Source organism: Comamonas sp. DB36 (assembly GCF_057914905.1).
On sequence record NZ_CP196631.1, the window covers coordinates 599,395 to 653,647 of the forward strand.

Consider the following 54,253-nt stretch of genomic DNA (forward strand, 5'->3'; position numbering starts at 1 on the left):
ATGGCTTCGTCGGTGGCGGCGTCGCCGCCGCGCTTGTACTCGCCGATCTTGACCAGCAGATCGACTTCCTCGTACTTGGCCATCAGTTCGCGCAGCCGGCCGGCCATGCGCTTGTGCTCGGGCGTGACCACGGCATTCATCACGCGCGAGGTGGAAGAGAGCACGTCGATCGCCGGATAGTGGTTGGCGGCCGCAAGCTTGCGCGACAGCACGATGTGGCCGTCAAGGATGGAACGGGTTTCGTCGGCGATGGGCTCGGTCATGTCGTCGCCTTCGACCAGAACCGTGTAGAGCGCGGTGATCGAGCCCTTGTCGTTCATGCCCACGCGCTCCATGAGCTTGGGCAGCGTTGCGAACACCGACGGCGGATAGCCGCGGCGCGTGGGCGGCTCGCCCGCGGCCAGGCCGATCTCGCGCTGGGCACGCGCGAAGCGCGTCACCGAGTCCATGAGGAACAGCACCTTCTTGCCCTGGTCGCGGAAGTACTCGGCGATGGCCGTCGCCACATACGCGGCCTTGGCGCGCTCCATCGACGACTTGTCGCTGGTCGCGCAGACAATCACGCTTTTCTTGCGGCCTTCCTCGCCGAGTTCGTTCTCGAGAAACTCGCGCACTTCGCGGCCGCGTTCGCCGATCAGCGCGACCACGGTCACATCCACGTCGGCGCCCTTGACGAGCATGCCCATCAGCGTCGACTTGCCGCCGCCCGCGGCCGCGAAGATGCCCATGCGCTGGCCTTCGCCGCAGGTCAGCACGGAGTCGAGCGCACGCACGCCGAGTTCCAGCGGCTGGCTGATGATGCGCCGCTTGAGCGGGTCGGGCGCTTCGGCGAACACCGGGTAGAACTTGCTGGCTTCGAGTGGGCCGCGCTCGGCTTCGTCGAGGGGCCGGCCCAGGCCGTCGAGCACCCGACCCAGCAGGCCGAAGCCCACGGGAACCAGATGGGCGCGGCCCGTGGGAATCACTTCGGTCGCCGCGGAAATGCCGTACATGTCGCCGATGGGCGTGAGCAGCGCCGCATCGCGCGCAAAGCCCACGACCTCGGCCTTCATCTCGAAGTCTTCGCCGGGATTGCGCAGCACGCAGACTTCGCCGACTTTGACCGTCGGCACGACGGCGCGGATGATGGTGCCTATGACCTGGGTCACGCGGCCCTTGATCTGCAGCATGGGCGCGTCGTCGAGCGCGAGCTGCATCATCTCGGCAATGTAGTCGAACTGGCGCAACGCACGCACGCCGGGTTTGATGCCGGTGCTCATACGCGGCTGCCCAGCACTTTCTGGAAGGCCTTCTCGAGCGCCGCGATCTGGCCGTCTATGCTGGCCTCGACCAGACCGATTTCACTTTCGAGAATGCAGGCGTGCGGGGCCAGCCGGCCGTCGGCCAGGATGTCCAGATAGCCCACGCCCGGATAGGCGGCGAGCAGGTCGTTGATACGCGCGCGCACCACCTCGACCTGCTGTGGATGCAGGCGCAGCGTCATCTGTTTCTGGTTGCGCACCACCGACAGCGCATTCTTGACCACGATCAGCACGCGCTCGGCATCGCTGTAGTCGTCGATGATCTTGCGCACCGCGCCCATCACCAGCGCCACCATGTCGGCTTCGACCTGGGCGAAATACTCGACCGTGCGGCCCACGGTCTCTATCATTTTCTCGGCCTGGGCCATCTGCGCTTCGGCCCGGCCTTCGGCATAGCCGCGCCGGCATTCCTCGTCGTAGGCAGCCCGGGCGCTGGCGGCAATCGCCTGGGCCTGGTCCTGGGCGGCGCTGATCAGCGCTTCGGCCTGACCCCAGGCGGCGATCTCCGCGGCACGCAGCACCCGTGTACCGGGCGCGATGCGTGCCTGCAGCTTGCGCTGCGGCGTCAATGGATTGTTGGGAATGAGGAAAGCCATTCGGGCTCCAGAAATTGCAGGGTCTGCAGGCACAGGCTGCAGGCCTGCGCAGGCGTCATTCCGCTGGCTTCGCGCGATGCGGGCGATTCGGCATCGAGCGGCAGCTTCCAGTCGGCGCGGCGGCGCAGGGGCGCGGGCGCATCGTGCCAGCTCTGGGCCAGCAGGCCCGCGCCCAGGCGGTCCGCGCCTGCGGCCAGTCCCTGCTCCATCCAAGGCTGCGGGTCGTCGAGGCCGGGATGCAGCGTCGCGCCCTGCCTGCAAACCCAGTCCCAGGCCGTGAAACCTATCGCTGCCTGGGCGGCATTGACTTCGCTGCGCGCAATGCGCTGGCGCAGGTTCTTTCCCAGCAGCAGCAGCCCCGCATGCCGCAGCGTGGCCCGCAGCAGCGTGGGCGCGGCCAGGGCCAGCGGCGTCGCGGGGTGCGACAGGTCGCACACCGGCTGCGCGTCTTCCTGCAGGCGTTCGAGCAGCAACTGGGACCAGTGGCTATGCCATTGCCGCGCGGTTTCGGGTTCCGCGATCCAGGCGGTCGCGTGTCCGGGCAGCCAGAGCGCGGCGCGGCTCGGGTGCAGCGCCAGACTGGGCAGCAGGTTGAAGCGCTGCAGCGGCGCCAGTGAGAGCGGCGAGTGCAGGTCGCTCATGAAGCCTCCATGGTTGGGGTGGTCGAAGCCGGCATGAGCAACTGGCGGTAGCGCCACAGCCCATAGGCCAGCGCGGCAAGCGCGACGGCGGCGATGCCCGCCAGCGACCAGAGCAGCAGCGACAGGCGCGCCGCCGCATGAGCGGGTACCTCGAAGCCCCAGACCGCCTGTGGCGCGGCTTCGGTCGCGGCGGCGCTGGTGCGGGCCTGCGAAGCGACAAAAACCACCGAGACCCGGTCCGCGGTCAGACTGGGAATGCTGTTGGTGACCAGGCGGCGGATCTGCGGCTGGATGATCTCGAGGTTGTAGCCGTCCTGGTGCTTGATGAACACCGCGGCCGTCGACGGCACGCCGGTTTCGCCGGCCGTGCCGCGCTCGGGCAGCACCACATGCACGCGCGCCGCGAGCACGCCGTCTATCTTCGACAGCGTGTTCGACAGCTCCTGCGACAGCGCGTAGATGTAGCGCGCGCGCTCCTCGAGCGGCGAGGAGATCAGGCCTTCCTTTTTGAAAATCTGGCCCATGCCGGCGAAGCGCTCACGCGGCAGTCCCTTGTCGCGCAGCACTTCCAGCGCGCGGCCCACATCACCCGAGGCCACGCGCACGCCGACCATGCCTTCCTTGCCCGGCACTTTCTCGGTGGGAATGGAGGCATTGATCAGCGCGGCCAGCACCTCGTTGGCCTCTTCTTCGGCAATCGCGCCCATCAGGTCCACGCGCCCGCCGCAGGCAGACAGCAGCAGGCAGCAGCCCAGCACCAGCATCTGCAGCCCGCTGCGCAGCCATTGGCGCGTTGGAAATCGTAGCTTCATTGCAGATGCGTCAGTTCGTTCAGTTTCTGAGTTATGACGCGGGTGCCCGCTGTCATCATCTGCGTCTGCATGCCGACCAGGTGCATATCCACCATCAGAGCCATGTTCTGTCGGTAAGTCATGGCGTTGTCGCTGTGCAGCTCGGCGTGCACGCGCGTCACGTTGTCGCGAAAGTTTTGGGACACTTTCTGCACGCTGTTGAGCAGCGCCTCGCCCCTGTTCTGCGGATTGATGGCTGCGCCCTGTACCGCTGTCGTTGGCAGCGCGGCGCTGGCCACATCGGGCGCCGGGGGCTGCATCAAGGCCGCGAACCGCTGCGCCGCGGCGGCGTCGGGCGCTGGCGCGATGGACGCTTTGGCCCACGCCGGTTCAATGCGTACGGAGGAAAGGCTGGCAATGACTTCCATGAGTTTCTCCTGGTTCAAAGGGCGAGAAGCGGCTCGGGCCTGGGGCTCGGGTGGGGGGCTTCGCCCAGCAGCCGAGCGGCAAACACTGCGGCGTCCGAGGCGCTGCCTTGGCGAGCGAGATCCACGACCCGGCGCAGTACATAGATGCTTTCGCTGCGGCGTCCGGCCAGCTGCAGCGCCAGGCCCCTGAACGCCTCGAGCATGTCGCGCTCGGGGCCGTCCGGCATGCGCACCGCCTGCAACTGCTGCACGGCGTCGCTGGCGCGACTGGCATTGAGCAGCGCGGTCGCCGCGCCAATATGGGCGAATGCGCGGTCAGGCCGCAGCCGCGCCAGCGCCTCGAAGATGCGCAGCGCGCGCGGCACATCGCCGCGCCCGGCGGCCAGAAAGCCGACCTGGGTCAACAGCTGGATATCGGCGGCTTCAGGCAGGGGCATGGCTGTCTAGTCCTTGCAGCAGGAGACCGGCGCGTGTGTGTTCGGCGAGATCGGCTGGAAGCTGGGCGAGCCGGCGCAGTTGCAGCAGCAGCACGCGTGCCAGCGCGTGAGCATCGGCTTGGATCAGGGCTTCGGCCAGGGCGAGCGCGAGCGCGCTCGACTCGGGCTGCACATACAAGGCCAGCGACAGCAACTGGGCGGCCTGCATCGGATCGCCGTTGCGCAGCGCGCATTGGGCCTTGGTGCGCAGGTAGTCGGGGTGGGTCGGTGCATACAGCAGCAGGAACGAGAGGTAGGCGCTGGCCTGCTGCCACTGCCCTGCCTGCAGCATGGCGCAGGCCATGCTGTAGAGCGTCGCCTGGCTGGCCGGCTCCAGCCGGTTGGCACTGGGCAGCTGCTCCAGTTCACGGATCTGGCCGGCAATGATGGCGTCGAGCGCGGCGGCCGCGGTGCTTGTCATGGCAGGAACTCCTCAAATGCTGTTGCGCTGTATGGCGCGGATGGTCTCGCTCTGGGCCTGGATGACAGAGTCCAACTTCTGCAGCGCATCCTGGCCAATCTGGTTGGCGCTGTGGATCGCGTCACCGGCGCGTTTGGATTCGATTTCCTGCTGCTTGGCCTCGATCTCATGGCGCTTGGAGTCGCTGTCGCTGGTTTCTGCCTGGAACCTTTGGTATGTAATCAAGGGCTGCGCTATCAATCCATCGAGCAGCTTGCTGTAGGATTCCCATTTGCTCCTGATGCCTTCCGCCGTGGCATTGATTTCCTTCACCTCGTCGAACTTCGCTGCGGCCTCGACCTTCAAGTTGTCGGCATGCTTGCGCAGAATGCTGGCATGGGCTTTCATTTGCTCGGGGGTGGGGTCCTGGCGGGCAGGGCGCGTGGGATTTGCCTCGGCGTGGGCGGTGTCGCTGGTGGCCGCAGCGGAGGGCGTTTTTGCTCCCGAGGGGGATTTTTCGGCCAGGCTTGTGCCATCGAGGATTTCAGTACTTGCAGGTTCTTGCGCGCTGGGCGTCGGTTGAATTTGCTCCTCGATCTGGAGGGCCATGTCCGCTTCGACACGGGCCGGTGGCGTGGCGGCGAGATTTTTCTCGATGTCGGCGGCAGGATGCTCGGCAACGGCAGCGGAGCCACTGGTCGCAGCGGTGGTTTCCAGGTGCTGTGCCTGCGACTCGAGTTGGGTGGCCGTGGCGTTCAGATTCGTGGCGTCCTGCTGCAGCGCCTGGCCTTGCTTTTGCGTATCCATGCCTTGCGAGGTGGCCGTGGCGGCCTGCGCGCTGGAAGCGATCTGGCTGCTGGCCATGGCAGCCTGTGTCACGCCCTGGATCAATCCGGCGCCCAGGCGGAAATTGGCGGATTTCTTCGGGTCGTCCGCGGACTGGTTCATCTTTTCCATCTGGCTCACTTCCGCCATGTCCCTTAGCAGCACATTGATCTTGCTGATTTCCTGGGCGTTCTTGCGCACGGCAATGAGAATCTGCGACAGGTCCAGGGGCAGGTCGTCCAGCACCCGTAGCAGGTTCTGCCTAACCTGCGCGGGCGAAACCTGTTTGCCTTGCGGCTGCAGGTGTCCAGATCCCTCTGCCTTGGCCGTGAAATTGTCTTCTGCCAAGGCGTCGATGTAAGTCCGTCCTGTCGGCGTTTTGACATCTGCCGCAGCGGACTTTTGCGCCATGTGGGCCGGCTGGACCGTAGTGCCTTGGGGTGGGAAGTTGACGGTCATGGAAGTCCTTCTGCGGCGTCAAGCCATGAAGCGGCCAAGATTGGCGATGATCTGTGCCCGGCTTTCTCCGGCCTGCATGATCATTTTGGAAACCTGGGACATCGATTGCTGGATGTCCTTGACGATCTCGGTAATCTGTTCGCTGTCTTTCGTCATCTGCGCCTGCAGCTTGGTGATGAGGTTGGAGAATTTCTGCCGGTCGACCTGGGCCATGGCGGCGCCGTGTTCGTCGAAGCTCACGCCTATGTTGATGAGTGCCGAAATGCCGGAGCCTGCGGCGGAAACCGCCGACAAGGCATGTTTTATGGTGTTCGCCAACTGAGGTATCTGGGCCATGGCCTTTTGCACCTGCGTGGAAGCGCTGCCGGGATTAGCGATGCACATCACCGCTGCAAGGGCCATGGTGGTGTAGGCGGTGACACCAGCGGCAGCGACGGCCGCCCAGTTCTCGTTGCCCGTGCTCATCAGAACCACGCCCGAAGCCAGGCTGCCAAAGAGCTGTGGATCGAGCACCACCGCGCCCGTGATGATCCCCAGCGAGCCGGCCATGATCTTGCTCGCCGCCTCGAGCTTCTCCTCGGGCACGCCCACCTGCGTGAGCAAGGCCTTGCAGGCCATGGTCACGCCGATGTTGATGTCCAAGGGCTCGCCGCCCCTTTCCTGCCGAATGGCGGAAATCAGGCTGATGGACGAGGAAACAAGGCCCGTCACCGCCAGAACCAGCAAGGGAGCGGCCGCACCGCCGGAAAGGACGACCGCCGCCAGGCTCCCGGCAACGGCCAGAAGGCTGCCGGCAAAGGCGCCGATCTTGGCCGCCCAGCTGAAAATCTTCGCGTACTTGCTTTTTGCTTCGGCGCTTTCGCCTTTGTCGTTCGCCTCCTGCAATTTGGCGAGCGCATTCTGTTTGTACTGATCCCGGTTCAAGCCATCCACGGCCATGCCTTCGCTGGCGGTGCGCAGTTGGCCTTCCTGGCTTTTGAGCTTCACTTTCTGCAACTCCAACATCATTCTTTCAATCGCGAAATCCTTGTTCACCGGAGCAATGGCCGGTGCGCCATGCGGGTCGGAGATCTGGAGTGCGCCAAGTGCCTTGGCGGGGGCCAAGTCGGCCTGCGCGGCAAGGTCCGCTTTTTCGGACGCCATGTAGGCTTCAGGCGTCGATATGCCCGGCGTGGCGACGCCCGGCGTGGCGACGCCCGGCATCTCATCCTCCAGCGCTGCCGCAGGGGCAGGGCGGAACTGGTTGATTCCGAGACCAGTGCTCATGGAATATGCTCCTCCGTCGCGGGTGCTGCGCCTGCATCCGCCAGCAGTTCCAGCAGGACCTGGGCGCGTTGGCGCAGCGTCTGCCAATGGGGCGACTGGCATTGGGCAACGACCAGGGCCAGTGCTTCGCCTGCCTGCTCCGGCAGCTCAAGCGCGATGAAGCATTCGGCCGTATGGAATGTGGGCAGCGGGTCTTGCAGATCCAGCAGCGAAGCCATGGAGTAGTACTGGATGGCATCCTGGTAGTGCTTGAGCATTTGCATGCAGGCGGCAAATGCCGTGATTAAGCGCCGCTCCAGTGATTGGTGCGCCATCAGAAAGCTGAAGCACATCGCCGCATCCAGATAGCGCTGCTGGCTGTAATGGCTGTGGCCCAGGGCATACATTGCCTCGTACTCGTCTTCGGTATAGCCAAAGATCGTGCCCAGGCCGCCGCCCTGGCTCAGCAGTTCCAGCACCTGGGCAGAAGACTCGATGTTGAACGGAAGTGCGCTCATTGCAGGTCCTCAGACAGAGTTGTGGATGATCTCTCGCTTGAGGTCATGCATGCCCTTCAAATGATTGGTGATGCTGCTGGCGGTCTCGTTGTATGCGTGCCATGTGCTTTGCGCGTGCAACATGGCGATTTGCTGGGTATTGGTCAGTGAGTCGACTTTCGATTTGAAGTTCTCGAAGGCCGCATTCAGCTCGCCCTTGTTGCTGATGCCGTCGGTGTTGAATCCCGCATTGGCGCACTCTTTCCGGAATGTGCTCATTTCATCGCTGTCGGCGATCTCTTCGTCGGATTTTGCATCGCTGCCGAACTTGGCCAATACGGTGCGCGCCAGGCTCATCAGTTCGTTGGTTTCATTCATCTGGATGTTTTTTTCCTGCACATCCGCGATCTGGTCTTTGAGTACATTTCCCAGATTGCTCATTCGCTGGTAATTGACAAGCAGAAATGCATCTTCCACGCCCATGCTGTGGATATCGGTGCGGCCAATCTGTTGCGCATTGTGATTTCCAATTGAAGAGGTCATGAATGCTCCAGGCGGCTATGAAATAAGGGTGAAAACGGGGCGCGCAGGCGGGCAAGCTTCGGAGTCATACGCCGCGCATATTGTTTTCTATCTTCGAATTAATTTCATGCGCCTGTTTGAGCGCTGTGGTCCGTTCTTCGGTTGTGTCGTTGTATTTGGTCGAGTAGCTTTGCAGTCGCGTCATGTCCACTTGCTGGGGGCTGGTCAGCATGTCGATCTGGGACCTGATGTTTTCCACCATCGTTGTCAGCTCGCCCTTGTTGGCTATTTCCAGTTTCATGCCTGCGGCTTTGGCGGCCGATTTGAGGTCAGACAGCAGTTTTCCGGCCTTTGTCTGGTCATCCCTGACTTCCAGGTCGGGGATTTTTTTTCGTTCGGCTTTTTCTGCCGTTTCTTTTTCTTTTGTTGCCTGGATTATTATTTGTTCCTGTGCCTGCCATTCTGGGTGGTCTTTGTGGTTTTTCTTGTCGTCTTTTTTTATTTGCTCCTGCTTGGCTTTTGCATTTAATATCGTGCTTCTCGTTTTAATTATCTTTTCTTCAATTTCTCGGTAAATTTCCTTGGCGTGCAGAGCGTTTTCAGTCTGCCAGCCGGTGGTGATGTCGTTGCGGTAGTTTTTCTTCTGGCGCTCGATGAGATCGCTGAAGGTCTTGCTGGTCTTGTCATCCGCTTCAAATTGCGCTATCAGCTCGCGCGCGCTGCTCAGCGTCGTGTTGAGCTGATCGATTTTTCGATTGCGGTCTTTTACTTCATTTAACTGGTCCTTGAGCTGCTCCTCGAGCAAGGCGGCGCGCTGGCCCTGGATCAGCTGTATGGCCGTGGTGGGATCGATCTCCTTCAGATCAGCCGGATTGGATAGGGGGACGCTGCTGTGGTTAACGGATACAGAAGTCATATCGGACTCTCGGAAAAGCACAACGATGGACCTCACACCATGAAGCGTGGGCGGCGCGTGGGTTTGGGACTCTTGATGGGGGCCGTCAATCCGGCGCGGGCCAGCTCCTCGTGAAAATGTTGCTCTATGTCCTGCTGGTCTTTCTCGAAGGCACGCTGGGCCTGCGCGTGCAGCTCGGGTGTCAGGCGTTGCTGCAGCGCGGTGCGCGCGGTCTCGGGATCGAGGCCGAGGTCGCGATAGATGGCCTCGCCCGCGTCGAGATCGGCCTGCACCTGCGCTATCAGTGCCTCGGCCTGGGCCATGATGCTTTCGGGGGTGGTGTCGGTGGCCATTGGTGATCCTCTGCGGTGCGGCAATCAAGGGGGCAAAGCTGGGCGTGCGGCCCTGTCACCGTAAGTAACGGGCAGCACCATCCGGTTCCCGCCGCGGGAGGCTTTTTTGCTTGCCTGGGAACCGCCTGCGGGACGCTGTTACTGATGGAGGCGTCAGCGCGCGCATGTCATCCACCGGCGGAGGCCATGGCAAGAATCGAATCCTTCAACACCTCCGTGTCCGATCGCCCAGGGCTGCAAACCCGCGCCCAGGGAGACGAGCAGGCCGCGGTAGGCCAGTTCGCGGGCCAGCAGGTGCAGGTCGACAACGGCGATTCCATGCTGTCCGACGCGGCCACGGAAATCAGCCTGCACCACGGCGAGCAGTTGGAATCCAAGCATGCAGCCGAGCGCCGCAAGGCGGGCTGGCGCGCGCTCGAGGCGCTGAGCGCCGAGGCCATACAGGCGTACATGCAACAGGCCCTGGTCTGTGCGGGCGCTGATGAGTTGGCGCAGCTGGCCCAGCGCCTGCTATCGGGCCAGGGCGATCCAGCGCGGCTGGCGCGTCAGGCGTACGGCGAGGCCTCCTCGCAGTTCATGGCATTGCATTACGCCCTGCAGCAAGGCGAGCGCGACGGTGCGGCCAAGGAGGTGCTCACGGATTTGCGCGAGTCGCTGCAGGATCTGGAGATGCTGCATGGACCGGAGATACGCGCGGATATCAATACGCTGGGGACTGCGGCCCAGGCCGGCGCGACCCGCAGGGATATCGCCCGGTTCCAGGCCGACTATCGCGATGTGGTGCTGGGCGAGGCGTCGCTGGCGGGAACACTCAAGCTGGCGCTCGAACGGTTCGGCGAGCAGGAGTTTTCCGTCGGCCTGCAGCGGCTGATCCAGGCGCTGGGTCAGGATATCGCGGCCACGCAGCCGTCGTGCGCGCCCGCGCGGCTGCAGACGCTGTCGAGCGATCTGTTCCAGCTGGGCGTCGTGGCCAGCGTGCTCGATGGTTGCAAGTCGCTGCAGTCCATGTTGATGCGGAAATATGCGCTTGCCGGCATGCCACCCGCGGAGCTGATGCGCGGCCTGGTGGATCTGAGCGCCGAGAAGTGGCCGTCTGCGCAGCGCTTCACGAGCCTGAGCGAGCGCTGCGGTGTGCGCGCTGCCGAGCCGCAAGTGCATTTCCTCACGGGCATCAAAGGACTGTTGCGCGATATGCCGCCGCGTGTGTTTGTCTCGCCCGATCAGCGCGAGTCGGTGTTCAAGGCCGCGCAGGACGCGCTCGATGCGGCGATAGACCGCGAGGAAGATGAGTACTGACATGCTGCAACTGACGAAGGTGCTGGCCGAGTTCGGCGCGGACATCGGTCTGCCGGGGCTTGCTCCCGGACGGGAAGGCAATCTGCAGCTGCGGCTGGGTTCGGGCGCGCTGCTGGGTGTGTCGACCCAGGGTGATGAAGTGGTGCTGCACCATGCCGAGCCCGTGTCCCACGACCTGGCGGCGCTGGTGCTCCAGGCCATGCAGCGCGCCGCGCGCAGCGATTCCGCAGCCGATCCGGTGCAGGTCGGCGTGCGCACCACTGCCCAGGGCCAATGGCTGGTGGTGGGCACTCGACTGCCGCTGGAGCACTTCAGCGCGCGTGAAATGCACCGGCTCGCAGCCCATCTGCAACGCTGGATCGCACAGGCGCGGGCCGGGGTCTGAGTCGGCAGGCTTTTGCGCCCGCGCCTGGAACTGTCGCCCTTGGGAGGTTACCTATGGCGCAGATGGAGAGCACGTGATCTCCAGGCCGTTGCCGGCACGCTGCACCTGAAGGACTCCCATGTCAGATATCCGCTTCAACCATCTGGTTTTCGACCGGGGCATTGAAAGCATCACGCATGCGCACCCTGAAACCGGGATGGCCATGCCCGAAAGGGGTGATGCGCCGCCTACCGACATGGGAGCGCGTGCTCAACTGGATGATCTGCTGTGGGAGTCGTCCATGGATGATTGGCTGGACGCCGCACTGCGACCGCGTTTGGAGAGCCGCGACGTGCTGTTGCCGGGGCGTTTCCACGCGACGCTGGTCGCAGTCCGCCATTGGCTGCGCCAGGCCGCGCGGCAAAGCCCCGCCGATTCCGCCAAGGCGCGGCAGCTGAACCGCGCGGGGCGCCTGCTCGATGACGAGTGCAGCTTGCGCGAGCTGGCGCAGATGTACCGCAGCACGTTGTATCAAGGCTGATGATGGCCGTCGACAGCCTCGATCTGCACGCAGTCCCCGAGGGCGCGAGCCACAAGGAGGTCGAGTTCATGGATCTGCTGGCCTATATCTACCTGCAGCACGGTCGGCCCGACAAGGCGGCGGTGCTGCTGATCGCGCGCAACCTGCTGGTGCCCGACGACCCGCGCGTGCTGCTGTCGCTGGCGTTGGCGCAGGTGCGTGCGGCCAAGCCCACCCAGGCCCTGCAGACGCTGGAGCGCCTGGCGCTGCTGGGTGCGATGGACGCCTCGTTCCATCTGGTCAGGGCCCAGGCGTTGCAGGCGCTGGAGCAATCCGCCGAAGCCGCCAGCGCGATGCGCGCGTATCTCGCGATGTTGGCGGCATCCGCCTGAATCTTGAATGGTCCTCTGATGTCGCAATCTCTCGCCTTTTCCCGCTTGCAGCGCGTGGTCCAGCTGGCCACCAGCCGCAATGACCTGATCCTGGCCTTCTTCCTCGTCGCGGTCATCTTCATGATGATCCTGCCGCTGCCGACGTGGCTGGTCGACACGTTGATCGGCATCAACATGACGATCTCGGCGATCTTGCTGATGGTGGCCATGTATCTGCCCTCGCCGCTGGCGTTTTCGTCGTTTCCGTCGGTGCTGCTGGTCACGACGCTGTTCCGGCTGGGCATCTCGATTGCCACCACGCGGCTGATCCTGCTGCAGGGCGATGCGGGCCACATCATCGATACCTTCGGCAATTTCGTCGTCGGCGGCAATCTGGTGGTCGGGCTGGTGGTGTTCCTGATCCTGACCATCGTGCAGTTCGTGGTGATCACCAAGGGCGCCGAGCGCGTGGCCGAAGTCGCGGCGCGCTTCTCGCTCGATGCCATGCCCGGCAAGCAGATGTCCATCGACGGCGACATGCGCGCCGGCACCATCGACATGGAGGAGGCCAAGCGCCGCCGCGCCATCGTGGAGAAGGAAAGCCAGCTCTATGGCGCAATGGATGGCGCGATGAAGTTCGTCAAGGGCGATGCGATTGCGGGCCTGATCATCGTCGCCGTCAACCTGCTCGGCGGCATCATCGTCGGCACCATGCAGCGCGGCATGACGGCTGCCGACGCGGCCAAGGTCTATTCGGTGCTGACCATAGGCGACGGCCTGATCGCGCAGATTCCGGCGCTGTTCATCGCCATCTGCGCGGGCATGATCGTCACGCGCGTGCAGACCGGCGACGGGCCGTCGAACGTCGGCAAGGATATAGGTTCGCAGGTGCTGGCCCAGCCGCGCGCGTTGCTGATCGCGGCGGCCGTTGCGCTGGGCATGGGGATGATTCCGGGCATGCCGCTGCCGGTGTTCCTGGTGCTGGCGGTGGTCGTCGGCGGCATAGGTTTCGTCATGATGCGCGGCATGCGCCGTGTGGTTGACGCCAAGACCGGCGCGGTGACCGAGGTGCCGGCGATGCTGGCCGCGGGCGACAAGAAGCCCAAGCCCAAGAACGATGGAAGCGACGAGTTCGCGCCCACGGTGCCGCTGCTGATGGACGTGGCCGCGGACCTGCAGACCAGCTTCGATTCCGAGGTGCTCAACGAGGAACTGCTGAAGATTCGGCGCGCGCTGTACTTCGATCTGGGGGTGCCGTTTCCGGGCATACAGCTGCGTTTCAACAAGGCGCTGGCCGCCGAGAGCTACACCCTGCTGCTGTCCGAAGTACCGGTATCGCAGGGGCGTTTGCGCCCCGGCTACCTGTTGGTGCGCGAAACCCAAGTCAACTTGAATGCCCTGCAGATTCCCTACGAAAGCGATAGCCCCTTCCTGCCGCACATTCCCACGCTGTGGGTCAGAGACACGCTGCGCGACACGCTGACGCGCGCCGGCATCGGCTTCATGGACACCAGCAAGGTGCTGACCTATCACCTGGCCTTTGTGCTGAAGAAGTATTCGGCCGACTTCATCGGCATCCAGGAGACGCGCTTTCTGCTCAGCGCGATGGAGGGCCGCTTCCCGGACCTGGTCAAGGAATCTACGCGCGTGCTGCCCATCCAGAAGATCGCCGAAATCCTGCAGCGCCTGGTCTCCGAGGACATCTCGGTGCGCAATCTGCGCGCCATTCTCGAGTCGCTGATCGAGTGGGGGCAAAAGGAAAAGGACTCCGTGCTGCTGACCGAATACGTGCGCTCCACGCTCAAGCGCCACATCAGCAACAAATACTCGAGCGGGCACAACGTGCTGCCGGCCTATCTGCTCGCGCCGGCGGTCGAGGATGCGGTGCGCGGCGCAATCCGGCAGACATCGGCGGGCAGCTATCTCGCGCTGGATCCGGAGGTGAGCAAGGCGCTCGTGGAGAACATCAAGAAGACTGTGGGCGACATCGGTGCAAGCCAGCAGCGGCCCGTGTTGCTGACCTCGATGGATATCCGCCGCTACATGCGCAAGATGATCGAGCAGGACCTGTACGAGCTGCCCGTGCTGTCCTACCAGGAACTCACGCAGGAAATCAACATTCAGCCGCTGGCAAGGGTGGACCTGTGAAGACCGCCCCGACATGGCCGGCGGCGCGCGCCTCAGACCTGGGCCAGCCCTTCGTCCAGGGTGCGGGCCACGGCGAACAGCGTGAGAAATCCGCTCATGTCGAAGACGTCGTGCACCATGTCCTGCAGCGCGGCCAGCACGATCTTGCCCTGGCTGGCACGCAGTTTCTTGCCCGCCAGCAGCACGACGCGCAGGCCTGCGGAGCTGATGTAGCTCAGCCCCGAGAAATCGAGAACCAGGCGCTGGTAGCCCGCATCGAGTTGCTCGGTCAGCAGTTGTTCGAGCTCGGGGGAGCTGCTGCTGTCGAGCCGGCCCAAGGGGCGGATGATGAGGATGTCGTCGCGGTGCTCGATCTCGATATTCATGCGCTTAACCAATTCAATGGTGATGATTTATTGAACCCCTACGCGAATCGATTGTATGTAGTGCGCATCGGGTTGGGTAGCTTAATGCGTGGCGCAAGCCGATATTGCTTGTGGCCCGGCCGCCTGCACGCGGGGTATGCATGAGGCACCATGACGCCCACTGCGGTGCTCCTGCCATGGCCGCAGATGCGCTGGCGTGCATGGAGCTTCGCATCCTGTCCGGTTGCCACCAGGGCGCGCGCCTGGACATCGCCACCGACGAGCGGCTGCGGGTCGGCGGCGAGGGGGATTGTGATGTGTTGCTCAGCGATTGCGGGCTGGACGCCGACATGTCGCTGCAGCTGTCCTGGCAGGACGGACGCTGGTTCGTGCAGGCGCCGGGCCAGGCCATGGCGACCGGCTTTGCGCTGGGGGCGGCCGCGTTGCTCGGGCAGGTGCAGGCCACGATCTGCGCGGCCCATCTGCCCTGGGAACCGCCGGCGCCGGCGGCGGTGCAAGCCCCTTCGGCGCATGCCGGCCCGGATCTGGAACCGGCCGAAGAACAGGCAGCGCCGGCCGCCGCCGTGGCCGTGCCCGCCAGGCTGCAGCTGCGGCGCCTGCGGCCATTGGCTGCGGTCGGCGTGCTGGCGCTGGCGCTGCTGGGCACGGGCTGGGCCGTATGGCGCCATGCGCCGGCCTCCGCGCCTGCCGATGCGGCCGGCGAGGGCGCAGCGCCGTTGCAACTGTCGCCGCAGGCCAGGGAAAAGGCCGTCAAGGAAGCGACCATGGCGATCGCGCTCGCCGACCCGGCGCTGCGCATGCGGGTGGTTGCCAACGCCCAGGGGGGGGTCACGGTCAGCGGCTGGGTCGACAGCGCAGAACAGTTCGACCGCCTGGCGCAAGCCCTGTCCAGCCTGCGCCCGCTGCCACGGCTCGCGGTGCGCACGGCGCAGGAAGTGTTCGATGCATTGACGGATGTGGGATCGGCGCAGGGCCTGAGCCTGCGCTTCGCGCCCATGGGGGCGGGCAAGGTGCAGGTGCGCGGCGTGGTGGTCACCGCCGACATGCAGCAGCAGACGCTGGCGCAGTTGCGCGCGCGTGCGCCCGAAGGCATAGAGATCATCGACGGCCTGCGCGTCGCGGCGCTGCAAGGCCCCGAAGTGTTGCGCTGGCTGGGCGCGCAAGGCCTGACGGCCACCGAGGCCCTGTGGGATGGCGAACAACTGGTGCTGACCGTGGAAGTCACTGCGTCGCAACGCCCGCAGCTCGAGCGTGCGCTGGCGCAGGCGCAGACGCCGTTGAGCGATGTTCCTTTCCTGCTCAGGACGCAGCTCGTCAAGGAGCCCGGCGCGGCGCGCCGGCTCAGTTTCTCCGAGGCCGGCTTGCCGTTCGCCGTGCGCAGCGTGGTGGGCGGCGCCGCGCCCTATGTGGTGCTCGCCGATGGTGCCAAGCTGCAACCAGGCGCGGCGCGCGCCGGCTGGCGGCTGGCGGCCATCGCGCCCGATCACCTGGTGTTTGACGGCCCGAAACGGGTGGAGATAAACCGATGAAATTGTTATTGCCCGACACGATGCAAACGCTGCGGCCTGAAGCCTTGAGCCCGCTCGAAGAGCGCCTGCGTGGCACGCAAGCGGCGCAGGCGCGTGAAGAGACGCTGGGGCAGCTGGCCGAGCTGCAGCAGCGCACGCGCGCCAGCATGGCTGCCGGCGTGGCGCCTGACCGCTACCGCGAGCTCGCGGCGCTGCTCGATGCCGGTCTCGCCGCGCACGAAGTGCTCACCCATTTTTCGCCCCCCCCGCCTCCTGCAGGCAACCGCTTCCCGTACCCGGGACAAGAAAGGAACTAGACCATGGCCGGATCAATCAACCAAGACTTTTCGTTAAGCTATATCGGCAACGTCGTCGGCCAGGCCACGGCCAGCCGCGAAGCCATGCTGAAGGCGACGTTGAGCTCCCTCGGCGACAATCCCTCCACCGGCCAGATGTTGAACATGCAGGCTCAAATGCAGGAGTGGTCTATCTTCGCGCAGACCCAGACCACCGTGTTCAAAGTCGTCGCGGATGTGATAAAGGATGTCATTGCCAAGTCTGCCTGAGCCGGCAGGCTCAGCGCCGCGTCGGCGACGTTGCGGCCACTACCTCCGCCACATTCAGCAGCAGCATCGGCGGATACAGGGCCAGCGCCTGCGCCGTGGGAAGATTCACCAGCAGTGAAAAGTGCTGCAGCGTCGATGCGTGAATCGCGCTGACGGGCTTTTTCTCCAGCAGTATCTGGCGCGCCATCGACCCCGCGAAGCGCCCGACGCTGGTGTCGTTGGAAAACAGTCCGAACAGGCAGCCCGAACGTCGCACTATGCTTTCCGTGGTGCAGAACGTCGGCAGCCGCTGGCGCAGCGCGGCTTCCATGACTGCGTCGCGGTGCGTGAACGCGAGCAGGGCGACCGGGCCCACGTAAAGCAGATCGGCGCCGCGCGCCGCGATCTCGGCCACCTTTCGCGCGATCTGTGCCGGGTCGGCACCGGTCCCGAGGCTGGCATCGATCACCTCCAGGCCCTGGCGCCGGGCAAACGCCTGCAGGTCGCGCAGAATGATCGACGAGTTGGGCTCGTCCGGGTTGTGCAGATAGCCGATGCGGTGAAACGGCCGATAGGCTTGAATGGCGTTGAACTGCAGGTCCAGCGGCGCGATATGGCTCACGCCCGTGATATTGCGCTCGGGCCGCTGCGGATTGCGCAGCAGGCCGACACCGACCGGGTCGGCGACTTCCGTGAAAACGATGGGCGTGTGGCGCAGCGGGTTGGCGGCGTTGCTTTCGTCGTGGCGGCCGGCGAGCGCCAGGGCCGTGGGCGAGCCCAGGGCGTAGACCAGGTCGGGGCCCAGTGCCGCGACCTGCTGGCGAAGTACCGGTTCCTCCAGCCTGTCGCCCGAATAGCGGACTTCGATGTAGCGTGCCGCGACATTTTCGCGCTGCAGGTAGCTGCGAAAACCGGCTTCGGTGCTTTGCGCCGCGTGCGGCAGCACCATCACGATGGTGAAGGACGCGGGCTGCGCAGGCGCCTGGGCGCGGGCAGCGCTGCCCAGCGCGAGCCCCAGGCACAGCCCAAGGCGCAGCACGCGGAAAAGCACGGTACGGGGTTTCATGGAACTCCTGGCAACAGCGGAAAGGAAACAGCGGAGGTTGGCGCGGCGTTGACGCCGGTTCCTGGCGCCTGGCCCTTGTAGGTCAGCGTCACGACCGTGATGTCGTCGGCCTGGGCCGCGCCGGCTTCGAAGCGCCGCACTTGCGCGACGATGTGCTCGGTCAGTTGCCGCGCGGGCCCGCGCTGATCGGGCCGGGGCTTGAACGACTGCACCACCCGCAGCAGGCGCGGATCGCCGAACAGCATGTTCTGTGCGTCGGTGGCTTCGGTGACGCCATCGGTGTAGAGCAGCAGACTGTCGCCCGGCGACAGCTGCAGCGCGCCTTCCTGGTAGTGCTGGCCGGCGAGCACGGCCAGTCCCATGTTCCTGCTCCTGGGGAAAAACTGTGCCTTGCCCTGCTGCATCAGCACCGGCGGGTTGTGGCCGGCGTTCACGTACGTCAGCTGCCCGCTGGACAGCTGCAGCACTGCATAGAACACCGTGACGAACATCATCTGGTCGTTCTCCGTGCACAACTGGTCGTTGAGCGCGGCGATGGTCGCGCCCGGCGTGCGCAGGAACAGTCCGTTGCTCTTGAGCAGGGTGCGCGAGATGGCCATGAAGAACGCCGCGGGAACGCCCTTGCCCGACACGTCGGCGATCACGATGGCCAGATGATCGTCGTCGATGGCGAAGTAGTCGTAGAAGTCGCCGCCGATTTCCTTGGCCGCAATCATCGTCGCGGCGATCTCGATCTCGGGCCGACTCGGCGTCTGGCGCGGAAGAATCGACAGCTGCATCTCGCGCGCGATTTCCAGCTCCTGTTGCAGGCTGGCCAGCATCGCCTGTGTCTGGACCGAGGCCTGCACTTCGCGCAGCAGCTTGAGCAGCCGGCTCTGCTGGGTGCTGACCAGGCCCGACATCCGGCCCAGGATGCCGGCCAGGTCGGCGAGCCCATTCGGCGCTTCGTTCATTGTCGATGCAGTGGCCACGGCCTGCGTTCCCAGGGCCAGCAGGATTTCCTCGCGCGATGTGGGGTCCAGGTTTTCGGCGAGGCTGCGCAATTGGTCGCGGATCAGGCGCTCCTGCTGGCGCCGCGTGCGCACGCGCTCCTGGCGCAGCGTCTCCAGGCTCAGCAGCTCGGAGCGTAATTGCAGCACGCCGCGGGCGACGCTGCCCGACTCATCTTGCGCATCGTCTTCGCCCGCATGCAGCGCAATGTCGGTCTGGCCCCGGGCCAGCGATTCCAGCACCTGCACATTGCGCGTCAGCGGATCGAGCGCGTGCCGCAGGAACAAGAAAAGTCCGGCGCTGACCAGCAGCAGCACCGCACCTGCGTGCATGGCCAGGCGCCGGGCGAACTGGCGCTGCTGCTGTGCGTCGGCGGAAATGGGCCGGCTCCAGACCAGGGTGCCGATCACGCTGCCGCCGGCTCCGGTCAGGGGCTGGCTGACGAGCTGCAGTGCGGGCTGCCCCGCAAGCCGCGCATCGCCTGCAGCCAGCGTCAGCACCTGTGCGTGGCGCACCGGCACCACGACCTGGGCGAAAAATTGCTCGTCGGCCGACATGCGTCTTTCTGCAATGCCGGCCGCCGCAGCGCCGGCCGCAGGATTGCCGCGCATGTTGAGAAGGTGGAATGGACCCTCGAGCCGTTGTGCTAGCGCGGGCAGGACCGCGACCGCATCCTGGCTCAGCACCAGCACATGCGGGCCTGCGCGGGTACGCCATAGCCAGCTGTAGGTGCGTGCAGACAGGGCGTGCAGACCCTGCGCGGGCAGTGCTGCCGGATCGGGCAGCGGCTCGGAATCGGCGCTTGCGGCGGTGGTGGCCAGCCTTTGTGCATTTTCGTCAAACAGGTCGATGCGCAGGCCGGGACGGCCTTTCGCCAGCGCATGCATGCGTTGTTCGAGCCCGTGCCGCGGGGCGTCGGTCAGTTGCTGCGCGGCGCGCTGCAGCGCGTCTATCTGCTGTGCCTGCCATTGTTCCCAGGCGTGGGTCAGTGTCTGCAACAGCAGCCGCCCCTGCTGTTGCTGGGCGTAGGCCTGGGTTTGCCAGACCAATGCCGCGCACAGCAGACCCAGGCAGGCAATGCCCAGCATTAGTGCGCAGAAAATTCGGGATCTAAGCGACATGTTTGTCTTTGGGATGTGCCACGCCGGCCCGGGCCAGCAGCAGCAAGGCCAGAACGGGCAGCCCGCCTTGCAGGCCGGACAGGATGGCAACGGCGCTCAACCCGGCGCCCAGCGCTGCGCCCACCCACATCCGCGCGCTGACTGCACCCTGAGGGGCCTGCGCGGCCCGGGTCAGTCCCTGGCCCAGCAGCCATCCCAATGGCAGCCCTTGCAGCACAGGCAGCAGCCATTCGAAGTTGCCGGTCCCGGGGCTTGCCGCGCCGGTGACCAGCGGCAGGGTCAGCGCGATCAAGCCGACCAGGGCCGCGGCCTGCAGGTGCCGCGGCGTGCGCCGAGTGGGTGCGTGCGGGCGCGGCCGGCTCCCTTCGCGTCGAGCCCAGACCAGGGCCAGTCCAAGGCCCAGCGCGCATTGCTGCAGCAGGGCCGTGGGCGCGTTCGTGCCGGACAGTGCAAGACCGGGCAGCACGGGACCGGCGACCAGACCCGCGGCAAGGCCCAATACGTTCCAGCGCCACGGGGCTTCGCCAGCGCGCGCCGTGGCCGCCATGCGCATCCGCCAGGGGCTGTGCGCCACATCCCAGCGCGCGGCGAAAAACAGTCCGCAGACCATAGGCAGCAGCAGCGTCGCCACGGCCCAGGCAGAGGGAAGTGCCGCATGGGCGTAATAGCCCAGCGCGGGCGCGAGCCACAGCAGCCCCACCCACCAGGCGAGCAGCGCGGCACCGGGAATGCGGGGCTGGACATGGGTGAAGAAGCGATGCGTGTCGGGGTGGCCCTGGGTACAGGTGCAGGCCGCCATCGCGGCGCCCGCGAAGCCGCCATTCCAGGCAGCAATCCAGCCGGGGTGCAGGGGGCTGTCCAGCAGCAGCGTCAAAGGCGCCGGCAGCAGCGCGGCCAGCCCCAGGATCAGCAGGGCGAGCGTGGTCATGCGCAGCCGCGCGGCCAGCGTCCAGCCCGCGGCCGCAGCGAGCGCCAGCAGGCCCAGGCATGCGGCCGGCAGCGCCTGCTGCCAAGGGGTCGGATTGTCGCTGTTCTGCGCGAGCGCGCGCAACGCGTAGGTCAAGGGCGCGAGCGCGCCAAGACACAGCAGCAGTCCCATCCACATCGACTGGCCCTGGACGGCGACGAGCCGCACAATGGCCAGATCCATGTCGGCAAAACGGTCCTTCCCTTCGACCTGCTGCAGGATCTGATCGAGGTAATCGCGCCGCAGCTGCTGCGGTTCGGTGCGCCGCAGCGAGCCGATCAGCAAGCGCATGCGCGTGACGCGCTCGTGCACGCGGCGCATGCCATGCGCCACTTCCTGCACGCGCAGGTCAAACGGCTTGCGTTGCGGCAGTACCAGCAGCTGGCGGTAGTCGCCACGCGCCACCCAGCGCGCGATCAGGCGCGTGCCGTGGTTGCGCAGCCATGGGCCCTGGGCGCAGGCGAAGAGCGCGCCGAGATAGGCCAGCGCGCTGCACAGCAGCAGTGCGGGAATGAGCAGTGCCAGGCGCTCGGCCACCCCGTGCAGGCTGTCGGCCTGCAGCTGCAGGCTGACGCGCGCCAGCGCAAAGCCTGCGGGCGCGACATCGGCGCTGCCCTCACCGAACTCGGAAGGCGGGGTGCTCTGCGAATGGTTGATCCACAGCATCCGTCCTTCCATGTCGTGCACCGCGATGCGCGTGACTTCGGGATGGCTGCGGCTCCAGCGGTCGAGGAACTCAGGCACCCCCACGAGCTCGTGCAAAGGGATGCCGGCGGCGATGGCATGCGCCAGACGCTGGCCTATGGATTGCGCCATCAATTGCGCGCGCGTCTGCGCTGCCTGGGCGCGCGCCGCCTGCATCTGGCTGTAATGGACATGGGACAGAAAGGCCGCGGCCAAGGCCAGCAGCAGGGCGGCCGCGCAGCCCAGCTTCACAGCGGTCCAATCACGCGCACTGCGCCGGGCGTTTGCGCGGATCATTCGATGCGCTCCACGACATCCAGCCGTTGCGATCCCTCGTCCAGCCGCTGGTCCGTGGTCGCGAGCTGCGCATCGATCTGGGCGATGCGGCCATGCAACTGAGCGTGCCGCAGCCGACGCTGATGGCCCGTGGCCAGCCAGACTGCGAACATGCCGGCCAGGGCCGTGGCGAGCAAGCTGAGCAGCAGCGGCGCAGACACCATCGGGCCAGAAAGCCCGGCGGCCGCATGCGAGGCATAGGTTGCGCTCACATGGCCTGCGGTGTCGCCAAACGGGGTGCGCACATCGAGCCCCATCATCGGCGTCGACTCTATGAAGGCGTTCCATGGCTGGTGGCTTGCCGCTCCCTGCAGAGCCGCTGCCTGGGCCAGCGGCGGCAGGGGTTCGCCCTCGCTGCTGCGGTCCGTGCTGAACAGCGTGCGACCGTTCTTGTCCAGTATGTCCAGACTGTAGAGCTGTGGGTCCTTGCGCAGATAGCGCTCGAGCAGGTCCTGGATGCGCGGGTACTGCTGCAGTTCCTTGCCCAGCGACAGCTCGCCTTCGATTTCATCGTGGATTTCGCGCAGTGTGAGTTCGATATGCACGCGCTCCAGGGTCTGCAGTTCCTGCTGGCGCCAATGATCGAACAGGCCGGCGATCAGCAGCACGCCGCCGAGCACGATCAGCAGCCACAGGCCGCCGACTTCGAGCAGGGGAGCTGCGAAGGCCCGGGACGGAGGATGTGGTGTGGAGGTGCTCATGTCACAATATTCAGACGCCAGCGCAAAGCCCGCTGGCAGGCCCTGCGTACCTCGTATCCAACAGTCCCTGACTCCACGGTCGCTTATGAAGAATCCCGTTTCCTTGAGGTGTGATCTGCATGGCACGGTCCAGGAACTGCCGGCATTTTTCGAACGCCTGGAAGCTTGGGCCGATTCCGCTGATTTGCCCCCGGGGCTGACGGCCAGGTTCGCACTGATGCTCGACGAATTGCTGACGAACGTCGCCATGCATGCCTATGGGGGCCAAGGGGGGCCGGTATCGGTGGCGGTGGAGTTCGTGCCGCCGCATGCGCTGCAGGCCGTGATTCGGGATCGGGGTCCGGCGTTCGATCCCACCGGTCTGCCTGCGCCAGACCTGGATGTTGCGTTGGAAGAACGGGACCTTGGAGGCTTGGGCGTGCATTTTGTGCGCAGACTGGCCGATCGCTTTTCCTATCGGCGCGAGGGCGATTGCAACGAGGTGACGTTGGGCTATTCCCCGGTAGGTAACACCAGGCGCTGAATCGTCTCGCGGGCCGCGCAATTTGCATGGGAAGGCCCCGGCCTGTCCCTTGGCCGGGCCGCGTGCTCAGGCGATTTCTGGCCCGGGCACCTGGTCGTTGACGACAAAGCGCGCGAGCGTGGCGACGGCGCTGTCGGCCTGTGCCACGTCATCGAGCACACGCAAGCTCGTGGTCCAGCGCTCGGGCGTGACTTCGGCCACTGCATAGCCACGCTTGTCGGGGCGCGCGAGCAGGATGTGCGGGTTGTTGTCGGCGATTTCCTGGGCGCGTGCGCGCGGTGTCTTGCTGTGCGACGTCAAAGACGTGCCGCAGAATTCGCTGCCGATCACCTTCGATTCCGGGTCGGAGAAATCGCTGAGCACGCGGCTCACGTAGTTCTGGTGGATGTCGCCGCCGATGACCACGGCGTTGCGCACCGCGCTCGTGCGTATTGCATCGCACACGCGCTGGCGGCTTGCGGGGTAGGCGTCCCAGGTGCTGCCGTTGAAGCTTTGCGCGGGCGCCTGCTTGTAGTTGCGCCGCGAGAACATGGTCTGCTGCGCGAGCACGCTCCAGCGGGTCTGCGCGCTCGCATCCTGGCGCAGTCCCTCGGTCAACCAGCGCTCCTGGGCCAGTCCCAGCATCGAGCGCTCGGGGTCCAGCATCTCGGCGCAGTGTTCGGGCGAGACCGAATCGGGCGGATTGCGGCCAGGCGGCCGGCAGGGCTGGGCGCTGCTGTACTGGCGCGTGTCGAGCAGGTGAAAGCGCAGCAGCCTGCCCCAGGCGTGGCGGTCGTGGACCTTCACACCGTCGGCCGTGCCAAGCCCTTCGATGCCGCGGCTGAGGCTGCAAGCGCGCAGCGGCATGTTTTCGTAGAACGCCTGATAGCCCTGGCCGCGCATGGCGAGAAACGCGTCCTGCGCGCCCAGACCTTCGAGGCCGGCGTAGTCGTTCTGCACTTCATGGTCGTCCCAGGTCACGATCCACGGACAGGCGCGGTGCGCGGCCTGCAGTTGCGCGTCGGTGCGGTACAGCGCGTAACGGTCGCGGTAGTCCTGCAGCGTTCTGGCGACCGCCAGCGTGTGCGTGCGCACCAGCGCCGGGTGGGGCGGCTTCTTCGGCATCGCGTATTCGTAGATGTAGTCGCCGAGAAACAGCACGGCGTCCAGATCCTCGTCGAGCATGTGCTGGTAGCCCGCGTAGCGGCCCTGCTCCCAGCGCTGGCAGGACACGAACGCAAAGCGCATCCTGTCCGGCATGGCGTGGATGTGGGGCGCGGTGCGCGTGCGCGCGGTCTGCGTCACGGCGTCGCCGTGCATGAAGCGGTACCAGTACCAGCGATCGGGCCGCAGCCCCGTGACTTCCACATGCACGCTATGGCCCAGCGCCTCGAGGGCCTGGGCCGTTCCGCGGCGCACGATATTCTTGAAGGCATCGTCCTCGGCGATTTCCCAGTGCACGGTCAGCGCGGGTGGCAGCGGTGTGCGCGGCGTGTCGGCGGCAACCGTGCCCGGCACCGGGCCGTCGAGCAGGCGCGTCCAGAGCACGAAGCCGTCGGCGGTGGGCGAGCCGCTCGCGACGCCCAGCGGAAACAGATCGCGTTGGCGCAGCGTTGTCGACCAGCTCCAGCGGGGCAGCGAAGTGGCGACGGCGGCGCTGGACGCCAGAAGAAAAAAATCACGGCGAAGCATGCAAGAAACTCCTGATCGGGCGCGGGCAAGGGCCGCGCCCGCAGCGATGCTACTCGCTCTGCGTGCACGCCCCGGCTCAGGCCACGGCGCGGTCCGCGTGCTGTGCCTGCCAGTGGCCGCTGACCAGCCCTTCGGGCTTGCGCGCGGCGCGCACGGTCGCGCAGTCTTCCCAGGCGTCCATCTGCACGCTCAGTCCCGCATACACGCCATAGCCCGGTCCGGCGCAGATATCGCTTTCGGCCTGCAGTGTCTCGCCGGCCTTGATCGCGCCCGCAGCGGTGATCGCACCGCGCGCGCGAATGCCCCAGTCGGCCTGCAGGTGCTTGCCGCAGTGCACGTCGCCGCCGGCATCGATGCCGTGGCTGGCGTGGATATTGCCCTGCGCGCTCAGCGCGCCGCCGCTGCGCAGGCTCTTGGCGCAGCGGATATCGCCTGCCACCTGCAGCTCCTGGCCGATCTGGCCTTCGCCGCTCAGTGTCAGATTGCCCTGGCAGTCGAGGCCCCAGCCGGTGCGCAGCTTTTCGCAGGCCAGGTCGCCCTGGGTTTCCACGCTCCACGCGGCCTTGACGGTGCCGCCGGCCTGCAGCGCACCGCCGCAGAAGATCGCGCCGCCGCTCTGGATGTCCTCACCCGCTTCCAGGCGCGCGGCGCGTATGCCTGCGCCCGCCTGCAGGCTGCGGCCCACGCGCAGCACGCCGGCGACGCGCACGTCGCCGTGGACGATCACGCTGCCCGCGAACACCAGGGCCTCGGCTTCAAGGTGGTCGAGGTGCAGTTCGGCGTCGGTGGGGCCGAACTGCGACAGCAGCCAGCATGCGTCCTCGATGCGCCCGTCGCGCACCAGGTTGTCGAGCAGCAACTGGTAGTCGCGGCCTTCGTGCTGGTGGCGAATGAACCAGCGAAACCCTGCGGCGCAGGGGCTCTTGGCTTTGAGAAAATCTTTGGAGAATTCCATGACGGTCCGCAATCAGTGGCGCGCAGTGCATGCAGCGCTGCGCCAACGTGCAGCCAGGAAAGAACCCGGGTGGTTTTGAAAATCCTGGCGTGCTCCATGCAAAGGAGCTTGCGGCGCAAGCCCCTGTGGGGCCGTGCGGGAAGTCAGTCGGCCTGTGCCGTGGTCTGAGCTTTCCGCACGGCGGCGGAAAGCAGGGCCGTAAAGCCGCAAAGGCTGATGAAGGCCGTCGGAACGCCGGTATGCCCATGCGCCAGCGCGCAGCGCTGCAGGGCAGGGCTGTGTTCGGCAGGAGAAGGGCAGGCGGTGGGCATGGCAAAGATGGTGATCAGGTGGCGCAATTATCGCATCGCATCCATTTCCCCGTGGGTCCTGGGCCCGGCGCGCATCCGTGTAAAAACCTATATACCGCTGCGCCACGTGGCGCCTCGACCCATGCCCTGCGCCCGGATTCGTTAACATGACCCTCCCTTTTCACGCCGCGGCCCCCGGGCCCCGAGCTCCTGCGGTCAGGTGCTGTGCTGAGCGGGCCCGTTGTCGGCCCGTGCGCGCGCCGACCGCGTTGATGATGGCAGAGACCCGAACATGAACTCCACTCCTCCCTCCTTCCTGTCGCGCGTTGCGCTTGCCATGAGCAGCTTCTTCGCCATCCTGGGCGATGCGCGCTTCGCCGCCAACGTCGCGCGCCTGCGTGCGGGCGAAGCCTTCGCCGCCGATATGCCCGCACCCGCCCCGGTGGCCGCCGCGCCTGCGCCGGTCGTTGCCGCCCCCGCGCCCGTTGCTGCACCCGTTGCCGCGCCCGTCGCGCCGGTGCTTGCCGCCGATACCAGCGCGCTGCAGCTGCTGGGCCTGCTGCAGCGCGAAGCGCGCTTTGTCGACTTCGTGCAGGAAGACACCACGGGCTACAGCGACGCCGACATCGGCGCCGCGACACGCGTGGTGCACGCCGGCTGCCGCAAGGTGCTGGCCGAGCATTTCACGCTGGAGCCGGTGCGCAGCGAAGCCGAAGGCAGCCGCGTGACGCTGGCCGAAGGCTTTGACGCCGCGGCCGTGCGCCTCACGGGCAACGTTGTGGGCCAGGCGCCGTTCACCGGCACGCTGGGTCACCGCGGCTGGCGCGTGAGCGCCACGCGCCTGCCCCAGCTGACCGACGCCAAGGCGGCGAGCGTGATCGCCCAGGCCGAGGTGGAACTGTGAGCGGCGCGCGCTACAGCATAGGCATAGACCTGGGCACCACGCATTGCGCGCTGTCGTGGGTCGATCAGCAGGCCAGCGACGGCGACCAGGTGGTGCATGGCGTGCTCGACATTCCGCAGCTCACGGGCCCGGCCGCGGTCGAAGCCAAGCCGCTGCTGCCTTCGTTTCTCTATCTGCCGCATGAAAGCGAACTCGCTCCCGGCGATCTTGCCTTGCCCTGGGGGGCGCAACAGGACTTCGCCGTAGGCGAACTCGCGCGTGCGCGCGGCGCAGCCACGCCGATCCGGCTGGTGAGCAGCGCCAAGAGCTGGCTGTGCCATCCCGGCGTGGACCGGCGCGCGCCGCTGCTGCCGGCCGACGCGCCCGCCGAAGTGCACCGCATCTCGCCGCTCACGGCCTCGATACGCTATCTGTCGCACCTGCGCTGGGCCTGGGAGCAGGCGCATCCGGAAGCGCCGTTCGACGCCCAGGACATCACGGTGACGATTCCCGCGTCGTTCGACCCGGCAGCGCGCGAGCTCACGGCCGAAGCCGCGCGCGCCGCGGGCTTCCAGCAGCTGACGCTGCTGGAAGAACCCCAGGCCGCGCTCTACAGCTGGATCGAAGGCAGCGCGGGCGACTGGCGCAAGCAGGTCAGCCCCGGCGATGTGATCCTGGTGGTCGACGTCGGCGGCGGCACCACCGATCTGTCGCTGATGGCGGTGCTGGAGAATGCCGGCGAACTGAGCCTGCAGCGCGTGGCCGTGGGCGAGCACATCCTGCTTGGCGGCGACAACATGGATCTGGCGCTGGCCTATGGCGTGGCGCGCAAGCTGGCTGCCGAAGGCCGCCAGCTCGATGCCTGGCAGACGCGCGCCCTGGCCCATGCCTGCCGCGCGGCCAAGGAAGCGCTGCTCAGCGACGCCGCGCTCGACAGCGTTCCCGTGGTCGTTCCCAGCCGCGGCTCCAAGCTGATCGGCGGCTCGGTGCGCACCGAAGTCACGCGCGCCGAACTCACGCAGATCCTGGTCGACGGCTTCTTCCCGCAGGTCGCCGTGAGCGACAAGCCGCTGACGCGCGCGCGCGCCGCGCTGACCCAGCTGGGCCTGCCCTATGCGCAGGACGCGGCCGTCACGCGCCACCTCGCGGCCTTCCTGTCGCGCCAGGCCGGCGCCACCGAAGCCATCGAAGGCCTGCAGGGCACGCAGCCCCAAGGCGCGAGCTTCCTGCATCCTTCGGCCGTGCTGTTCAACGGCGGCGTGCTCAAGTCGGGCCTGATTGCCGAACGCCTGCTGTCGGTGCTCAACGGCTGGCTGGCATCGGAAGGCGCGGCGCCCGCGCGGCTGCTCGGCGGTGCCGATCTCGATCTGGCGGTGGCGCGCGGCGCGGCCTATTTCGGCTATGTACGCCAGGGCCGCGGCGTGCGCATCCGCGGCGGCGCGGCGCAGTCGTACTACGTGGGTGTCGAGTCCAACATGCCCGCCATTCCCGGCATGGAGCCGCCGCTGTCGGCGCTGTGCCTGGCGCCCTTCGGCATGGAGGAGGGCACGGAAGTCGCGCTCGACGCGCAGGAGTTCGGCCTGGTCGTGGGCGAGCCCGTGCGGCTGCGCTTCTTCGGCTCGTCGACCCGCCGCAACGACCAGGTCGGCAGCCTGCTCGAGTTCTGGGGCCCCGAGGAACTGGTCGAGCTGCAGGAAATCGAGATCCTGCTGCCCGCCCAGGGCCGCGCGCCCGGCGAAGTCGTCGCCGTGCGACTGCATGCCAGCGTGACCGATATCGGCACGCTCGAGTTGCATGCCGTTCCGCTGGGCAGCGAGGAACGCTGGAAGGTGGAGTTCGATGTGCGCGCTGACAGCGCCGCCGTCTAAAAGGAGGGCGCATTGACCCAGTCCGCAGCCGCCTATATCGTCGGCATAGACCTGGGCACCAGCCATACGCTGCTGGCCTATGCGCCGGCCGACGGCAGCGCGCCGGTCACGCTGCTGCCGATCGCGCAGCGCATCTCGGGCGCGGAAATCGCCTCCGGCCCGCTGCTGCCTTCGCTGCGCTACCAGGCGGGTGCGGGCGAACTCGCGCCAGAAACCTGGAATCAGCCCTGGCCTGCTTTGTTTGCCAGCGATGCCGCGCCCGCGCTGCTGGGCCGCTATGCCCAGGATCTGGGCGCCCAGGTGCCGGGCCGGCTGGTGAGCAGCGCCAAGAGCTGGCTGTCGCATGCGGGCGTCGATCGCTCGGCACCTATATTGCCCTGGGGCGCGCCCGAAGGCGTGGCCAAGATTTCGCCGCTGCAGGCGAGCGCGAGCTATCTCGCGCATCTGCGCGCGGCCTGGGATGACGCCTTTCCCGAAGCACCGCTGGCGCAGCAGGAACTGGTGCTCACCGTGCCGGCGTCGTTTGACGAAGGCGCACGCGCGCTGACGCTAGAAGCCGCGCAACTCGCCGGCCTGCCGCCGCTGCGCCTGCTGGAGGAGCCGCAGGCCGCGCTGCACGACTGGCTGCTGATGCAGTCGGCCCAGGTGGGCGAGGCGCTGCAGGGCACCGAATGGCTGCTGGTCGTCGATATCGGCGGCGGCACCACCGATCTGAGCCTGGTGCAGGTGCAGGCCAGCGACGGCCTGCCCGAACTCGCGCGCCGCGGCGTGGGCGCGCACCTGATGCTGGGCGGCGACAACATGGATCTGGCGCTGGCCCATGGCCTTGAGGCCGAAATGGCCGCGCCCCAGCCGCGGCTGTCGGCCGCGCGCTTTGCGCAGCTGGTGCAGCGCTGCCGCGTCGCCAAGGAGCAGTTGCTGGCGGCCGATGCGCCCGAAGCCGTCACGGTCACGCTGCTGGGCAGCGGCGCGCAGCTGATGGGCGGCGCGCGCTCGGCGCAGCTGCGCCGCGAGCGAGTGCAGCAGATGCTGCTCGAAGGTTTTTTCCCGCTGCAGCCCGCCGACGCGCGGCCGCAGCAGCGCCAGGCCGGCCTGCTGGCCTGGGGGCTGCCTTATCCTGCCGATGCGGCTATCACGCGCCATCTCGCGGCTTTTCTGCATGCCCATGCGCCGCTGCTGGGACCGCAGGGCGTGCCCGACAGCGTGCTGTTCAACGGCGGGGTGTTCCACAGCCCGGCGATTGCCCAGCGCGTGTTCGAACAGCTCACGCAATGGCGCGGCGCGCCGCCGCGCGTGCTGATCAATGAACACCCCGACTGGGCAGTGGCGCGCGGCGCGGTCGCCTATGGCCTGGAGCGCGCGCAGCGCGGCCGGCCCGCCGCCGCAGCGGCCGCGCCGCGCGGCCTGCGCATTGGCGGCGGCTCGGCGCGCAGCTATTTCCTGCGGCTGGACAGCGACGACAGCCGGCTGCGCGCGATCTGCATACTGCCCCAGGGCAGCGAAGAGGGCGTGGCGGTGCGCCTGGTCGACCAGCGGTTTGCGCTGCGCCTGGGCCAGGCCGTGCGCTTTCATCTGCTGGCATCGACCGCGGCGGTCCCGGTGGCGGCCGGCGAGGTGCGCGATCTCGCGGGCCAGGAATTGGTGCATCTGCCGCCGCTCAGCGCCGTGCTGCCCGCGCCGCCGGGTCGCGAATGCGCCCAGGTCGAAGTGCTGCTGCAGGCAACGATGACCGAAGTCGGCACGCTCGAAGTGCAGTGCGTTGCCGTGCAGGACCCGGCGCAGACCTGGCCGCTGGTCTTTGCAGTGCGTGGCGAGGCCGGTGCTGCGGCAGCTGATACCGCGGCAGCCGATGCGGAGGCCGACGCCGCGCTGGCGCGCGCCATCGCGCAGATCGAGCGCGTGTTCGGCAGCCAGGACCAGAGCGTGGCCGCCAAGGAAGTCAAACAGCTGCGCGCAGCGCTGGAAAAAATATTGGGCGCGCGCGAAAGCTGGGATCTCGCGCTGCTGCGCACTTTGTTCGACGCGCTGCTGGCGCGCGCGCGCCGGCGCCGGCGCACGCCCGAGCACGAGCGCAGCTGGCTCAATCTCGCGGGCTACTGCCTGCGCCCCGGCGTGGGGGCGGAGCTCGACGAGTGGCGCATGGCCCAGGTCTGGGCGCTGCATGATCAGGGCCTGGCCCATGCGCAGGACAGCGGCAACTGGGCCGAATGGTGGATCTTCTGGCGGCGCGCGGCCGCCGGCCTTGCCGAAGCCCAGCAGATGCAATTGCTCGAAGATGTCGCCGGCCACATGCAGCAGGCCGGCCAGCGCGCCCAGGGAAAATCATCGGCGCTGGGCAGCTACGACGACATGGTGCGGCTGTTTGCGGTGCTGGAAAACGTGCCCTGGGCCTACCGGCTTGAAATGGCGCAGTGGATGCTCGAGCGCCTGGCCAAGCCCGGCGAATCGCTGCAGACCTGGTGGGCGCTGGGGCGCATCTGCAGCCGCGTGCCGCTGGGCCCCGCGGGCGCGCACCAGATCATTCCGCCCGAGCAGCTCGACCCGTTCCTTGACGCGGTGCTGGCCCAGGACTGGCGCCACAACGACAGCGCCATGTTTGCCGCGGTGCAGATTGCGCGCATGACCGGCGACAGAGCGCGCGATCTGAGCGATGCCCAGCGCGCGCCGGTGATCGCGCGGCTGGCGCAGCAGCGCGCGCCCGAAAACTGGCAGGCCATGGTGGCCGGCGTCGTGGAACTCGATGCCGCCGAGCAGCGCCGCAGCTTCGGCGAGAGCCTGCCGCCGGGTCTGGTGCTGATCGCGGGCTAGCGCGGCCTGGCCCCGCTCAGGCCGCCCTGGGGTTGTTCTTGGGATCGAGCCGGCGCGCCTCGGTATTGCGCGCGTCGGTGTCCTGCTGGCCGCTGGCGACATCGGCATGGGCCTGGCGCATTTTTTCGCTGGGCTCGCCATGGGTCATGTCGACCGACTCGTCGCGCTCGTGCGGCAGCTTGGGCGATTCGGTGGCGTCGCCGTCCTCGCGCTCGGTGGTGTCCACGCTGCGCGGCGCGTCAATGGTGTCGGTGGGCGTGGCAGTCTTCTCGGGAGTCTGTGGCTTGCTGGTCATGGTTTCTTCCTTTGCAGAGCTCCCATGCTAGGCCGGCTGCCCAGGCAGGCCTGTAGGCCGGAGTCGTCCGTAGGCGGCCTATTTCTTCACCGGAATCGGCGTGCTGCGTGGCACCGGTACGGCTGTCACGCTGTTCTGTGGCGAGCCTTCGATCACGCGGTCCGAATAGGTCATGTAGACCAGGGTGTTGCGCGGCACGTCCAGCATGCGCACCACGCGCAGCCGCTTGAACAGCAGCGAGGCGCGTTCGCTGTAGACCTCCTCCTGCTGCGGCAGCGGGGCGCTGATGGTGATGGCACCGGTCTGGTGGCAGCTGATCGAGGCTTCGGCGCGGTCCTCGGCCAGGCCCAGGCCGCCCTTGATGCCGCCGGTTTTGGCGCGCGACACATAGCAGGTCACGCCCGCCACCTTGGGGTCGTCATAGGCATCGACGACGATCTTGTGGTCCGGGCCCAGAAATTTGAAGACGGTGTCCACCGAGCCTATGGTCTCGGTCTGGGCGGCGGCGCCGCAGCCGGCCAGGGCAAGAATCAGCAGGGCTTTGAGCGTTTTGTGGGGCATGGCGGGCAGAAATGAAAAAAGGGGGCAGTGCCCCCTTTGTACCATTCGCGCCGGCGTTCAGGGCGCGGCGCTGCCCGCGGCCTCGTCCACATGCTTTTGCAAATGGGCCAGCGCCAGTTCCACCTGGTCGATCAGCACCAGGCACAGGTCGCCGGGCTGCAGGCGCGCGAGCGCGTGGTCGATGGCGACGAACTCGCCCTGGATCTCGGTGACGTAGCTGGTGCGGCTGGCGCCGGCCAGGCCCTGCTGCAGCAGGCGCAACACTTCGCCGTCTTCGCGGCCGCGCTGGCAGGCGTCCTGGTAGAGGATCACGTCGTCAAAGGCATGGCCCAGGATCTTGGTCTGTTCGCTGATGTCCTGGTCGCGGCGGTCGCCCGCGCCGCTGATCACCACGCTGCGCTTCTTGGCCGGCATGGCTTCCACGGCCTGGACCAGCGCGCGCATCGCGTCGGGGTTGTGGCCGTAGTCGGCGATGATCGTCGCGCCGCGGTAGTCCATCACGTTGAAGCGTCCGGGAGCGTTGTCGCTGTCGTTGACGAAGCCCGACAGGCCGCGGCGAATGGTTTCCCAGGGCAGGTTGGCGCCCCAGGCCGCAGCGGTTGCGGCCATCACGTTCTCGACCTGGAAGCCTATGGTGCCGGCACGCGTGATCGGCACGTCGCGCAGCGAAATGGTCTCGCGCCACGAGCCTTCGGCGGCAACGATGGAGTCGCCGTCGACATAGACCACGCGGTTGCCCTGGGCGCGGTGCGTGGCCATGACGGGGTGGTGGCGGTCGGCCGCGAAGTAGATGATCTTGCCGGGGCAGACGCTGGCCATGGCCGCGACATGCGGGTCGATGGCGTTGAGCACGCCGTAGCCCGTGGGCGCGACGTTCTGCACGATCACGCGCTTGAGCACGGCCAGGTCCTCGACGGTGGTGATGAAATTCAGGCCCAGGTGGTCGCCTTCGCCCACATTGGTCACGACGGCCACCTGGCAGCGGTCAAAGCCCAGGCCTTCGCGCAGAATGCCGCCGCGCGCGCATTCCAGCACGGCAGCGTCGACTTCGGGGTGGGCCAGCACGTTGCGTGCGCTGCGCGGGCCCGAGCAGTCGCCGCTGTCGATCTGGCGGCCGTTGACGTAGACGCCGTCGGTGTTGGTCATGCCCACGCGCAGGCCATGGGCCGCGAACAGGTGGCCGATGATGCGCGCCGTGGTCGTCTTGCCGTTGGTGCCGGTCACGGCGATCACGGGAATGCGGCCGTCCTGGCCATGGGCGAACAGCTGGTCGACCATGGGCACGCCCACATGGCGCGGCTTGCCGAACGAGGGCGCGAGGTGCATGCGCAGGCCGGGCGCGGCGTTGACTTCGACCACGCCGCCGTTTTGCTCTTCCAGCGGGCGCAGCATGGTTTCGCAGACCACATCGACGCCGCAGATGTGCAGGCCAATGGTCTGCGCGGCCTCGATGGCGCGCGCCGCGATCTCGGGGTGCACGTCATCGGTCACATCGGTGGCGCTGCCGCCGGTCGACAGGTTGGCGTTGTTGCGCAGTACCACGCGCTGGCCCTGGGCGGGCACGGAGTCCGGCGTCAGGCCTTCGGCCGCGATATGCGCGACCGCGATGTCGTCGAGGCGGATCTTGGTCAGCGCCGTGCCATGGCCCGAGCCGCGGCGCGGGTCGAGGTTCACGGCATCGACCAGTTCGCGCACCGTGTGCTGGCCGTCGCCCAGCACCTGGGGCGGTTCGCGGCGCGCTGCGGCGACCAGCTGGTCGCCGACGACCAGCAGGCGGAAGTCATGGCCGGGCAGGAAGCGCTCGACCATCACCGTGCCGTATTTTTCGGCCGAAGCGTAGGCCGCGGCGAGCTGGCTGCGTTCGGTCAGGTTGACCGTGACGCCCTTGCCCTGGTTGCCGTCCTGGGGCTTGACCACGACCGGCAGGCCGACTTCAAGCGCGACTTCCCAGGCTTCATCGATCGATTCGACCGGGCGGCCCAGCGGCACGGGAACGCCGGCCGAGTGCAGCAGGCGCTTGGTCAGGTCCTTGTCCTGGGCAATGGATTCGGCCACGGCGCTGGTGTTGTCGAGTTCGGCGGCCTGGATGCGGCGCGCCTTCGCGCCCCAGCCCAGCTGCACCAGCGAGCCCGAGGTCAGGCGGCGAAACGGAATGCCGCGCGCCACGGCGGCGTCGACAATGGCGCCAGTGGAGGGGCCGATGCGCTCGTCTTCATCGAGTTCGCGCAGCGCGGTGATCGCGGCTTCGGCGTCGAAGGCGGTATCGGCCAGCGCGGCCTGCACCAGCTCCAGCGCCTTTTCCACGGCCAGCTTGCCCACGGCTTCCTCGGTGTACTCGACGACCACCTGGAAGGTGCCGTTTTCCAGCGTCTCATGCGTGCGGCTGAACGTGACCGGGCAGCCGGCCTGGGCCTGCAGCGACAGCGCCGCGACTTCGAGCACATGGGCCAGGGACAGGCGCTGGTCGGCGCCATGCGGCTGCAGCGGCGCGATGGTCGGGAAGCGCGCGCGCAGCTTCTCTTCGAAGCCGGCAATCGAGGTGTAGCACTGCTCGTTGTCTTCGCACTGCACGATGGCTTCGATGGCGGTGCTGCGGGTCCAGAGATTCGGGCCACGCAAGGCGCGGATGCGGGTGATCTGCATAGTCGGTTCTTTCAGATGGCGGGCTGGCGTGGGGCCAGCCGGGCATGCATGTCGTCGTGGTTTGCGTGAAATCAGTTGCTGTATTCGAAGGTCTTGATACCGGCGCCGATCAGATCGGGCGAGATATCAAGCGCCCAGGCCGTGGCGATCGCGGCCAGCAGCGCCGGCGTGTCGGGGCGCTTGCCGCCGGGCAGCGCGAGCGCGTCCAGCGTGCCCAGCACGCGCTCCTGCGCGCCCGTGGCCAGCACCACATTGTTGCCCTTGACCAGCACGGCGCGGCCGCCTTCGTTGTCCTGGCGGTGGGCCGCGACCACGGGGTTGGCGGCGTCCAGCGAATACAGGATCACTTCGCCGTCGCTGAGCTCGGCCAGGTCGGCGACTTCGGCCAGGTCGGCATTGAGCACGCCCGCGCCGTGGCTCAGCACCACGTCGATCTGCGTGCGGATCACGCGGCGCATCTGGCCGGCTTCGAGCACGTCGTGGTCGGCCAGCGTCTCGTAGCCGTCCATGTCGGTGACCACGCCGATCAGGCAGCGGTCATAGGCCAGGCCTTCTTCCAGGATGGAGCGCGGCGTGGTCTGGATCACCGCGGCCTCGGCCAGACGGTTGGTCAGCAGGCGGTGGGCGCCGGCCCAGTTGGCGGTATCGGTCTTCTGCGTCTGGCGGTTGGCCAGGAACATGCCTTCGCTGCTGGCCACGCCGGTGCGCTTGCCCGACAGCTGCAGCAGCCAGCCGACGAGGCGGGCGATGAACGCGTTTTCACGCGTGCCGACGATGCCCACGACGGGAATCCGGCCCGCATCGCGGTCTTCCTCGCTGCGCGGGAACAGGTGGTCGGCAATCGCCATGCCCACGGGGCGCGGCGCGCCGTTGGTCGGCTTCAGATGCATCAGCAGGCCGGGGCCGGCGTTGACTTCGAGGATGGCGCCCTGGCCCTGCATGGGCTGGGACACGTCCTTGAGGATCATGTCCATGCCCGCGATGTCCAGGCCCACGATCTTCGCCGCCAGGATCGCGTAGTACGCGACATCGGGGTGCACTTCGTCGGTGCAGTCGATCGCCATGTTGCCGTTGCGCTGCAGCAGCACCGCCTGGCCCTTGGGAATCACGGAATCGGGCGCGACATGCTGGCGGTTGAGTTCCAGCTTCACGGCGCCGGCCTGCAGGTTGATCCAGTCGAGCGGGAATTCCTGTTCGGGGCCGCGGCGCGGATCCTGGTTGAGCACTTCGACCAGCTGGCTCAGCGTTGCCGTGCCATTGCCGTAGACGCTCACGGTCTCGCCCTTGGTCGCGGCAACGACCTTGCCGCCGACCACCAGGATGCGGTGCTCGACGCCGTCGATGAACTTCTCGACGATCACGTCCGAGCCTTCGGGCTGGGCCAGCGCGAAAGCGGTCTTGACGTCGGCTTCCTCGTACAGTTCCAGCGTCACGCCGCGTGCGTGGTTGCCGTCGGACGGCTTGACGGTCACGGGCGTGCCGATTTCCTGCGCGACTTCCCAGGCTTCCTCGGGGCTGTTGACCACCTGGCCTTCGGGCACGGGCACGCCGCAGGCCGCGAGCAGGCGCTTGGTGAAGTCCTTGTCCTGGGCAATGCCTTCGGCGATGGCACTGGTCTGGTCCGACTCCGCGGTCCAGATGCGGCGCTGGGCCGCGCCGTAGCCCAGCTGCACCAGGTTGCCGTCATTGAGGCGGATATGCGGAATGCGGCGCTCGCTGGCGGCATCGACGATGCAGCCGGTCGAGGGGCCCAGGTAGCGGTCGTTGATCGCGGTCTTGATCGCGTGGATCGCGGGCTTGAGGTCGAACGGCTGGTCGTTGATCGCCGCCATCAGCAGCTGGTGGCCCATTTCGAGCGCCACGCGCGCCACGGCTTCTTCGGGGCAGCGGAACACCATGCGGTAGACGCCGGGCTTGGAAATCTCGCGTGTCTGACCGAATTCGGCGGGCAGGCCGGCGAGGTTCAGCAACTCGATCACCACATGCTCGAGCACATGGCCCATCCAGGTGCCGCCTTCGAGACGCTGAATGAAGCCGCCGCGCTCGCCGACGCCGCAGGTGTGCTCGATCAGGTCGGGCAGCCAGGCGGTCAGGCGCTCGTTGAGGCCGGGAATCTTGTTGGACGGATATTCTTCGAGCTCACCCAGATCCAGCCACACCTCGAGCACGGGCCTATAGGTCCAGACACTGGGGCCACGCAGGAAGGTTGTACGCAAGAGTTGGATGTCGTTGAGTTTCGCCATGTCATTCAGCGGTAAGAAGGTGGGGAGAACAGGAATTGCACATTCCTGCCCAAGAATGAAAGGCATTGTGCCGCTTGTCAGCCTAATCGAAGGCTCGCGCGTTGAGCAATGAGTAACGAGCGTCCGGCGCTGCCACGTTTACCATGCCGATGCGGTAGTCGGTAAGACTCTTGGAGCCGCCAGCGGCGGAGGAAAATAATTCAACATGCAACATCACCATACTGTGGACGCCTCGGCAGTCTTTGCCGGCCCTCTGGGGGACGAACTGCGAGCCAGGCTCGCTTCTGATGAGAACGTTCTAGCCATCGTCCCGGTTGACCTGAGTGCTGATTTGCAGTTTGGCAATGGTCTATTGGCCCTGACGCAAGAAAGGTTGCTGGCCTGCGACCCCAAGACCCGTCAATGGAGTGAGTGGGCACTGACCATCGATCAGAGCCTGCGCCTGCACGACCACGGCGGTGTCGGGCATCTCGAATTGCACAACCATGACGCGCGCCTGGCGCACTGGTTCGTCACGCTGAGCCACCAGGCGGCCATGGTGCTGCTGCAGCAGCAGTTCGACCGCCAGCGCGAGCGCATCGCGCGCCAGCAGGCCTACAGCGCGGTCGAAGACGAGGAAACCGCGCATTGCCCGGTGTGCCATGCGACCCTGCCGCCCAATACCGACGACTGCCCGGCCTGCGCGCGCCAGCAGGCGCCCCAGACCTCGACCTGGGTGCTGCTGCGCCTGTGGCGCTTCGCCAAGCCTTACCAGGGCCAGCTGCTGCTGGGCTTCATCCTGACGCTGGCCACCACCTGCGCCCAGCTGGTCGCGCCCTACCTGACCATTCCGCTGATGGACAAGATCCTGATCCCGTTCCAGAACGGCGAGAAGATCGACTCCAGCCTGGTGGCGTTCTACCTGAGCGCGCTGCTGGGCTCGGCGCTGCTCGCCTGGGCGCTGGGCTGGGCGCGCACCTTCGTGCTCGCCAAGGTCTCCGAGCGCATAGGTGCCAACCTGCGCACCACCACCTACAACCACCTGCTGACGCTGTCGCTCGACTACTACGGCAGCAAGCGCACGGGCGACCTGATGGCGCGCATCGGTGCCGAAACCGACCGCATCAACCTCTTTCTGTCGCTCAACGCGCTGGATTTCGTCACCGACGTGCTGATGATCGTGATGACCTCGGTGATCCTGTTCTCGATCAACCCCTGGCTGGCGCTGGTCACGCTGGTGCCGCTGCCGTTCATTGCCTGGATGATCCACACCGTGCGCGACCGCCTGCGCACCGGCTTCGAGAAGATAGACCGCGTCTGGTCCGAAGTCACCAATGTGCTGGCCGACACCATTCCCGGCATCCGCGTGGTCAAGGCCTTTGCCCAGGAAAAGCGCGAAGCCGCGCGCTTCGACGAGGCCAACCAGATCAACCTGCAGGCCAACGACAAGGTCAACAAGACCTGGTCGCTGTTCACTCCCACGGTGACGCTGCTGACCGAAATCGGCCTGCTGATCGTCTGGGGCTTCGGCATCTACCTGGTGGCCGACGGCTCGATCACCGTCGGTGTGCTCACGGCGTTCATCGCCTACATCGGCCGCTTCTACACGCGCCTCGACTCCATGAGCCGCATTGTCTCGGTCACGCAGAAGGCCGCGGCCGGCGCCAAGCGCATCTTCGACATCCTCGACCATGTGAGCAACGTGCCCCAGCCCGCCAACCCCGTGAAGATGGACAAGGTCCAGGGCGCGATCACCATGAAGGACGTGGGCTTTCGCTACGGCAGCCGCAGCGTGATCAAGCACCTGGACCTGCACATCAAGCCCGGCGAGATGATTGGCCTGGTCGGCCACAGCGGCTCGGGCAAGAGCACGCTGGTCAACCTGATCTGCCGCTTCTTCGACGTCTCGGCCGGCTCCATCCAGCTTGACGGCGTCGACGTGCGCCGCATCTCGGTGTCCGACTACCGGCGCAACATCGGCCTGGTGCTGCAGGAGCCGTTCCTGTTCTTCGGCACCATTGCCGAGAACATCGCCTATGGCAAGCCCGAGGCCACGCGCGCCGAGATCGTTGCCGCGGCGCGTGCCGCCCATGCGCATGAATTCATCCTGCGCCTGCCCCAGGGCTATGACTCGCTGGTCGGCGAGCGCGGCCAGAGCCTGTCGGGCGGCGAGCGCCAGCGCATCAGCATCGCGCGCGCGCTGCTGATCGACCCGCGCATCCTGATTCTCGATGAAGCGACTTCGGCCGTGGACACCGAGACCGAAAAGGAAATCCAGAAGGCGCTGGACAATCTGGTGCAGGGCCGCACGACGATTGCCATTGCCCACCGCCTGTCGACGCTGCGCAAGGCCGACCGCCTGGTGGTCATGGACCGCGGCGAGATCGTCGAAGTCGGCCCGCACGACGAACTCATTGCGCTGCGCGGCGCCTACTGGCGCCTGTACGAAGCCCAGGCGCGGCGTGCCGAAGAAGATGCGCAGGCCGCAGGCCTGGTGCTGCAAACCTCGCTGATCAAGGACTGAACCATGGCCGAAACATTGGATATGACCCCGCTGGACCTGCAGGTGCGGCGCGACGCCCATGGCTGCCTGGTATTGACGCTGGCCGACGGCAGCGAGCATGTGGGCGTGGTGCCGGTGCGCGCGTTTCCCATGGCCGCGCCCGAGGAAGGGCTGTCGCTGATGCGCAGCGACGGCAAGGAAGCGCTGTGGGTGGCGCACATGAGCCTGCTGCCGCCGGCCGCGCGCGTGCTGATCGAGCAGGACCTCGCCATCCGCGAGTTCGTGCCGACCATCCTCAAGATCCGCAGCGTCTCGAGCTTTTCCACGCCCAGCACCTGGGAAGTCGACACCGACCGCGGCGCGACGCAACTGGTGCTCAAGGCCGAGGAAGACATCCGCAAGCTCCACGGCCGCACGCGGCTGCGCATCGCGGGCAGCGACGGCGTGCAGTTCGCCGTGCCCGACACCACGGCGCTGGACCGTCCTTCGCAGCGCCTGCTCGAGCGATTTCTATAGCGCTGGGGGCCGATGGGCTCTGGGTTTGGGCGGGTTCGGCAAAATTTCTGCAAAAAAACCGGTTTTTTTGCAGAAATTGCTTTATTTTTGGCTGGCGCTGCCGATGAAGGTACGAGGGCGGGAAGTTTCCGCCATTCGCCATACTTTTGAGCCACCGAAGGATTCACCATGTCAATCACACCTGTCGATCGATCGTCTGCCTGGCGACCTACGGGCGCTGATTTGTACTCGACCGGCGCGTCAGGTGCCGTGCCCGTGCGCCCCATCAACCCCGTGAACGCGATCGAATCCACCGACCGCCTGGGCGAAGGCGCGATCGTGCGCGAGCCCGACAAGCCTTCGGCGCCCGACCAGGGCAACCGCGACTGGACGGCGGTCGAAGAGAAAAAGCAGGTCGAGGAAGTCGAGGAGCCGCCCAAGGAGCCCATCCACAAGCAGCTGATCGAGCATTTCCAGTCGCTGTGGCTGGCAAGCGCGCGCGTGGTGGACCAGGCCCAGCAGGTCAGCCAGACCGACGAAGCCGAGCGCAACAAGCTGATCGTCAAGGACGAGCCGCTGACCTACTCCGAGCCCAAGACCAAGCGCACGCGGGGATTGTAAAAGCCCCCCCTGAGCCGCTCAGGGGCGCCCGGCCAGGGGCGCCCGGCCAGGGACGGCACCTTTGCTGCGGGGCGGCCCTTGCTCGGTGCCCCTACGCTGTGACACGCTGGCTGCAAGCGCCGTATCCGTTCGTGGTGAGCTTCCCTGGCAGTGCGCGTCCAACCATGAACGGCCGGCGCGCAAAAAACGCAATTACTTCTTGTCCGCCTGCTGCGCCGCCTTGGCCGCGCGCTCGGCGCGGTATTGCAGCGCAAACACTTCGACTTCCTCGAAGGACACAAAGCCGTCCTTGTCGGTATCGGCCGTGTCGAAGGCCGCGGCCAGGCGCGGAAACAGCGCGACTTCGCTGCGGCTGAGCTTGCCGTCCTTGTTGAAGTCCAGCAGCTGGAAATCGCGCCTGGCCTTGATTTCGCCTTTGGTCAGCGCAGCGCCGTTGGCGCTTTCGGCGGGCGCGGCATCGGGCGCCGGGGTCTGCGCCAGCGCCAGGCCGCAGGCCGTGAGCAGCACCAGACCGCACAGCAGGCCGGCGGCGCGCTGGCGCAGGAGAAGAGGGAAATAGGAATTTGCCATGCGAACCATGGTGCCATGGCTGGCGCTGCTGCGCCCAGGCCGGCGCAATCACCCCTGGCCGAACTGCTTGCGCCTGGTTGCAGATGTTTCCTGCAGGCTGGCTGCTATGCCGCTGCGCACATGGCCCGATGGCACATGCAGCGCCGCATTGCGCACATGGCCGGTCTGGTCGTCAAAGAAGAAGTCGGGTTCGAATTCGCGCAGGAAGGCGCCCTTGCTCAGGCCGCCGAGGAACATTGCTTCGTCCACGGCGATGTTCCAGCTCATCAGCGTCTGGATCGCGCGCTTGTGCGCGGGCGCGCTGCGCGCCGTCACCAGCGCGGTGCGGATGCGCATGCCCGGCACTTCGGCGGCCATCTGCTGCAGCCGGTGCAGCGCGGCGAGCAGCGGCTTGAACGGGCCGTCGGGCAGAGGCTGGCCGTGGCGGTCGGTCTCGTGGCGCTGGAAGGCTTCCAGCCCTTCGGCCTGGAACACGCGCTCGGCTTCGTCGGAAAACAGCACGGCGTCGCCGTCGAAAGCGATGCGCACTTCGTTGGGGTGCGACAGGCTGGCCTGCACGGAATCGGTGAACACATGGGCTGCGGGGTAGCCCAGGCGCAGCGCCTCGGTCACATCGTCGGCATTCGCCGAGAGAAACAGATGCGCGCCCAGCGGACGCAGATAGCCGAACGGCGGCCGGCCCTGGGTGAAAACGCCGCGCTGCAGCGCAATGCCCGCCGATTCAGCCGAATGGAACACGCGCAGGCCGCTGACCGGGTCGTTGCGCGAGAGGATCACGACTTCGACGCGCCGGGCATCGGGCGTGTTGAACGCAAGCAGCTTCTGCACCAGCGAGAACGCAATGCCGCGCTGCGCCGGGATTTCCAGCCGCTGGCGCTGCAGCTCCAGATAGGTGGCGGCGTCGCTGCGCTCGAACAGGCGGTTCTCCTCCTCGAAATCGAACAGCGCGCGTGAGGAGATCGCGACGACCAGTTTGTCTTCGAGCGTCACGGACATGGCGCGCCTGCTTACTTGACGAACTGGTTGAGCTCGATGATGGGCATCAGCACCGCGAGCACTATCAGCATCACGACCAGGCCCATGACCACAATCAGCAGCGGCTCGAGAATGGTTGCCAGGTGCATTGCGCGGCGCTGGACTTCGGTCGACAGCTGCACGGCGGCGCGCTGCAGCATCACGGGCAACTGGCCGGTCTGCTCGCCCAGCCGGGCGAACATCGCCAGCAGGCCGGGAAAGCGTTTCTTGGCCAGGGCCGAGGCCAGCGGCGCGCCTTCGCGCACCAGCACCAGCGCGTCCAGAGCGTCGGCGCGCAGCGCGCGGTTGCCCAGCGTTTCGGCCGCGGCCTGCAAGGCCTTGAGAATCGGCACGCCCGCGCCCGCGAGCATGGCCAGCGTGCTTGCAAAGCGCGCGGCGTTGTAGCTGCGCGCCAGGCGGCCGATCAACGGCAGGCGCAGCCAGGCGGCGTCGAAGCGCTCGCGCGTCGCCGGGTTGCGCAGCATCTGGCGCGCGGCGAGCGCGCCCAGCACCAGCACGCCCAGCATCAGCCAGCCATATTCGCGCACGAAATCGCTGATCGCGAGCAGGGCCACGGTCAGCATGGGCAGCTGGCGCTTGGTGCCGACGAACACGCCCGCCACCTGGGGCACGACATAGCTCACCAGAAACAGCACGATGACGATGGCCACCAGCGACACGATGGCCGGATAGAGCGATGCGCCTATCAGCTTGGATTGCAGCGCCTGGCGTGCCTCGAGGTCATCGGCCAGGCTGGCCAGCACCAGTCCCAGGCTGCCGCTCGACTCGCCCGCGCCAATCACCGCGCAATAGATTTCGGAGAATTCGCGCGGATGCTGCTGCAGCGCGCGCGAAAAAGTGGAGCCCGCATTGACTTCGGCGCGCAGCGTGGCCAGCAGGTGGTGCTGGCGCTGGTCTTCGGCTTCATCGGCCAGCGCGCTGAGCGCACGCTCCAGCGGCAGGCCCGAAGTCACGAGGCCGGACAGCTGGCGCGTCCAGACCGCGAGCGCGCTCGCATTGAACACCGGCCGCGTGAACCAGCGTTCCTGCCATGTCAGCTCGGCGCCGGGCGCCGCGCCCGACCCCAGCGGAACGACGGACAGCGGCACCAGCGCCTGGGAACGCAGCAGATTGCGCGCCGACTTGGTGTTGTCGGCCTCGAGCGTGCCCTTGCGGGAGGCGCCCTGGGCGTCGAGGGCTTCGTAGGAAAAAGCAGGCATGGGAAACAGGCAGGGCGGGCGAAAGGAATTCAGCACATATTAGCCGCTGGCGATGACGCTGTGTGTGCGCCATTGCCGCGCCGGCGCTGCCGCGGCGCGCGCGGCTGTCAGCCGGCCATCGCCTGGGCCGCGATTTCGAGCGAACGCAGGCGCAGATCGGGGTCGAAGACATCGCTGACCAGCATGAACTCGTCGGCCTGGGTGGACTGTGCCAGCGCCTGGAAGTGGCTGCGCACGGTGTCCCGGCTGCCGATCACGCCGGCACGCAGGAAGTCGTTGATGGCCGCGGCTTCCGACGGCGAAAGCTGGGCGGCGTAGTTCTCGACCGGCGGCTGCAGCCGCGAGCGGTTGCCGGTGAGAATGCCCAGGATGCGCTGCTGGGTGCTGCTGGCGAGAAATTGCGCTTCCTCGTCGGTGGGCGCGGCGACCACGGGCACGCCGACGATCGCATAGGGCTTGGCCAGCGTTGCCGAAGGTCGGAACAGTTCGCGGTACATGTCGAGCGCCTGGTGCAGCATGCGCGGCGCGAAATGCGAGGCAAATGCGTAGGGCAGGCCCATGTGCGCGGCGAGCTGGGCCGAGAACAGGCTGGAGCCCAGCAGCCAGATAGGCACATTGGTGCCCGCGCCCGGCATCGCAATGATGCGCTGGCCCGGTGTGGCCGGGCCCAGCAGCTGCTGCAGCTCGGCGACGTCGCGCGGGAAGTCCTGTTCGGTCTCGACGCGGTCGCGGCGCAGCGCGCGCATCGTCGGGCCGTCGGTGCCGGGCGCACGGCCCAGGCCCAGGTCGATGCGGCCTGGATAGAGTTCGGCCAGCGTGCCGAAGGCTTCGGCCACGACCAGCGGTGCATGGTTGGGCAGCATCACGCCGCCCGAACCCACACGAATGCTCTTGGTGCCGCCGGCGATATGGCCGATCAGCACGGCCGTCGCGGAACTCGCGATGCCCGGCATGTTGTGGTGCTCGGCGAGCCAGTAGCGCGCAAAGCCCAGTTCCTCGGCCTTTTGCGCGGTGCGCAGCGCGATTTCCAGGGCCTGGCCCACGCTGCCTCCTTCGCGCACGGCGACGAGATCCAACAGGGAAAGGCGGATGTCTTGGAGGTTTTTCAGCATGCAGTGGGTCTTTCGTTGGGCCGAAGGGGTCACATGGCCGCAAGCCGATCAACGTGGCTTGTGGCTGCCCCAGCATCCGAAGATGCGGGTGAACGCGCCACTATCAAGGGGTGTAGCGCCGGGTGATTTCGTTCTTGCAGGTGATCCCCACCACAATGCACCAGATGAAGGACAGCACGGCAATGCCGATGTTGTTGCTGCCCATTTCCATGGCCACGAAGGACAGCGGCAGCGCGATCAGCGCGGCCAGCCTTATGCAGCGGCGCAGCTGGGTCTCCGACAGCCGGGGCTTGTAAAACAAAAGCAGCCCGTAGCTGGCAATCGCCAGCAGGGCCAACAAAAGGAAAGTCTCGCCGCCGTAGGGCGCGCTCCAGGTGCTCAGGGTTTGCATCATGGCGAACATTGTCGCCGCTGAAACAATGCCCTGCAGTCCGGCACGCGGTTGCTAGTTTCCGGCAAGCCGGCCCAGCGCCGCGCCCCGCTGCGTCAGTCGCGCGTCACGCGCAGCACCTCTTCGGGCGTGGTGATTCCCGAGCGCACCAGGCGTTCGCCGTCGTCGCGCATCAGCGTCATGCCGCTGGCCAGCGCCGCGGCGCGGATATCGGCTTCGCTGGCCTGGCTGTGGATCTGGCTGCGGATCGCGTCGTCGACCACCAGCAGCTCGAACACGCCGGTGCGGCCCTTGTAGCCGCTGGGCTCGGACTTGTCTATCTTGCGCACCAGCCGCTGGGCCAGCACGCCCAGCAGCGAGCTGCTCAGCAGGAAAGGCTCCACCCCCATGTCGATCAGGCGCGTCACGGCGCTGGGTGCGTCATTGGTGTGCAGCGTGGCCAGAACCAGGTGGCCGGTCAGCGAGGCCTGGATCGCGATCTGCGCGGTCTCGAAATCGCGGATTTCGCCGATCATGATCACGTCCGGATCCTGGCGCAGGATGGCGCGCAAGGCCTTGGCAAAGGTCAGATCGATCTTGGAGTTGACCTGGGTCTGGCCTATGCCCGCGAGCTCGTACTCAATGGGGTCCTCGACCGTCATGATGTTGCCGCTGGATGCGTCCAGGCGCTGCAGCGCCGCGTACAGCGTCGTGGTCTTGCCCGAGCCCGTGGGGCCGGTGACCAGGATGATGCCGTGCGGCTGGCGTATCAGCGACTCGATGCGCTCCAGCGTCTCGCCCTGCATGCCCACCGACTCGAGCGTGAGCTTGGAGCCGCTCTTGTCGAGCAGACGCAGCACGGCGCGCTCGCCATGGGCGCTGGGCAGCGTGGAGACGCGCACGTCGATGGCGCGCGTGCCCAGGCGCAGGCTGATGCGCCCGTCCTGCGGCAGGCGCTTTTCCGAAATGTCGAGGTCGGCCATGATCTTCAGCCGCGAGATCAGCGCCGCATGCAGCGCACGGTTGGGCTGCACCACCTCGCGCAGGTCGCCGTCGACGCGAAACCGCACGCTCGAATGGCGTTCGTAGGGCTCGATGTGGATGTCGCTGGCGCCGTCGCGCGCGGCCTGGGTCAGCAGCGCGTTGAGCATGCGGATGATGGGCGCGTCGTCGGCGGTTTCCAGCAGGTCTTCCACGGCGGGCAGGTCCTGCATCATGCGCGACAGATCGGCGTCGGATTCGACTTCGCTGACCACGCGCGCGGCGTTCGACTCGCCCTGGGCGTAGGCGGCGCTGATGCGCTGCGCGAGCTGGCCGGCGTCAATCGCCTGCCACTGCGGCACGGCGTATTTGCGCTGCACTTCGGACAGCGCCTGGAAGTCGGGCGCAGGGCCGTGCCACAGCACGGGCTGCTGGCCGTCGTCCTCGAGCAGCAGCTGCGCGCTGCGGGCATAGGCGTAGGGCAGGGGATAACGCATGGAATCAGGGCGCGCTGTAGGCGTCGTCGGTGTCGGTGAGGGGCACGATGCGCGGCCGCGCGGGCTTGGGCGCCTCGGGCGCGAACGGCACGGTGGCCAGCGGCTGGGCCGGGCCGCCGGGCTGCAGCGCGGGCAGCACGGGAGCGCCCGAGACGCTGTTGAGAATGGTGCTGGGCTGCGGCTGCAGGCCCTGCTGCGCCGCGCGAATGACTTCGTAGCGGTCGGTCATCAGCGCATCGGCCGCGGCCGCGTCGCGCACCACCACGGGGCGCAGGAACACCATCAGGTTGGTCTTCTTGCGCGCGCGGTTCTCGCTGCGGAACAGGTTGCCCAGGCCCGGAATGTCGCCGAACAGCGGCACCTTGTCCTCGGCCTGCGAGTAGTCGTCCTGCAGCAATCCGCCGAGCACGATGATGCTGCCGTCCTCGACCAGCACGTTCGACTCGATCGAGCGCTTGCTGGTGGTCGGGCCGTTGGTGTCCTTGAGCGTCGAGCTGTCGATCTTCGAGACCTCCTGGTAGACCGACATCTTCACCGTGCCGTTCTCGTTGATCTGCGGGCGCACGCGCAGCATCAGGCCCACGTCCTTGCGCTCAACGGTGGTGAACGGGCTCACGCCCGAGGTGCCGGTGGTGCTCGCGTAGGAGCCGGTCACGAAAGGCACGTTGTTGCCGATGATAATCTTGGCTTCCTCGTTGTCCAGCGTCATCAGATTGGGCGTCGACAGCACGTTGGCGTCGCCGCTGTTCTGCAGGAAGTTGGCGAGTGCGCCGAGATAGTATTTACCGTTGATGCGCGGCGCGATGCCGAAGTTCAGGCCGGCGCCGAGGTTGCCCAGCGCGGTTGCGGCCGTGGTCGCGCCACCGGCGAGTCCCGCGGTCACGCCCAGGATATTGGCGCCGCTGGTACCAGAGTTGGTGCCGATCACGCCCATGGTGCTGCCGTTGTTGCCCAGCAGCGACTGCCACTGCACGCCGAACTGGGCCAGCTTGTTGGCCGTGACTTCGACAATCAGGCTTTCGACCAGCACCTGGGCACGGCGGCCGTCAAGCTGGTCGATGACCGCGCGCAGCTGGCGATAGACCGGCGGCGAGGCGCTGATGATCAGCGAATTGGTCGAAGGATCGGCCTGGATCTGGCCGCCGGTCGAAGGTTGGTTGCTGCTGCCCAGGCTGCCGCTGTCCGTGCCCAGGCCGCTGCTGGTGCTGCTGCCCGACAGGCCGCTGGCGCTGCTGGTCTGGCTGGTGGAGGTGTTGCCCAGGCCGGTGGTGCGCATGCCGCCGCCAGAGCTGGCCGCCGCATTGCCGCCCGCGGCCTGGCTGCCGACGCCGCCGTCGCTGGCCATGGCCGCGCGCAGCGTCGTCGCCAGCGTCACCGCATCGGCGTTCTTCAGATAGACCACATGGATGTTGCCGCTGGCCGCGGCCGAGCTGGCATACGCGGGCTGGTCGAGGCGCGCGATCAGCGAGCGCACCTGGGCCAGGCGCGCGGGATTGGAGGCGCGCACCACCAGCGCGTTGCTGCGCGGCTCGGCCATGAGCGTGGTCTTGAAACCCGTGTCCGTCTGGCCCTGGGCCACGGCGCCGGGCACCGCGCCTGCGCTGCCGCCTTCGATCAGCCGGCTCACCAGTACTGCCATTTCGGAAGCCACCGCGTGCTGCAGCGGAATCACTTCGATGTCGGTGGCATTCGACACGTCCATCGCGGCGACGATGCGCGCCAGGCGCTGCACGTTGTCGGCGTAATCGGTGATGACCAGCGAGTTGTTGCCCGGGTTCACGTTGATGGTGTTGTTCGGGCTGATCAGCGGCCGCAGCACGGGCACCAGGTTGGCGGCGGTCTCGAAGTTGAGCTTGAAGATCTGCGTCACGATCTGGCCGCCGGCCGGCGAGCCGCCACGTCCGCCCTGGGACACGGCGACATTGCCCGACTGGAGCTTGGCGTCGGCTTCGGGAATGACCTTGTAGAGGCCTGCGGCCTCGACTACCGTGAAGCCCTGCAGCCGCAGCGCCGCGAGGAACTGCTGGAAGGCCTGGGCCGGGGCCAGCGGCTTCTCGCTGATCAGCGTCATCGTTCCCTTGACGCGCGGGTCGACCACCACGTTGCGCCCGGTGATGGTCGCCATGGAGCGGGCCACGGCCTCGATCTCGGCACCGGAGAAATTGAGCGTCACCGGTTCTTTGCTGCGGGGCGCGGTCTGCGCGGAAACGCCGGCACAGGCCAGCGTGGCCGCGGCGGCGAGGGAGTGGAGGGCGACGCGCAAGCGGCGTGCAGTGATGAACGTCATGGAATTTAGCCCAGGGAAATGATGGAGCGCGCGCCGCTGCGCCGCCCGATGATGTTGAGGAAGTTGGCCAGCGCGGCCTCGCGCTCGGGCGAGGCGCTGGCTTCGCCGCGAAACCGCAGGCGCTGTCCGACCCATTGGCCCGCGCCGCTGAGCTGCAGGTGGCCTTCGAGCGTGCTGAGCGTGACCTGCGGCGCATCGCCGCCGTCAAAGACCAGCCGATAGCTGCCCATGGGGCGCAGCGTCGACAGCCGGGACGAAACGCCCAGCGCATCGAGCTGCAGCTGGCCTTCGCTGCGCAGGCGGCCGGCCAGCCATTGCACCTTCAGACCCTGGGTGCGCAGCTGCAGCTGGCCCTGGATCTGGGCGGTGTTCCACGGCGTGCCCAGGCCCGTGAGCAGGGCCGCAGGCCATTGGCTCTGCTGGTCCTGGACCTGCGTTTCCACGCCTTGCCAGTGCAGCAGTATGCGCGCCTGCAGCGGCTGCGGCGTGCAGCATTCGGTGGCGAGCTGGATGCGCGCGCCGCGCCAATCGGGGCGCAACCGCCACTCCACGCGCGAGGGCAGTGCCAGCGCGTCACGGCTGCCCGCGCCGCCGCTGAGCACCAGCCGCGCCGAGCCGGTCCACAGCGTGCCTCGGGCTTCAAGCAGTTGCAGCTGGCCCTGGGTCGCGCGCTCCAGGCCCGCGGCCAGCCAGTGGGCGGGCGCGGCCAGCACCAGCGTCACCAGCGCGCCCAGCAGCGCGCCGGTGACGGCCCAGGCGCGCGGCGAGCGCACGGTGGCCTCGGCCCGGCGGCTGCGCGGCGAGCGACGCAAGGACTTCATTGCGTGGCCTCCGCCAGCGGCAAGGCCAGCACCAGACTGCCATCCCAGTGCGGTTCGCTGGCGCTGGCCTGCGCCGGGCCGGCAGTCGCCGTGAGCCGCATTTCAACGGTGCTGACCTTGAGATTCTGGCGTGCCTGGCCGAGCCACGCGGCCAGCGCCGCGGCAGGCGTGTTCTTGAGCGTGAGCTGGGCGCGTTCGCCCTGCAGCACCAGGCGTGCGCCCGGGCCGAGCTGGCTGCTGACCGAGTCCTGCAACGCGCGTTGCAGGTCGGGGCGCGCGGCAGGCAGCGCGCCGGCGGACTCGGTCGTGGGCGGCGGCAGTTCGGCCTGCAGGCGCAGGGCTTCGGCTTCGAGGCGTTGCATGCGCTGCAGCTGCAGGTCTAGCGCCGCATGCCGTGCGGGCGCGGCACGCAGTGTCTGCAGCGCGGGGGCGAGCAGCAGCCACCAGGCAAGCGCCAGGGCGATCGTGCCCGCGGCGAGGGACAGGGCCTGGCGCTCGCGTGGCGCCAGACCGGCCCAGCGCGCCTGCCAGGCGCCCAGGCGGGGAGAGCGGGCGGTATTCATGGTTGTTCCTTTGCGCGCAGCACCAGGCTTTGCGCGTCCGCGCGGGCGGCATAGCCCATCGCGGCCAGTTGCGACTGCAGCTGCTGCTGCGCCGTGGCGTCGAGCGTGAGCCCGCGCAGGCGCAGCTCCTGATCGCTGTACTCAATCGAATGCGGGCGCATGCCCCTGGGCAGGGCCTGGCCCGCGGCCGACAGCAGCGGCTCGAGCGCCTGCGCCGAAAGACTGCCGGTGCGCTGGCGCAGTTGGGCGACTTCGCGCTCCATCTGCAGCGGCGCATCGACCACCAGCGCAGTTTTCGGAAACGCCTGCAGCAGGCTCGCGCGCACTGCGGCCTGCTTGGCGGCCAGTGCCTGGCGTTCCTTCCAGGCCCAGCCATTGAGCCCGACCAGCTGGGCGACGACCAGCACGCCCAGCGCCCAGCGCGCGGCGCGCCACTGGGGGGCGCGCACGAAGGACTGGCAGGCGCTGACCACGCGCCGCAGCGCATGGCTGCGACCGCCTACGGCCAGATCGAACTGCGCGAGATTCCAGGGGCTGCGGCTGGCTTCCAGCAAGCGTTCGGCCAGTGCCTCCAGGCGCACCGGTTGCTGCAGGCGTTGCTCGGCGAGCGCCGCCACCGCGGGCGCGGCGTCGACGACCAGGCCTTCGGGCGCGCCCAGCAGCACCAGGCCTTCGGCGCTCAGCGGCGCGCAGGCCACGCCCTGGTCGGGGCCGCAGCCCGTGGCCAGCAGCCAGGCCGATTCCGGCGTGCCCATGGCCCAGAGGTGAGGAGCTTGGCCTTCGGCCGCGGGCGTCAGCTGGGCAACGATGCGGTCCACGCGCCGCTGTGCGGTTTCCAGCGCCTGCAGGTGCGAGCGCAGCCAGCCGCGGTCGCAGGCCGCGACCCAGGCGCTCTGGCCGGCGCGCGCGCCCGGCTCCAGCGCGAAGTGCAGCAGTTCGGGTTCATCGAGCAGATGTTCTTCGACCAGGCCTTCGATCACCGAGCGCAGCCGCGTGGTCGCGTTGCGCGTGCCCACGGCAATGCCGGCCGGCAAGGTGATGCGGTGCCATGACAGCGCCTGGTGGGGGATGACGGCGACGACTTCGACCGCGCGTCCCGCCGCGGGCAGTTCGGTCGCCGTGGCCGCCGCATGGCGTGCGACGGTCTGACCATCCAGGCTCAGCGCAAACGCGTATTGCCATTCAGGGCCCGCGGGCGCAAGCGGCAGTTGGAGTATCAGAAGGCTCATAGACTGGAGGTACGTGCCGGAGTGGCTACCGGCAGGGGCAGATTCTGGGAGGTCCAGTGGCCGCGTTCGCGCCACAGGGTAACGACATTCATGCCGGTGCGCTGCACCAGCGAGCGTTCGCTGACCATGGTTTCGCCAAGTCGCAGGCGACCGCGGATCTCGAAGAAAGACGATGAGAACGCGAGCAGGTCCTGCGGCGTGTCGGACGGCATGCCCAATCGTTGCAGCGCATCCGGCATGGTGCGCACGGGGCTGGCCTCGCGCGCCTGGATGAATTGGTTGGCCCGCGCCCAGTCCAGGTCCTTGACGCTGGCCCAGATCACTTCGGCGCTCGCGGTGTTGAGGTTGACCGGCGTGGGCGTGGGCAGCAGTGTGACATGCGGCTCGAGCCGCGCAATGATTTCGGGGGCGACGCCCAGCCAGCCGAGCTGGGCCAGCGTGCGCGGCATCAGCGGTGCCGTGCTTTCCGGATTGTTGCCCGCGGCCTGGGCCATGCGCAGGCCGACGACGATCTGCTGCAGCGAAGAGGCCGGCAGGCCCAGGCGCTCGAACAGGCGCGAGAACGCGAGCTCGGTGGCTTCATTGCGCAGCAGCAGGTTGCGCAGGTTCATGCGCGACTGCAGATCGATGATTTCACCCGACAGGAAAGCATTCGCGGTTTCGGTCGACGCATCGTCGACCTGGCTCACGTTGGCTTCGGCGGCGAGAAAGCTCGACAGCTTCGCTTCCTGCAGCGGCACGGCCCAGGGCTCGGCCAGGTGGTCGGGGCCGCCCGAGCGCGCGTCCTCGCGCAGCACCACGCGCGACCAGTCGAGCGCGCCCAGCAGTATCCAGGCGGCCTGGGCGCGCGCGCGCTCGGCGGTCTCGACCTCGACCGCACGCCATTGCTGCCACAGTGCCGTGGCCGCGAAGGTCGCGACCAGCGTCACGGTCAGCATCGCGGTGAGCAAGGCGGCGCCGCGCGACGGGCTGCGGGCGGCGGTGCGGAGGGAGCGCGTGGCGATCATGATCTGCTGTTCTGGCGCAGGGGGTTGACCCAGTCGCGCACGAGGCGACCGGCAATGCCCGCGCCGGCGGGAAGATCGAGCTGCAGCCGCACGCCATCGGGAATGTCGTTGTTGGTGGCGGCAGTGGTGCCGGGAGTTCCCGCCGTGCCCGCCGTGCCCGCGGTCCCTGTGGTTTCCGCGGCTGCGGCTGCATTTGCCGCGTCGGTCGCCGTGCTGGTCGTGGCATCGCTGGACTGGGGGTTGCTCCAGGCGCCGCCGCGGTAGTAATAGATGGCCCAGCCGTTGAGCGGGAACAGCGCGGTTTCGCGTGCGCGCTGGGCGTCGCTGGGATTGCGTGCCCATTGGCTGGCCTGGTTCCAGGCATCGTTCCATTCGCTGCGCGTGCGCACCGGCGGCGACTGCCAGCGCAGCCATTGGTCACGGCCCTGGCTGGTGCGCCGGGTCCAGCCCACGACCAGCGCGCCGGCTTCGGGCGCGGCGGTGTTGCGCCGCGTCAGGCGCAGCACCTGGCCGTCCCAGGCTATGGCCTGGGTGTTTTCCAGCGTCATCAGTCCGTCGAGGTCGGCGTTCCATTGGGCCAGCGCGGTCTGCAGCACCGCATGCGCGTCGGTATGGGCGCGGGTGTACTGCTGCGAGCGCAGCATGCTGTCGAGGCCGCGCCAGCCCATCAAGGCCATCAGCGCCATCGCCACCAGCGCGACCAGCAATTCAACCAGGGTAAAACCGCTGGCCCGGGACAGGGGGCGACGCGCGCGGGCCTGCATGTCAAAAACGTCCCACGATGGCGGTGATGCTCAGCACCGGAAACTGGCCGTTGCTAATCTTCACATCGGCGCGGCGAAAGCTCGGGTTGGGCGTGGGGCGCACGATCAGGGTCACGCCAAAGACCTGGCCCGCCTGCTCGCAACTGCCGCTGGTGTCGCCCACGGGGGGCATCTGCTGCGACAGGCGCATGCGCACCAGTTCGTTCTCGGCGCAGAGCTGGCCCAGCAGCATGTCTGTCTGGCGCTGGGCGTTGCGCGTCAGCGCCGACGTGGCCTGGGCGCCCGCGAGCAGCGCGATGGCGACTATGCCCAGCGCCACCAGCACTTCGATCAGCGTGAAGCCGCGGGCGGGCGCAGCGTTCCGGCGGCGCAGCGGTGCGTTCATGGCCTGCCCTCGGGCGCGAACGGCCGCAGGCCATCGGACGCAATCGACAGGCGCAGCTCGGGCGTGTCGACATGGGTCAGCAGCGTGCGCTGCGGCGGCAGCAGGGGCTCGGGGCCCAGCACCAGCACCGCGCCGTCGGCGACGCGCGTGCCCGCATCCAGCCACTGCGTGGGCAAGGTGCTGCCGGGCTGCAGGCCTTCAAAGCGAAAGCCCGCAGCCGTCGCCTGCCAGCGCACCAGCGTGCCGCTGGCGCGTGCCTGGGCGCGGCCGGCCTCGAGCAAGGCCGCGAGCCGCTCGCCTTCGCGCTCGAGCCGGCTCTGGCCGCTGTCGCGCATGGACATGGCAACGCCGGCCGTGGCCAGCGCCATGATGCTGATCACAACCAGCAACTCCAACAGGGAAAAACCGCGTGCGCGTGTCATGGCCGTATCCGGTCAGGCAGGGAGCCCACGCGCGTACGGGCGCGCTGCCCCAAGAGGGCGCATTACTGCCAGCTGCCAATGTCGGCGTCGTTGCCTTCGCCGCCGGGCTGGCCGTTGGCGCCCAGCGACATCACATCGACTTCGCCCTTGATGCCCGGGTTCAGGTACTGGTAGGGATTGCCCCAGGGGTCGTTGGGCAGCTTTTCCACATAAGGCTTCCAGTTGTTGGGCTGGGGGCCTGCAGTGGGACGCGCCACCAGGG

General features: G+C 67.3%; 55 protein-coding genes (2 of these 55 running past the window's edge). 15 read left to right on the forward strand and 40 right to left on the reverse strand.

Annotated features, from left to right (window positions below):
- From sctN to ACSVDO_RS02880, 13 genes are all read right to left on the reverse strand, one after another.
- A protein-coding gene (sctN, locus tag ACSVDO_RS02820) for a type III secretion system ATPase SctN (RefSeq protein ID WP_489596317.1) crosses the window boundary here: on the reverse strand, nt 1–1,226 show its 5' portion. 106 nt of this gene lie to the left of the window's left edge; only the first 1,226 of its 1,332 coding nucleotides appear in the window; it begins with the start codon at nt 1,224–1,226; its stop codon lies off the left edge, out of view.
- A gap of 29 nt (nt 1,227–1,255) precedes the next feature.
- Complete coding sequence (locus ACSVDO_RS02825) at nt 1,256–1,897, reverse strand: HrpE/YscL family type III secretion apparatus protein (protein ID WP_489594820.1); 642 nt, start codon at nt 1,895–1,897, stop codon at nt 1,256–1,258.
- Complete coding sequence (locus tag ACSVDO_RS02830; RefSeq protein ID WP_332533907.1) at nt 1,867–2,538, reverse strand: hypothetical protein; 672 nt, start codon at nt 2,536–2,538, stop codon at nt 1,867–1,869. The genes ACSVDO_RS02825 and ACSVDO_RS02830 overlap by 31 nt, the downstream gene beginning before the upstream one ends.
- Nucleotides 2,535–3,350 carry a type III secretion system inner membrane ring lipoprotein SctJ gene (gene sctJ / locus ACSVDO_RS02835; protein ID WP_489594821.1) on the reverse strand — a complete coding sequence of 272 codons (816 nt, stop codon included), beginning with the start codon at nt 3,348–3,350 and terminating at the stop codon, nt 2,535–2,537. Before sctJ ends, ACSVDO_RS02830 begins: the two co-directional genes overlap by 4 nt.
- The gene (locus ACSVDO_RS02840) at nt 3,347–3,757 is read right to left on the reverse strand and encodes a hypothetical protein (protein ID WP_489594822.1); all 411 of its coding nucleotides are present in this window, start codon (nt 3,755–3,757) and stop codon (nt 3,347–3,349) included. The genes sctJ and ACSVDO_RS02840 overlap by 4 nt, the downstream gene beginning before the upstream one ends.
- 14 nt (nt 3,758–3,771) lie before the next feature.
- Nucleotides 3,772–4,194, reverse strand: coding sequence for a hypothetical protein (locus ACSVDO_RS02845; protein ID WP_332533909.1), 423 nt, complete (start codon nt 4,192–4,194; stop codon nt 3,772–3,774).
- Nucleotides 4,181–4,654 carry a hypothetical protein gene (locus ACSVDO_RS02850; protein ID WP_489594823.1) on the reverse strand — a complete coding sequence of 158 codons (474 nt, stop codon included), beginning with the start codon at nt 4,652–4,654 and terminating at the stop codon, nt 4,181–4,183. Before ACSVDO_RS02850 ends, ACSVDO_RS02845 begins: the two co-directional genes overlap by 14 nt.
- A gap of 12 nt (nt 4,655–4,666) precedes the next feature.
- The gene (locus tag ACSVDO_RS02855; protein WP_489594824.1) at nt 4,667–5,917 is read right to left on the reverse strand and encodes a hypothetical protein; all 1,251 of its coding nucleotides are present in this window, start codon (nt 5,915–5,917) and stop codon (nt 4,667–4,669) included.
- Between the two features lie 18 nt (nt 5,918–5,935).
- On the reverse strand, nt 5,936–7,183 hold the full coding sequence (gene sctE / locus ACSVDO_RS02860; RefSeq protein ID WP_489594825.1) for a type III secretion system translocon subunit SseC family protein: 1,248 nt from the start codon (nt 7,181–7,183) through the stop codon (nt 5,936–5,938).
- Nucleotides 7,180–7,680 (reverse strand): SycD/LcrH family type III secretion system chaperone, encoded by a 501-nt coding sequence (locus ACSVDO_RS02865; RefSeq protein ID WP_489594826.1) that lies wholly within the window; start codon nt 7,678–7,680, stop codon nt 7,180–7,182. Before ACSVDO_RS02865 ends, sctE begins: the two co-directional genes overlap by 4 nt.
- Nucleotides 7,681–7,689: 9 nt before the next feature.
- Nucleotides 7,690–8,202 carry a hypothetical protein gene (locus ACSVDO_RS02870; protein WP_489594827.1) on the reverse strand — a complete coding sequence of 171 codons (513 nt, stop codon included), beginning with the start codon at nt 8,200–8,202 and terminating at the stop codon, nt 7,690–7,692.
- A gap of 64 nt (nt 8,203–8,266) precedes the next feature.
- Complete coding sequence (locus tag ACSVDO_RS02875) at nt 8,267–9,097, reverse strand: hypothetical protein (RefSeq protein WP_489594828.1); 831 nt, start codon at nt 9,095–9,097, stop codon at nt 8,267–8,269.
- Nucleotides 9,098–9,129: 32 nt separating this feature from the next.
- The gene (locus ACSVDO_RS02880) at nt 9,130–9,429 is read right to left on the reverse strand and encodes a hypothetical protein (RefSeq protein ID WP_489594829.1); all 300 of its coding nucleotides are present in this window, start codon (nt 9,427–9,429) and stop codon (nt 9,130–9,132) included.
- A gap of 186 nt (nt 9,430–9,615) precedes the next feature.
- On the opposite strand from ACSVDO_RS02880, the gene sctW reads away from it, so the two are divergent.
- The 5 genes from sctW (at nt 9,616) to sctV (ending at nt 14,128) form a co-directional block, all read left to right on the forward strand.
- Nucleotides 9,616–10,725: a type III secretion system gatekeeper subunit SctW gene (sctW, locus tag ACSVDO_RS02885; protein WP_489594830.1), complete on the forward strand. Its 1,110-nt coding sequence runs from the start codon at nt 9,616–9,618 to the stop codon at nt 10,723–10,725.
- A gap of 1 nt (nt 10,726) precedes the next feature.
- On the forward strand, nt 10,727–11,110 hold the full coding sequence (locus ACSVDO_RS02890) for a CesT family type III secretion system chaperone (RefSeq protein ID WP_489594831.1): 384 nt from the start codon (nt 10,727–10,729) through the stop codon (nt 11,108–11,110).
- Nucleotides 11,111–11,228: 118 nt separating this feature from the next.
- Complete coding sequence (gene sctX, locus ACSVDO_RS02895) at nt 11,229–11,630, forward strand: type III secretion apparatus assembly protein SctX (RefSeq protein ID WP_489594832.1); 402 nt, start codon at nt 11,229–11,231, stop codon at nt 11,628–11,630.
- Nucleotides 11,631–11,632: 2 nt separating this feature from the next.
- Nucleotides 11,633–12,001, forward strand: coding sequence for a type III secretion apparatus assembly chaperone SctY (sctY, locus tag ACSVDO_RS02900; protein WP_489594833.1), 369 nt, complete (start codon nt 11,633–11,635; stop codon nt 11,999–12,001).
- An 18-nt stretch (nt 12,002–12,019) separates the two neighbouring features.
- Nucleotides 12,020–14,128: a type III secretion system export apparatus subunit SctV gene (gene sctV, locus ACSVDO_RS02905; protein WP_489594834.1), complete on the forward strand. Its 2,109-nt coding sequence runs from the start codon at nt 12,020–12,022 to the stop codon at nt 14,126–14,128.
- A 32-nt stretch (nt 14,129–14,160) separates the two neighbouring features.
- Here the strand turns inward: sctV and ACSVDO_RS02910 are convergent, their stop codons facing one another.
- A complete protein-coding gene (locus ACSVDO_RS02910; protein ID WP_489594835.1) occupies nt 14,161–14,493 on the reverse strand; it encodes an STAS domain-containing protein in 333 nt (110 codons plus the stop codon).
- Nucleotides 14,494–14,693: 200 nt separating this feature from the next.
- On the opposite strand from ACSVDO_RS02910, the gene sctD reads away from it, so the two are divergent.
- Genes sctD through ACSVDO_RS02925 form a run of 3 tightly spaced genes read left to right on the forward strand, consistent with a single transcriptional unit; the run spans nt 14,694 to nt 16,567 of the window.
- Nucleotides 14,694–16,022 carry a type III secretion system inner membrane ring subunit SctD gene (gene sctD / locus ACSVDO_RS02915; RefSeq protein ID WP_489594836.1) on the forward strand — a complete coding sequence of 443 codons (1,329 nt, stop codon included), beginning with the start codon at nt 14,694–14,696 and terminating at the stop codon, nt 16,020–16,022.
- Nucleotides 16,019–16,318: a hypothetical protein gene (locus tag ACSVDO_RS02920; RefSeq protein WP_489594837.1), complete on the forward strand. Its 300-nt coding sequence runs from the start codon at nt 16,019–16,021 to the stop codon at nt 16,316–16,318. Before sctD ends, ACSVDO_RS02920 begins: the two co-directional genes overlap by 4 nt.
- A 3-nt stretch (nt 16,319–16,321) precedes the next feature.
- Entirely contained in the window at nt 16,322–16,567 is a 246-nt protein-coding gene (locus ACSVDO_RS02925; protein WP_489594838.1) for an EscF/YscF/HrpA family type III secretion system needle major subunit, read from the forward strand.
- Nucleotides 16,568–16,577: 10 nt separating this feature from the next.
- Here the strand turns inward: ACSVDO_RS02925 and ACSVDO_RS02930 are convergent, their stop codons facing one another.
- From ACSVDO_RS02930 to ACSVDO_RS02945, 4 genes are read right to left on the reverse strand one after another with little or no spacing between them, the layout of a single operon-like run.
- Nucleotides 16,578–17,612, reverse strand: coding sequence for an ABC transporter substrate-binding protein (locus ACSVDO_RS02930; protein ID WP_489594839.1), 1,035 nt, complete (start codon nt 17,610–17,612; stop codon nt 16,578–16,580).
- On the reverse strand, nt 17,609–19,690 hold the full coding sequence (locus tag ACSVDO_RS02935; RefSeq protein WP_489594840.1) for a SpoIIE family protein phosphatase: 2,082 nt from the start codon (nt 19,688–19,690) through the stop codon (nt 17,609–17,611). Before ACSVDO_RS02935 ends, ACSVDO_RS02930 begins: the two co-directional genes overlap by 4 nt.
- Before the next feature lie 22 nt (nt 19,691–19,712).
- Nucleotides 19,713–21,671 (reverse strand): hypothetical protein, encoded by a 1,959-nt coding sequence (locus ACSVDO_RS02940; RefSeq protein ID WP_489594841.1) that lies wholly within the window; start codon nt 21,669–21,671, stop codon nt 19,713–19,715.
- Nucleotides 21,668–22,411, reverse strand: coding sequence for a PDC sensor domain-containing protein (locus ACSVDO_RS02945; protein ID WP_489594842.1), 744 nt, complete (start codon nt 22,409–22,411; stop codon nt 21,668–21,670). The genes ACSVDO_RS02940 and ACSVDO_RS02945 overlap by 4 nt, the downstream gene beginning before the upstream one ends.
- Nucleotides 22,412–22,496: 85 nt before the next feature.
- Between ACSVDO_RS02945 and ACSVDO_RS02950 the strand changes: the two genes are divergently transcribed.
- Nucleotides 22,497–22,934: an ATP-binding protein gene (locus ACSVDO_RS02950; RefSeq protein ID WP_332533930.1), complete on the forward strand. Its 438-nt coding sequence runs from the start codon at nt 22,497–22,499 to the stop codon at nt 22,932–22,934.
- Nucleotides 22,935–23,000: 66 nt separating this feature from the next.
- Here the strand turns inward: ACSVDO_RS02950 and ACSVDO_RS02955 are convergent, their stop codons facing one another.
- The 3 genes from ACSVDO_RS02955 to ACSVDO_RS02965 all read right to left on the reverse strand — a co-directional run bounded on the left by ACSVDO_RS02955 (nt 23,001) and on the right by ACSVDO_RS02965 (nt 25,898).
- Nucleotides 23,001–24,605: an alkaline phosphatase D family protein gene (locus ACSVDO_RS02955; protein ID WP_489594843.1), complete on the reverse strand. Its 1,605-nt coding sequence runs from the start codon at nt 24,603–24,605 to the stop codon at nt 23,001–23,003.
- A gap of 76 nt (nt 24,606–24,681) precedes the next feature.
- A complete protein-coding gene (locus ACSVDO_RS02960; RefSeq protein ID WP_489594844.1) occupies nt 24,682–25,560 on the reverse strand; it encodes a hypothetical protein in 879 nt (292 codons plus the stop codon).
- A gap of 143 nt (nt 25,561–25,703) precedes the next feature.
- Complete coding sequence (locus ACSVDO_RS02965) at nt 25,704–25,898, reverse strand: hypothetical protein (RefSeq protein ID WP_489594845.1); 195 nt, start codon at nt 25,896–25,898, stop codon at nt 25,704–25,706.
- A gap of 244 nt (nt 25,899–26,142) precedes the next feature.
- On the opposite strand from ACSVDO_RS02965, the gene ACSVDO_RS02970 reads away from it, so the two are divergent.
- Genes ACSVDO_RS02970 through ACSVDO_RS02980 form a run of 3 tightly spaced genes read left to right on the forward strand, consistent with a single transcriptional unit; the run spans nt 26,143 to nt 31,409 of the window.
- Complete coding sequence (locus tag ACSVDO_RS02970; RefSeq protein WP_489594846.1) at nt 26,143–26,754, forward strand: DUF2760 domain-containing protein; 612 nt, start codon at nt 26,143–26,145, stop codon at nt 26,752–26,754.
- The gene (locus tag ACSVDO_RS02975; protein ID WP_489594847.1) at nt 26,751–28,601 is read left to right on the forward strand and encodes an Hsp70 family protein; all 1,851 of its coding nucleotides are present in this window, start codon (nt 26,751–26,753) and stop codon (nt 28,599–28,601) included. Before ACSVDO_RS02970 ends, ACSVDO_RS02975 begins: the two co-directional genes overlap by 4 nt.
- A 12-nt stretch (nt 28,602–28,613) precedes the next feature.
- Entirely contained in the window at nt 28,614–31,409 is a 2,796-nt protein-coding gene (locus ACSVDO_RS02980) for an Hsp70 family protein (protein ID WP_489594848.1), read from the forward strand.
- 16 nt (nt 31,410–31,425) lie between these two features.
- Here ACSVDO_RS02980 and ACSVDO_RS02985 read toward each other — a convergent pair whose 3' ends face one another.
- The 4 genes from ACSVDO_RS02985 to ACSVDO_RS03000 form a co-directional block, all read right to left on the reverse strand.
- Complete coding sequence (locus ACSVDO_RS02985; protein ID WP_332533937.1) at nt 31,426–31,704, reverse strand: hypothetical protein; 279 nt, start codon at nt 31,702–31,704, stop codon at nt 31,426–31,428.
- 78 nt (nt 31,705–31,782) lie between these two features.
- The gene (locus tag ACSVDO_RS02990; RefSeq protein ID WP_332533938.1) at nt 31,783–32,265 is read right to left on the reverse strand and encodes a CreA family protein; all 483 of its coding nucleotides are present in this window, start codon (nt 32,263–32,265) and stop codon (nt 31,783–31,785) included.
- A gap of 57 nt (nt 32,266–32,322) precedes the next feature.
- Nucleotides 32,323–34,908: a cyanophycin synthetase gene (cphA, locus tag ACSVDO_RS02995; protein WP_332533939.1), complete on the reverse strand. Its 2,586-nt coding sequence runs from the start codon at nt 34,906–34,908 to the stop codon at nt 32,323–32,325.
- Nucleotides 34,909–34,979: 71 nt separating this feature from the next.
- Entirely contained in the window at nt 34,980–37,151 is a 2,172-nt protein-coding gene (locus ACSVDO_RS03000) for a cyanophycin synthetase (RefSeq protein ID WP_489594849.1), read from the reverse strand.
- 205 nt (nt 37,152–37,356) lie between these two features.
- Here ACSVDO_RS03000 and ACSVDO_RS03005 point away from each other — a divergent pair, with 205 nt between their 5' ends.
- The 3 genes from ACSVDO_RS03005 (at nt 37,357) to ACSVDO_RS03015 (ending at nt 40,749) form a co-directional block, all read left to right on the forward strand.
- Complete coding sequence (locus ACSVDO_RS03005) at nt 37,357–39,654, forward strand: cyanophycin metabolism-associated ABC transporter (protein ID WP_489594850.1); 2,298 nt, start codon at nt 37,357–37,359, stop codon at nt 39,652–39,654.
- Between the two features lie 3 nt (nt 39,655–39,657).
- Nucleotides 39,658–40,149, forward strand: coding sequence for a cyanophycin metabolism-associated DUF1854 family protein (locus ACSVDO_RS03010; protein WP_489594851.1), 492 nt, complete (start codon nt 39,658–39,660; stop codon nt 40,147–40,149).
- A gap of 168 nt (nt 40,150–40,317) precedes the next feature.
- Nucleotides 40,318–40,749, forward strand: coding sequence for a hypothetical protein (locus ACSVDO_RS03015; protein WP_332533943.1), 432 nt, complete (start codon nt 40,318–40,320; stop codon nt 40,747–40,749).
- A gap of 192 nt (nt 40,750–40,941) precedes the next feature.
- On the opposite strand, the gene ACSVDO_RS03020 is transcribed toward ACSVDO_RS03015, so the two are convergent.
- The 15 genes from ACSVDO_RS03020 to gspG form a co-directional block, all read right to left on the reverse strand.
- On the reverse strand, nt 40,942–41,319 hold the full coding sequence (locus tag ACSVDO_RS03020) for an EF-hand domain-containing protein (protein WP_489594852.1): 378 nt from the start codon (nt 41,317–41,319) through the stop codon (nt 40,942–40,944).
- A 48-nt stretch (nt 41,320–41,367) separates the two neighbouring features.
- Nucleotides 41,368–42,315, reverse strand: a complete 948-nt coding sequence (locus ACSVDO_RS03025; protein ID WP_489594853.1) for a 5'-nucleotidase — start codon at nt 42,313–42,315, stop codon at nt 41,368–41,370.
- An 11-nt stretch (nt 42,316–42,326) separates the two neighbouring features.
- Nucleotides 42,327–43,553, reverse strand: coding sequence for a type II secretion system inner membrane protein GspF (gene gspF, locus ACSVDO_RS03030; RefSeq protein WP_489594854.1), 1,227 nt, complete (start codon nt 43,551–43,553; stop codon nt 42,327–42,329).
- A 107-nt stretch (nt 43,554–43,660) separates the two neighbouring features.
- Complete coding sequence (locus ACSVDO_RS03035; RefSeq protein ID WP_332533947.1) at nt 43,661–44,665, reverse strand: LLM class flavin-dependent oxidoreductase; 1,005 nt, start codon at nt 44,663–44,665, stop codon at nt 43,661–43,663.
- Between the two features lie 103 nt (nt 44,666–44,768).
- Nucleotides 44,769–45,059: a hypothetical protein gene (locus ACSVDO_RS03040; RefSeq protein ID WP_489594855.1), complete on the reverse strand. Its 291-nt coding sequence runs from the start codon at nt 45,057–45,059 to the stop codon at nt 44,769–44,771.
- A gap of 92 nt (nt 45,060–45,151) precedes the next feature.
- On the reverse strand, nt 45,152–46,513 hold the full coding sequence (locus ACSVDO_RS03045) for a GspE/PulE family protein (protein ID WP_489594856.1): 1,362 nt from the start codon (nt 46,511–46,513) through the stop codon (nt 45,152–45,154).
- Nucleotides 46,514–46,517: 4 nt separating this feature from the next.
- Nucleotides 46,518–48,800: a type II secretion system secretin GspD gene (gene gspD, locus ACSVDO_RS03050; protein WP_489594857.1), complete on the reverse strand. Its 2,283-nt coding sequence runs from the start codon at nt 48,798–48,800 to the stop codon at nt 46,518–46,520.
- Nucleotides 48,801–48,805: 5 nt separating this feature from the next.
- Complete coding sequence (gspN, locus tag ACSVDO_RS03055; RefSeq protein ID WP_332549397.1) at nt 48,806–49,621, reverse strand: type II secretion system protein N; 816 nt, start codon at nt 49,619–49,621, stop codon at nt 48,806–48,808.
- Nucleotides 49,618–50,184, reverse strand: coding sequence for a type II secretion system protein M (locus ACSVDO_RS03060; RefSeq protein ID WP_489594858.1), 567 nt, complete (start codon nt 50,182–50,184; stop codon nt 49,618–49,620). Before ACSVDO_RS03060 ends, gspN begins: the two co-directional genes overlap by 4 nt.
- Nucleotides 50,181–51,413, reverse strand: a complete 1,233-nt coding sequence (gspL, locus tag ACSVDO_RS03065; RefSeq protein ID WP_489594859.1) for a type II secretion system protein GspL — start codon at nt 51,411–51,413, stop codon at nt 50,181–50,183. The genes ACSVDO_RS03060 and gspL overlap by 4 nt, the downstream gene beginning before the upstream one ends.
- Nucleotides 51,410–52,423 carry a type II secretion system minor pseudopilin GspK gene (gene gspK, locus ACSVDO_RS03070; RefSeq protein ID WP_442881423.1) on the reverse strand — a complete coding sequence of 338 codons (1,014 nt, stop codon included), beginning with the start codon at nt 52,421–52,423 and terminating at the stop codon, nt 51,410–51,412. Before gspK ends, gspL begins: the two co-directional genes overlap by 4 nt.
- The gene (locus tag ACSVDO_RS03075) at nt 52,417–53,184 is read right to left on the reverse strand and encodes a PulJ/GspJ family protein (protein ID WP_489594860.1); all 768 of its coding nucleotides are present in this window, start codon (nt 53,182–53,184) and stop codon (nt 52,417–52,419) included. Before ACSVDO_RS03075 ends, gspK begins: the two co-directional genes overlap by 7 nt.
- Before the next feature lies 1 nt (nt 53,185).
- Nucleotides 53,186–53,569, reverse strand: coding sequence for a type II secretion system minor pseudopilin GspI (gene gspI / locus ACSVDO_RS03080; protein WP_332533955.1), 384 nt, complete (start codon nt 53,567–53,569; stop codon nt 53,186–53,188).
- A complete protein-coding gene (locus ACSVDO_RS03085) occupies nt 53,566–53,991 on the reverse strand; it encodes a prepilin-type N-terminal cleavage/methylation domain-containing protein (protein WP_489594861.1) in 426 nt (141 codons plus the stop codon). Before ACSVDO_RS03085 ends, gspI begins: the two co-directional genes overlap by 4 nt.
- 62 nt (nt 53,992–54,053) lie before the next feature.
- A protein-coding gene (gspG, locus tag ACSVDO_RS03090) for a type II secretion system major pseudopilin GspG (RefSeq protein ID WP_332533957.1) crosses the window boundary here: on the reverse strand, nt 54,054–54,253 show its end. It continues 253 nt past the right edge of the window; 200 of the gene's 453 nt are visible here — the last part of the coding sequence; its start codon lies off the right edge, out of view; it ends in the stop codon at nt 54,054–54,056.

Excerpts from the sequence above, each read along its gene's own strand:
- ACSVDO_RS02875 (WP_489594828.1), bottom strand. The coding sequence starts at position 9,097 with ATGACTTCTGTATCCGTTAACCACAGCAGCGTCCCCCTATCCAATCCG.
- ACSVDO_RS02930 (WP_489594839.1), bottom strand. The coding sequence starts at position 17,612 with ATGAAACCCCGTACCGTGCTTTTCCGCGTGCTGCGCCTTGGGCTGTGC.
- ACSVDO_RS02870 (WP_489594827.1), bottom strand. The coding sequence starts at position 8,202 with ATGACCTCTTCAATTGGAAATCACAATGCGCAACAGATTGGCCGCACC.
- ACSVDO_RS02960 (WP_489594844.1), bottom strand. The coding sequence starts at position 25,560 with ATGGAATTCTCCAAAGATTTTCTCAAAGCCAAGAGCCCCTGCGCCGCA.
- ACSVDO_RS03005 (WP_489594850.1), top strand. The coding sequence starts at position 37,357 with ATGCAACATCACCATACTGTGGACGCCTCGGCAGTCTTTGCCGGCCCT.
- ACSVDO_RS02845 (WP_332533909.1), bottom strand. The coding sequence starts at position 4,194 with ATGCCCCTGCCTGAAGCCGCCGATATCCAGCTGTTGACCCAGGTCGGC.
- ACSVDO_RS02840 (WP_489594822.1), bottom strand. The coding sequence starts at position 3,757 with ATGGAAGTCATTGCCAGCCTTTCCTCCGTACGCATTGAACCGGCGTGG.
- sctJ (WP_489594821.1), bottom strand. The coding sequence starts at position 3,350 with ATGAAGCTACGATTTCCAACGCGCCAATGGCTGCGCAGCGGGCTGCAG.
- ACSVDO_RS02855 (WP_489594824.1), bottom strand. The coding sequence starts at position 5,917 with ATGACCGTCAACTTCCCACCCCAAGGCACTACGGTCCAGCCGGCCCAC.
- ACSVDO_RS03010 (WP_489594851.1), top strand. The coding sequence starts at position 39,658 with ATGGCCGAAACATTGGATATGACCCCGCTGGACCTGCAGGTGCGGCGC.
- ACSVDO_RS03040 (WP_489594855.1), bottom strand. The coding sequence starts at position 45,059 with ATGATGCAAACCCTGAGCACCTGGAGCGCGCCCTACGGCGGCGAGACT.
- ACSVDO_RS03020 (WP_489594852.1), bottom strand. The coding sequence starts at position 41,319 with ATGGCAAATTCCTATTTCCCTCTTCTCCTGCGCCAGCGCGCCGCCGGC.
- gspD (WP_489594857.1), bottom strand. The coding sequence starts at position 48,800 with ATGACGTTCATCACTGCACGCCGCTTGCGCGTCGCCCTCCACTCCCTC.
- ACSVDO_RS02880 (WP_489594829.1), bottom strand. The coding sequence starts at position 9,429 with ATGGCCACCGACACCACCCCCGAAAGCATCATGGCCCAGGCCGAGGCA.
- ACSVDO_RS02850 (WP_489594823.1), bottom strand. The coding sequence starts at position 4,654 with ATGACAAGCACCGCGGCCGCCGCGCTCGACGCCATCATTGCCGGCCAG.
- sctY (WP_489594833.1), top strand. The coding sequence starts at position 11,633 with ATGGCCGTCGACAGCCTCGATCTGCACGCAGTCCCCGAGGGCGCGAGC.
- ACSVDO_RS02890 (WP_489594831.1), top strand. The coding sequence starts at position 10,727 with ATGCTGCAACTGACGAAGGTGCTGGCCGAGTTCGGCGCGGACATCGGT.
- ACSVDO_RS02825 (WP_489594820.1), bottom strand. The coding sequence starts at position 1,897 with ATGGCTTTCCTCATTCCCAACAATCCATTGACGCCGCAGCGCAAGCTG.
- ACSVDO_RS03015 (WP_332533943.1), top strand. The coding sequence starts at position 40,318 with ATGTCAATCACACCTGTCGATCGATCGTCTGCCTGGCGACCTACGGGC.
- ACSVDO_RS03035 (WP_332533947.1), bottom strand. The coding sequence starts at position 44,665 with ATGCTGAAAAACCTCCAAGACATCCGCCTTTCCCTGTTGGATCTCGTC.
- ACSVDO_RS02865 (WP_489594826.1), bottom strand. The coding sequence starts at position 7,680 with ATGAGCGCACTTCCGTTCAACATCGAGTCTTCTGCCCAGGTGCTGGAA.
- ACSVDO_RS03060 (WP_489594858.1), bottom strand. The coding sequence starts at position 50,184 with ATGAATACCGCCCGCTCTCCCCGCCTGGGCGCCTGGCAGGCGCGCTGG.
- sctE (WP_489594825.1), bottom strand. The coding sequence starts at position 7,183 with ATGAGCACTGGTCTCGGAATCAACCAGTTCCGCCCTGCCCCTGCGGCA.
- ACSVDO_RS02950 (WP_332533930.1), top strand. The coding sequence starts at position 22,497 with ATGAAGAATCCCGTTTCCTTGAGGTGTGATCTGCATGGCACGGTCCAG.
- ACSVDO_RS03085 (WP_489594861.1), bottom strand. The coding sequence starts at position 53,991 with ATGACACGCGCACGCGGTTTTTCCCTGTTGGAGTTGCTGGTTGTGATC.
- ACSVDO_RS02945 (WP_489594842.1), bottom strand. The coding sequence starts at position 22,411 with ATGAGCACCTCCACACCACATCCTCCGTCCCGGGCCTTCGCAGCTCCC.
- gspL (WP_489594859.1), bottom strand. The coding sequence starts at position 51,413 with ATGAGCCTTCTGATACTCCAACTGCCGCTTGCGCCCGCGGGCCCTGAA.
- sctX (WP_489594832.1), top strand. The coding sequence starts at position 11,229 with ATGTCAGATATCCGCTTCAACCATCTGGTTTTCGACCGGGGCATTGAA.
- ACSVDO_RS02940 (WP_489594841.1), bottom strand. The coding sequence starts at position 21,671 with ATGATCCGCGCAAACGCCCGGCGCAGTGCGCGTGATTGGACCGCTGTG.
- ACSVDO_RS02985 (WP_332533937.1), bottom strand. The coding sequence starts at position 31,704 with ATGACCAGCAAGCCACAGACTCCCGAGAAGACTGCCACGCCCACCGAC.
- gspI (WP_332533955.1), bottom strand. The coding sequence starts at position 53,569 with ATGAACGCACCGCTGCGCCGCCGGAACGCTGCGCCCGCCCGCGGCTTC.
- ACSVDO_RS02990 (WP_332533938.1), bottom strand. The coding sequence starts at position 32,265 with ATGCCCCACAAAACGCTCAAAGCCCTGCTGATTCTTGCCCTGGCCGGC.
- gspF (WP_489594854.1), bottom strand. The coding sequence starts at position 43,553 with ATGCCTGCTTTTTCCTACGAAGCCCTCGACGCCCAGGGCGCCTCCCGC.
- sctV (WP_489594834.1), top strand. The coding sequence starts at position 12,020 with ATGTCGCAATCTCTCGCCTTTTCCCGCTTGCAGCGCGTGGTCCAGCTG.
- ACSVDO_RS03075 (WP_489594860.1), bottom strand. The coding sequence starts at position 53,184 with ATGCAGGCCCGCGCGCGTCGCCCCCTGTCCCGGGCCAGCGGTTTTACC.
- ACSVDO_RS02830 (WP_332533907.1), bottom strand. The coding sequence starts at position 2,538 with ATGAGCGACCTGCACTCGCCGCTCTCACTGGCGCCGCTGCAGCGCTTC.
- ACSVDO_RS03025 (WP_489594853.1), bottom strand. The coding sequence starts at position 42,315 with ATGTCCGTGACGCTCGAAGACAAACTGGTCGTCGCGATCTCCTCACGC.
- cphA (WP_332533939.1), bottom strand. The coding sequence starts at position 34,908 with ATGCAGATCACCCGCATCCGCGCCTTGCGTGGCCCGAATCTCTGGACC.
- ACSVDO_RS02925 (WP_489594838.1), top strand. The coding sequence starts at position 16,322 with ATGGCCGGATCAATCAACCAAGACTTTTCGTTAAGCTATATCGGCAAC.
- ACSVDO_RS02935 (WP_489594840.1), bottom strand. The coding sequence starts at position 19,690 with ATGCTGGGCATTGCCTGCCTGGGTCTGCTGTGCGCGGCATTGGTCTGG.
- ACSVDO_RS03000 (WP_489594849.1), bottom strand. The coding sequence starts at position 37,151 with ATGGCGAAACTCAACGACATCCAACTCTTGCGTACAACCTTCCTGCGT.
- sctW (WP_489594830.1), top strand. The coding sequence starts at position 9,616 with ATGGCAAGAATCGAATCCTTCAACACCTCCGTGTCCGATCGCCCAGGG.
- gspN (WP_332549397.1), bottom strand. The coding sequence starts at position 49,621 with ATGAAGTCCTTGCGTCGCTCGCCGCGCAGCCGCCGGGCCGAGGCCACC.
- ACSVDO_RS02970 (WP_489594846.1), top strand. The coding sequence starts at position 26,143 with ATGAACTCCACTCCTCCCTCCTTCCTGTCGCGCGTTGCGCTTGCCATG.
- ACSVDO_RS02955 (WP_489594843.1), bottom strand. The coding sequence starts at position 24,605 with ATGCTTCGCCGTGATTTTTTTCTTCTGGCGTCCAGCGCCGCCGTCGCC.
- ACSVDO_RS03045 (WP_489594856.1), bottom strand. The coding sequence starts at position 46,513 with ATGCGTTATCCCCTGCCCTACGCCTATGCCCGCAGCGCGCAGCTGCTG.
- ACSVDO_RS02920 (WP_489594837.1), top strand. The coding sequence starts at position 16,019 with ATGAAATTGTTATTGCCCGACACGATGCAAACGCTGCGGCCTGAAGCC.
- ACSVDO_RS02910 (WP_489594835.1), bottom strand. The coding sequence starts at position 14,493 with ATGAATATCGAGATCGAGCACCGCGACGACATCCTCATCATCCGCCCC.
- sctD (WP_489594836.1), top strand. The coding sequence starts at position 14,694 with ATGGAGCTTCGCATCCTGTCCGGTTGCCACCAGGGCGCGCGCCTGGAC.